Here is a 57671-nt window from a genome sequence, read left to right on the forward strand (position 1 = left end):
AAGGAGTGCTGCACCAGGCCAGGCCGGTGATGCTCGGGCTTGACCTGCCAGAGTTCCTTGACGCCGATGCCGAACTTCTGCGGTTCACGATCCTTCTGCAGATCGAACTTGGCGATCAGCTGCTTGGCGAGCGAGCCGCGCACGCCCTCGCCGATCAGGGTATATTTGCCGAGCAGCTCCATGCCGCGGGTATAGTTGGGTCCAGGCTCGCCGTTCTTCTCGATGCCCATGTCGCCGGTGGCGACACCGATCACCGCGCCTTCGTCATTGTAGAGCACTTCGGTGGCGGCAAAGCCCGGATAGATCTCGACGCCGAGTTCTTCGGCCTTGCTCGCCAGCCAGCGACAGACGTTGCCGAGCGAGACGATGTAATTGCCGTGATTGTTCATCAGCGGCGGCATCAGCACATTCGGCAGGCGAACAGAGCCGGCCGGGCCGAGCAGCAGGAAGTGATCGGCGCTGACCTCGGTCTTGAACGGGTGCCCCTCCTCCTCACGCCAGCCGGGCAGCAGCCGGTCGATGCCGATCGGATCGACGACGGCGCCCGACAGAATATGCGCCCCGACCTCAGAGCCCTTCTCCAGCACGACGACCGAGAGCTCCGGATTGACCTGCTTCAGCCGGATCGCCGCCGCAAGACCGGCCGGACCGGCGCCGACGATCACAACGTCGAATTCCATGCTCTCGCGATTTTCGTCTGCGTGTTCTTCGGTCATGATAAATGCCTGATAAATCTCGATGTTGGGGATGAGATGGGGATCAGCGAGTTGGTCGAGCTGGAACGTACCTGTAGTCGTAGAACCCGCGTTGTGCTTTGCGACCGAGCCACCCGGCCTCGACGTATTTGACCAACAGCGGGCACGGACGGTATTTGCTATCAGCCAACCCTTCGTGAAGGACCTGCATGATGGAAAGGCATGTGTCCAAACCGATGAAATCCGCCAGTTCGAGTGGCCCCATCGGATGATTGGCGCCGAGTTTCATGCCGATGTCTATGGCTTCCACGTTTCCAACACCCTCATACAGGGTGTAGATCGCTTCGTTGATCATGGGGATCAGGATACGATTTACGATGAAGGCCGGAAAATCCTCGGAGACGGTGACCGTTTTGCCGATGGATTCGGCGAAATCCTTGGCTATGGCAAACGTCTCTTGATCCGTTCCGATGCCGCGAACCAGCTCTACGAGCTTCATAACAGGTACGGGATTCATGAAGTGCATCCCTATAAAATGATTGGGCCTGTCGGTTGACGCGGCGAGCCGCGTTATGGAGAGCGACGATGTGTTCGTCGCCAGGATCGCGTCGGGCTTCAGGACAGTGCACACATCCGTAAAGACCTTCCTCTTGAGGTCTTCATTCTCGCTCACCGCTTCGACAACCAAATCGGCGCTCGCCAGATCCGACAGGGAGAACGCTCCCTTTATTCGGGAGATCGCCTGCTCAACCGCCTCGCCCGGCATTTTGCCGGTTTCCGCTTGGCGCCCGAAATATCCGGCGCTCGCCTCGATGCTCGCGCGAATTCGACTTTTGTCGAGATCGTAAATCAGTGCCTCATACCCGTGTTTCGCCACGACTTCCGCGATCCCAGTACCCATCTGTCCAGCACCGATGACGGCGACGGTAGAAATCTTATCCACTATAGGCATGCTGCCTCGCGTTAATCCGGAGGTTAAAGGACGGCCTGTGCCGAATAGACTATCGGGAATTAGGAAAACGCCTGGAGGCCTGTCTGAGCACGCCCAAGGATCAGGGCATGGACGTCATGGGTCCCTTCGTATGTGTTGACCGTCTCCAAGTTCTGCGCGTGGCGCATGACGTGATACTCGATCTGAATGCCGTTGCCGCCATGCATATCCCGGGCTTGCCGCGCCATCTCAAGCGCCTTTCCGCAGTTGTTGCGCTTGACGATCGAGACCATTTCCGGGGCCATCTTGTGCTCATCCATCAGCCGGCCAACGCGAAGCGAGCCCTGCAGTCCGAGCGTGATTTCGGTCATCATATCGGCGAGCTTCTTTTGATAAAGCTGCATCCCTGCTAGCGGTTTCCCGAACTGTTTGCGGTCCAGGCCGTATTGACGAGCGCGGAACCAGCAGTCCTCGGCAGCTCCCATAACACCCCAGGAGATGCCGTAACGGGCGCGGTTGAGGCAGCCAAACGGCCCCTTGAGACCGGAAACGCCGGGCAGAAGCGCATCCTCGGTGACTTCGACACCGTCCATCACGATTTCGCCCGTGATCGAGGCGCGCAGCGAAAGCTTGCCACCAATTTTTGGAGCCGAAAGGCCCCTCATGCCCTTTTCGAGAACAAAGCCGCGTATTTCATTGTTGTGAGCCTCAGATTTTGCCCAGACGACGAAGACATCCGCAATCGGCGAGTTCGAGATCCACGTCTTCGAGCCGCGCAATCGGTAGCCGCCCTCGATTTTCTCGGCACGGGTTTTCATACCGCCGGGATCCGAGCCCGCGTCGGGCTCGGTCAGGCCGAAACAGCCGATCAGTTCACCCGAAACGAGGCCCGGCAGATACTTCTTCTTTTGCTCGTCGGAGCCGTAGGCGAAGATCGGATAGATGACCAGCGAGGACTGCACGCTCATCATCGAACGATATCCGGAGTCGATACGCTCGACCTCGCGGGCGACCAGACCATAGGCAACGTAGGATGCGTTCGCGGCCCCGTATTCTTCAGGCAGCGTCACCCCAAGAAGGCCCGTCCGCCCCATCAACCTGAACAGCTCCGGGTCGGTCGCTTCTTCGAGATAGGCGTCCTCAACGCGCGGCAAGAGTTCAGATTCTGCGAAAGCCGCAGCGGACTCGCGGATCATCCGTTCATCTTCGGTCAGCTGGTCGTCGAGCAGAAAAGGGTCGTTCCAAGAAAAGGCCAAGATCGTCGTCCTCCCGTTGAGGTTTTGGCAGTTCGAATTTGACGGAATTAAAGCTGTTTTTTCACGACTGAGAAAGCGAGGTTTACTCATCGGCCTATGAGCTATAGTAATAGCGCATGGCAAACCTCTCGCGAAGGCTCCTTCCCTCCACCTCGGCTCTCGCAGCGTTCGATTCCGTCGCGCGGCTGGGCACCTTCTCTGCGGCAGCACAGGAGCTTTCCCTGACGCAGGGAGCGATCAGTCGGCAGATCGCAGCGCTGGAAGAACAACTCGGCGTTTTACTGTTCGAGCGCACTAGCCGTGGCGTCAACCTCACGGAGGCGGGCACAGACTATGCCCGGGCTATTGCCAGCGCTTTGGCGGAAATCCGTTCCGCTTCGCTGCAGGCCATGACCAAACAACATAGCGATCAGCTCAATCTTGCCATCTTGCCGACATTCGGCACCCGCTGGCTGATGCCACGCATTCCGCGATTTGTCGCTAGACACCCGGAGATCACGTTGAACTTCGCCACGCGCATAGGCGTGTTCGATTTCGACCGCGACGACATAGATATGGCGATTCATATCGGCCAGCCCGATTGGCCCGGTACGGAAAGCATATTTCTTATGGAAGAGATGGTTGCACCGATCGCGTCCCCGTCTTTTCTCAGTTCACATCCCATCGTGAGGGCCGAAGATCTGCTTCGCCTGCCGCTGCTGCAGATGGCGTCCCGTCCCGGGGCTTGGAGCCATTTTTTTGAAAGCCTCCAGGTTAACGGCACCCCATCGCAGGCCATGCGGTTCGAACAGTTCAGCAACGTGGCCCAAGCCTGCATTGCCGGACTGGGGCTCGCGTTGATGCCGCTTTTCCTCATCGACTCCGAACTCGCAAATGGCCAGCTCGTTCAAGCCTTTCCACATCAGGTCAAAAGCACCAGCGCCTATTATGCGGTCGCGCCTCTGAGCAGGAAGGACTTCCGTCCTGTCGTGGCGTTCCGCGCATGGCTGCTGGACGAGGTCGCGCGTTACCAGGAAGGCGGATCGGCAGATGGCGGCGGTTGATCAAGCCGCACCTGAGACACCTTCGATAATCTGGAATATCGTCAGGGGCTTCGTCGCTCGTTCGGCTTCTCGCTCATGTTCGTTTGCGCGTGTTGCTTGACTCCTCGGTTAAATCCTGCCAATTTATGCTAACGTTAGCACAAGGAATGCACATTTGCACCTTCAATTACGCAAAGCAAGCATGCAGGGGAAACGCCTGATGGCCAGCAGGGCCCTGGTGAAGGACGTTCGGCTGCTCGGCCGCCTGCTGTGCGAGGCTATCGAAACAAGCGACGGCGAGGAGGCCCGTGAGATCGTGGAGCAGGTCCGCACTCTCTCGGTTGCCGGCCATAGAAAGACCGGCCGGCACTTGAACGACAAGCTCGCCCTCTTTTGTGCAGAAATGCCTCCCCGGACCCTCAAGCGCGTGATCCGCGCATTCAGCCAGTTCTCTCAACTCGTGAACATTGCCGAAGACGCACACCAAGCCAGGATGCAGCGCTTCAGCATCGTCGATCATGAACCTGCCATGCCGGGAACAATTGCCAGATCGCTTTCCGTTCTGGCTGCGGCGGGGGTAGAGGCGGAAGATATCCGCAAACTGCTTCTTGAAGCGGTCGTCTCGCCCGTTTTCACAGCGCACCCCACCGAGGTTCGGCGGAAGAGCGTTATCGAAATCGAGCAGGAGCTTGCACGATGCCTGACTGAGCTCGACCAAGCCGGCCTGATTGAGCAGGAGATAGGTCGGCATAAGGAGGATTTGGAGAGGGCGACGACGACGCTTTGGCAAACGAACAGCCTTCGGGGGCGGCGGCTTCAAGTCGTGGATGAAATCCTCAATGGCTTGTCCTATTACGACAGCACCATTTTCCGGGTGATCCCGGAGGTGTACGAGATTCTCGAAAATCAGCTGCGAGACTCCCCCTGGAGTTTCGGCGAGGGCGCGCTGCCGCCATTCCTGCGCATGGGTTCCTGGATCGGTGGCGACCGGGATGGCAATCCCTATGTTAACGGTGAAACCCTGAGGGAGGCGCTCTGCTTGCAGAGTGAGAGAGTTTTCTCGTTCTATCTCGGCGAACTGCATAGCCTTGGCGCCGAACTTTCCTTGGATGACCGGTATGTGAAAGTCTCGCAGGAGCTTCAGCGCCTCGCGACCGACTCCCCCGACAGATCGGAGCGGCGCCGACACGAGCCATATCGCCTGGCGATATCGGGCATGTATGCTCGCCTGTCGGCCACGGCACGTAAGTTCGGCAGCACGGAACTGGTTCGCGAACCTGTGGCGGCCGCCCCTTCCTACCTGTGCCCTGCCGAATTCGCCAAAGACTTGGCGACGATCAGCAAATCCCTGGCAGCCAATGGCGCAGAAAAGATCGCCACCGGAAAACTGCGCAGGCTCCAACGCGCCGTAGACGTCTTCGGTTTTCACCTTGTCAGTCTGGATTTGAGACAGAATTCCGAGGTTCATCAACGGGTTGTTCATGAGCTTTTCGAGAACGTGCGGCCTGGCACACGTTACGAGGCGTTAGCCGAGAGTGATAAGATCCGCTTGCTCACCGAGGAACTACGGTCTTCCCAGTTGCTGATGACACCGCTCAGGACTTATTCGGCCGAGACGGCGTCGGAGCTTTCCGTTCTGCGGGAAGCTGCCGAAGCCCATAAGCACTATGGCCGCGTCAGCATCCCCAATTACATCATTTCGAAGGCCGGAAGCCCTTCCGACCTTCTGGAGGTCATGGTCCTGTTCCGTGAGGCGGGGCTGTTCCGGCCCGATGAGCCCGAAGCGGCGTCAATCAACATCATACCGCTTTTCGAAACGATCTCGGATCTTCGAAGGTCGCATGACGTGATGCAAACAGTTTTGGCCGTCGAAGCCTATCGGACATATGTGGAAGCGCTCGGCGGCAAACAGGAAATTATGCTCGGCTATTCGGACAGCAACAAGGATGGCGGTTATCTGACTTCGGGATGGGAACTTTATAAGGCAGAAACGTCCTTCATCCAGCTCTTTGAGCGTGAAGGCGTTCGCCTCAGCTTGTTTCACGGTCGCGGCGGCTCCGTGGGCCGCGGTGGCGGCCCAAGCTATGAAGCCATCACCGCCCTGCCCCCTGGCGCGGTTGCCGGATCGATCCGGCTGACGGAGCAAGGTGAAGTCATTGCGGCGAAATATTCCAATCCGGCACTAGGTCGTCGGAATCTCGAACTTCTTATAGCCGCGACGCTGGAAGCGTCCCTGCTGCCTTCCGACGCGCAAGAGCCGGATCCCGAATATCTTGGCGCCATGGAGGAACTGTCCGACCTGGCCTTTGGCGCCTATCGCCGTTTGGTTTACGAGACTGAGGGATTTGAGCGGTTCTTCTGGGAAGCAACGATCATCGGCGAAATCGCAAAACTGAACATTGGCAGCCGCCCAGCCTCACGCAACTCGTCACGTCGCATCGAAGACCTGCGTGCGATACCCTGGGTGTTCGGCTGGTCGCAGAGCCGCATGATGTTGCCGGGTTGGTTTGGATTCGGTTCGGCCGTGCGACAATGGCTGGCCGGACACCGCGACGGATTGCAAATTCTTCAGGGAATGCACCGGGACTGGCCTTTCTTCCAGACACTCATTGCGAACATGGAGATGGTGTTGGCCAAGACCAACATGGCGATCGCGGCGCGGTATGTGGGCCTCACTCCTGATGCATCCACCCATGAGAAAATTTTCGCACGCATAAAAGACGAATGGGAAGCGACGACAGCTGCGCTATTTTCCATAACGGATCAGGCCTCGCTGCTTGAGAATAATCCGGCACTCAAGCAGTCGATCCATCATCGCTTTCCTTGCCTCGATCCGCTTAACCACATGCAGATCGACCTTCTTCGCCGCCACCGTGCCGGAGAAGGCGATCAGGACACTGAAGAGGCGCTGCACCTGACCATCAATGGAATTGCAGCAGGGCTGCGAAACAGCGGGTAACGAGCGCCAATGCGGATGGCGTAAGCCTATTTTTCTTGACCTCGATAAAATTGCCGCGCTAACGTTCGCACAAACTGGGAGGAAATTCATGACACGGACCGTGCTGTTGACGGACTACGCCTGGCCGGATGACAAAGTGGAGCGGGAGGTAATCGAGCGGGCCGGGTTCATCCTCGTCAGCGGTCCGGCCGAGCCATCTCCGCCTGCTGAGATCGACGCTTTGGCTGCAAAGCATCAGCCGGACGCGATTCTGACCTGCTGGGCTCAAGTCAGCGAGACGGCAATTGCTGCGTCTCCTAACCTCAAGATCGTCGCTCGTCTCGGAGTTGGCCTGGACAATATTGCAGTCGAGGCGGCGACGGAGCGGGGGATATGGGTCACGAATGTTCCCGATTATTGCGTTGCAGAAGTGTCTGACCACGCTGTCGGTTTTGCGATTGCCTGGGCCCGTGGCCTGATCCACTTCGATCGCGAAGTTCGCGACGGGCGCTGGGACCCGGCTTCGGCAAATCTCCGCAGGCTTTCGGACCTGGCCTGCGGCATCGTTGGCTTTGGCCGCATCGGTCGTGCGACCGGCGCGAAAATGCAGGCGCTCGGATGCCGGGTGCTAGCCTACGATCCCCATGCCTCGAATATTCCTGCAGATGTGGAGCTCGCCGACTTCGATACGCTTCTGGCCAAGAGCGATATCGTCATCGTCCATGCGCCGCTTGCGCCTGCGACGCACCACCTGATCAACAGGGACGCCATCTCGAAGATGCGCCGTGGAAGCCTGCTGATCAATGTCAGCCGAGGCGGCGTTGTCGAAACTGCCGCCGTGATCGAAGGCTTGGACTCCGGCATTCTGAGCGGCGTCGGCCTCGATGTCCTTGAGGATGAACCACGCGTCCCACCGGAGCTGATCGCTCATCCCGGCGCGATGATCACTCCGCACGTCGCCTTCTCCTCGGATGCTTCGCTGATCGAGTTGCGTCGCCGGGCGGCGGAGGAGGTCGTCAGGGTTCTCTGCGGAGAGAAGCCTGAACAACCCCGCAACAGCCCCCGCCGCTAATACTGCAAGGACACTGGGTTCATGTCTGTATATGAGATGACGACTTTCGATGAGTTCTTGCTGAAGAACGGTTTGAGGAGCGCTTCCGAGGAGGCGATCTACAAGCCGCTGACGGGTGGTGTTTCTTCAGATATCTACCGTGTGGAGCTTCCCGGCCGGCTCATCTGTGTGAAACGCGCACTTGCCAAGCTCAAGGTATCCGCCGATTGGCAGGCGCCGGTGTCGAGAAATGTGTACGAATGGAACTGGATTTCCTTCGTGGCGCAGCACTTCCCTTCTGCCGTTCCGAAGCCTCTCGCACACGACGCGTTGTCTGGCGTCTTCGCAATGGAGTTTCTTCCCGGCGATCAGTATCCGCTGTGGAAGACCGACCTGCTCCACGGGAGCGTTGACCGAAAAGCGGCAGAGCTAACGGGTCGGCGGATTGGACAGATCCATTCTGTCAGTGCCCGTATATCGGGGTTGCCAGAAAAGTTCGACTCCGGATCGAATTTCTATGCGCTTCGGCTTGAGCCCTATCTGGTGGCGACCGCCGCCAAACATCCCTTCGTCAGCGACCGCCTCGCAGAACTGGTTCAGCGCACGGCCGAAACGAAGCTGGCGCTTGTCCACGGCGACGTCAGCCCGAAGAACATCCTTTTGGGCAAGAACGGCCCTGTGTTCCTGGATGCCGAATGCGCCTGGTTTGGCGACCCGGCTTTCGACCTGGCCTTCTGCCTCAACCATCTATTGCTGAAGAAGGTCATCGCTGGAAAGGCGGCATCTGAGCTCGCATCGTCATTCGCGGCGTTGACGGCAGCCTACCTGGATCAGGTCGACTGGGAGGATCGAGACGCTCTCGAGGCTCGGGCCGCAAGCTTGTTGCCCGCTCTCTTCCTCGCCCGGGTCGACGGCAAATCGCCCGTCGAATACATAACCGACGAATGCCAGCGCGAAACGGTCCGCAAAGTCGCCATCCCGCTGATCGCATCGCCTCGGCGAAAGTTGGCTGACGTGGCGCAGGCCTGGTTTCCATAACGGAACCCCACTCCTCAGGCAGCGGCATTTTTCTTTGCCGCTGCGCCGATAACCGCGCGGCCCTTGTGAAATGGTCAGAAGAGCGAAACAACGACTTGCGGGCGAGAATTCCCATCACCACGACAAAACCGACATGATACTCCCGACGCGGCGCTTGTGCGTCACATCGGGCGATCGAGCAGCATACGGCGCTGAGGTTTCGCCTGTCAGCTGAGGCTTCGCCCGTGAAAATACCGGGCTCATCGGGAAAGCGGCGCATTCATTAAAAGAGAGCATAAAAAGCCATCGCGCTGGTCTCGCGATGGCGGATAAAAGCTTCACATCTGCTTCGGCTCAGAACCGAGCGACCCAGCTTTCGAAAGCGACCAGGAAGCTCTCGATGAACTTCTGGGTTCCTTCATTGAGGAACACACCGTGATCGCCCACTAATTTGTCGGCCGTGCTGAGGTAAACTTCAGGCTGGGGCATGGTCGGCACGTTGATGTTGGTCAGGATAACCCTGAGCTGAAGTGCCGCGGCTGCGCCGCCAATGAGACCGGGAGAAGCTCCGGTCACCGCACCGGGCTTGTGATCCCACACGCTTTTCCCGAACGGGCGAGAACCGACTTCGATCGCGTTCTTCAATGCCGCGGGTACGGATCTATTGTATTCAGGCGTCACGAAGATTGCGCCATCGCAAGCCTTGATGCGCTCGCGGAAGGATGTCCATTCCGTCGGCGGCGTCTCCGTCTCCAAGTCCTGGTTATAGAGCGGAAGGTCGCCGATCGGTACGATTTCCAGGTTCAGTCCGTCGGGCGCCACTTTCTGCATTGCACGGGCGAACTTCAGGTTGATCGAGGCCTGACGAAGGCTTCCGACCAGGACCGCGATATCTTTCTTGGACATGTTCTCTCTTCTCGCGTGAGGGACGCGCCGGCGATAGCCGGCGCCGGTGATTGTTATTGATAGGAGGCAGGGACCGGAGGAACGACCACATAGTTGCTGAAGCCGCCATCGCGCTCGCCAATGCCTGATATGGCTTCGTTCACCCGCTCAAGCGGATAGACCTTGTGCTCCAGATACGACAGGTCGAGCACACCGGTGCGGACCATGTCTGCCATTTCCTGCCCCTGCGCAGCGCTGAACCAGTTCGAGCCGATGAGCTGAACTTGCTCGTCCATCAGCCACTTCACGTCGACCGGGACATCTTCTGCGACGCCGCCAACGACAACCACGCGGCCGCCCCGACGAACTCCGCGCATGGAGTCGACCACGGTCGCGGCGGGGGCTCTCGCGCCCAGCGCACTGATAACGAAATCCACTCCCTCGCCACCGGTTTGGGCCTTTGCCCATTCTCCGGTCGAGCCTTCGCCGAGCATGATGGTGTCGATGCGGTCAGGAGCGATGGCTTTTACGCGGTCCAGCAATTCCCTGCTTCTGCCGGTGCCCAGAATTTTGGAGATCCCCATCGCAAGACTGAGCTTGGTTGCCGCGACGCCAAGCGTGCCGGTGATCCCGTCGATGAGGCAAACCTGGCCAGGTCCAGCCTGTGCATTCTTCAGGGCGCCGTAGGATGTACCGAGGTAACCGAAGCGGCCGGCCTGCTCGAAGCTGAGATTATCCGGCAGGCACACGAGCGAGTATTCCGGGGCGGTCATGAATTGGCTGAAGCCGCCGTACGGATAAAGATCAAAGATTCTTTGACCGTCGCGACTGGTGCTGAAGTACCCATTCAAGGTGTAGTAGCGGCATTGGCTGCGGTTGCCTGACCGGCACGCCTTGCAAGAACCGCAGGATCTGAGAGGGCTTACATAGACACGATCGCCAATTTTGACATTGGTGACCGCCTCGCCGACTTCGGCGACGACCCCGGCTGGGTCCAAGCCAAACACTGCCGGAAACTTCGGCAGTGGCTGGTGAGGGAACCAGGTTGGCCAATTGTTGATGACGTTGGCCATGTTGGGCACGATACCGCAGGCCCTGACCTGCACCAGGACGTCGTTGGGCCGGGGCGTGGGAACCGGAATCTCATCCAGCGACATCGGCTGATGCAGAGCATGCAGCCGAGCGGCGATCATAGTCTTAACCATTAACTCCTCCATAGGGACATCGGTCGGACCGTGCCCGACCGAATGCATTTTTTGCAGTTTCAGACAGATGCGCGGCACAGTGCCGAGCGGCATTCGTCAGGGGACCAGGAACTCCTTCCCAGCCGGTCGGAAATCCGCAGGCCAGACAGTCACCCAATCCTTTCCTTGAACTTGCTTGAGCTTCGTCGATTGTTTCCCGGCATTGAACTTGCCGTCGAAAGTCCTTGGCCCGACGACCGTCTCGACGGTATTCGAGCGCAACCACGCAGCCATCGCGGCGTCGTCCAATTTCCCTGCCCCTTCTGCTGCCGCTGCAAGAATTTGCCACGCAGCATATTCGACCGCAGCCTGATACTCCGTACGCGGATAGGGGAAACCCGCCGCCTTCGCCTTGCTGTCATAAGCGCTTACGAATTCCTGGGCGCCGTGATACCTGAGAAACGGCTCGTGCTCTTCAAACCAGGTCAGCGAGGTCAAGCCGTTCGCTTTGGGGTGAGCTGCGGTCGGGCCGGGTGCCGGGAACAGATAGAATTGGTTCCTGGGCTGGTAGTCGATCCGGCCCATTGCATCGAGAAGCTGCACGGCCTCCATGCCGATCGCACCAGACCACAGCAGATCCGGATCAGCCGCTTTGATGCGGTTCGCGATTGCGCCGAAGTCCTTGGTGCCGAACTCGTATTCAAGGTCCAGCACGTTCTTGATGCCACGCTTCTCGGCAACTTGCTGGCCGCCCTTGGCGATCGTGAGGGCCGACGGAAATTTGCTCGTGACGAACGCAATCGTCTTGGGAGGGGTCGGCAGGCTCGCATAGGCATCGAGAACAACCTCGGTATCCGCCGATTGCGGCTCGGCGCCGATTGGAAGAGATGGGAACTGCAGCGGATAGGGCGCGAGACTCGGGTCCCCCAGGCTGCTCTGAACCAGCATCTTCTTGAACCGAGCGGCAACGCCCATTGCTGCGATGATCGACGACGTGCCATAGGGGCCCATCAGCAGATCGACCTTATCGGCGGTCACAAGGCGCTCATAGAGCGTTCGAGCATTGGCGGGCAGCGATTGGTCGTCGAGAAGGACGAATTCCACCTTTCGTCCGAGAATACCGCCTTTGGCGTTGATCTGTTCGACGAACACCTCTGCGGCGAGCTTGTGGATCGCGCCTACGCCCGCAAGCGGGCCTGTTAACGGCAGCGTTCCGCCGACGCGGACCGGCCCTTCCTGGGCAAAAACCCTCGGCATCGAGCTGAAAGCTGCTACTGCGGCTGCAGACCCGAGGAATGTTCGTCTATTCAGTATCATGGAATTCGCACTCATCTCATCCTCCCAGATGCTTCCGGCATGTCATCATCAGTCTCTGCCGCCGGCGGCAGGTCTCAGCTCTTCGCCAGCCCCTCTGCGTAGCGTTCCAGCGTCATGGGGTTCGGCATTGTCTCGGGGTGCTCCAGCGGTACTCCCGTAAATTCGCTTGCCTCGAAGAACCACTTCGAGACGGCCGGCATTCCCCAATGGACATTGGTGCTAAGGGCTGCCGCGTCCCAACGAATGGGCTCCAATTCCGCGTCTATCGTGGTGTAGTGATTGTTGAAGAACTCCACCCGGTGTCCATCGGGATCGCGCAGGTAGACGAACAGGACTCCGGAAGGGCCATGGCGTCCGGGTCCGCGCTCAACGCTGTCGCCATATCCATAACGGCTGGCAAAATCGCACACGGCGAAGATGTCGCTGCTTTCGGGAACCGTATAAGCGAAATGATGCAATTGGGGGCCGATGCCCGGCACCAACGCCAGATCGAGGCAGACACCTTTGCGATACATGAAGTTCGCAATGAGATTGTCGCCGGCCGCAATATATTCCGAAGTCCGGAAACCGAGTTCGCCGTAGAACGCGCTTAGACCCAACGGATCGGCGACCATGATCTGGCAATGATCAAGCCCCTGGGCTCGGGCGCCGCGATGTTCATGCACCTCGAGGAACTTACGGGGATGAACACTCATGCTGGAGCAAAGCTCGATGCGAGCGCCCGACGGGTCGCTGACGAGCAGGGTCCGCCCTTGATTTCGAACTTCGACCCATTCCGCCGGGAGCCCCTTTTCATCGAAGAAGAACTTGGCCTTGTCGAGGTCCTCCTCCAGAAACACCCGGTAACCGATCCGCCTGCACGTCGGCTTCCCGCCGGCAGGTGCGAGCACGAGACTGTGATGGCAGGCCTCGGACAATCCGCGAAGGTATGAAACACCTTCCGCGAATTCTGTTTCAATCAGGCCGCCGACATTGAGGTAGAAATCTCGGCTATGCTCCACATCATTGACTTCAAGCACGACGTGGCTGAAGCGCGTGATGTTGAAGGGAGGTTTCAAATTAACAGCCGGAAGCATGTCATCCTCATCTATTTATTGCTAACGTTAGCATAAAAGGGCCGGCGCTTTTGTCAACGCCTGTTATTGAGCGAGACCCGCAACCGGCCCATCCAAAATCTAACCTACAGCAGCAACCGCGGCTGGCTTTTCAGCCAAGTCTAGCGCCGACCAGCCGGCGAACGAAGCCTCTTTTCCAAGGGCCTCCTCAATACGGAGAACCTCGTTCCACTTGGCCATCCGCTCGGAGCGTGAGAACGATCCGACCTTGAGCTGCCTGGCATCCCAGCCGACCGACAGATGGGCGATCGTCACATCTTCCGTCTCACCGGATCTGGCCGAAACAATTGTCCGAAAGCCCGCTTTCTTGGCAACTGAGAGCGCGTCGAACGTCTCTGTGATCGTGCCCGCCTGGTTCGGCTTGATCAGAACCGCATTGGCGCTTTTATCCTTGATCGCTTCGGTTACCCGCGCCGCGTTCGTCACGAAGAAGTCGTCGCCGATGATTTGGCATTTGGAGCCGTAGCGAGCGGTAAACGCCTTGAATCCATCCGGATCGTCCTCAGCGAGCGGATCCTCGATAGAGACGATTGGATAGGTCTTCAACCAGCCGCCAAGCATGTCGATCATCTCGGCCGTATCGAGCTGCCGATCTTCCAACGCCAGCGAATACTTACCCTCACGACCGAATTCGGAGGCCGCAATGTCGAGCGATATGACGACTTCGCCGCCTGGCTTCAGGCCGGCGGCCTCGATCGAACGCACCAAGGCATCGAGGGCTTCTTCATTGCTGGTGAAGGCAGGCCAATAGCCTCCCTCGTCCGCCACGCCCTGGAGCTTTCCGGCACGTTTCATAATGTCGCCTGCCGCGCGGTAGACTTCAGCGGTCCACTCCAAAGCCTCCGCGAAAGTCGAGGCAGCAGGGCACATGACCATGAAATCCTGGACGTCTACCCGGCGTGCTGCATGCGCTCCACCTCCAAAAATCTGGATTTCCGGCAGTGGCATCGTAATCCCCTTGCCGGAACCCGCGAGATACCGCCAGATCGGTTGGTCGGCCGCTGCCGCTGCCGCGTGAAGCAACGCCATCGATGTTGCCACCGATGCATTTCCACCCAGTCTGCTCCGGTTCGGGGTGCCATCCAGCTCGATGATGGCATTGTCCAGCTCGGCTTGATCATTGGCATTCCGGCCAACCAGCAATTTGGCTATTTCTCCGTTGACGGCAGTGAGGGCCTTGTTGATCCCCAAGCCGGCAAAGGCGCTGCCGCCGTCACGAAGGTCGAGCGCCTCGCCGGTGCCGGTCGATGCACCAGCAGGTGCAATGGCCCGGCCGGTCGCACCGGAGGCCAGCTCGATCTCTACCTCAACGGTGGGCCTGCCACGGGAATCCCAGACGCGACGGCCCTGCACTTTTCGGATTTCGGTGTTGGTCATGTTCAGTTGGTCCACAAGGTCAGATTGAAATTGGATCATCAGGCCTCACAGGCCGTCATCATAATCCGTCAGGTCGGGGGTCCGTGCGCCAACCAGCACCACGGCGATGGTTGCCGGTTTGTCGCTCTTGTTTCGCCAGGCGTGACGCGTGCCGTTCTGTACGAAGGCGTCGAACTGGCGCAGACGGGTCTCATTGCCACCGTCGAGTTCCATCCAGATCTCGCCGTCGAGAACAATTCCATAATCGACGGTGGGCGTTTGATGTTTGCCATCCGGCTCGAAGCGTTCGGCCAAACCTGGACTGACCGCCAGATTCTCCGCGAGAGCGGCCGGACCATCGAAATCCGGAGATATAAAAACAGCATCTGGTGGGAACGTTAGCACTAGAAAGCGCGTTTCGCCGGGCTCCGGAACGAAGCTTGCGACCAGCGGAGTCGGATCGGTTCCGTTGAATGGGATGGCCGTGGAGGCGGAAGTCGACCAGATCATCCGCGACACCAATCCAGGGACCGTCCTGAATATGTCCGTGCGGGGAACGGCGCCGTCCCCAGCGAACCTGGCAGCACCCTGACTGCCGTGTTCCGTCACGACGCGCCGAAGATGTACGGGAACTCTCCCGCTGGAATTTTCAGATACCAAGATACGCCTCCCTGATGCTTGGATCATTGATGAGAACCTCCGGCGCTCCAGAGGCCGTCACGCGACCTTGCTCGATCACGTAGGCCTGATGGGCAATTTCCAGCGCCTTGTTCACGTTCTGCTCGACGAGCAGCACCGCTACGCCTCGCTCATTGATCATCTGGATGATTTTGAACATTTCCCCGACGATCAAAGGCGACAGCCCGAGCGACGGCTCGTCCATGAGAAGCACGCGCGGCTTGGCCATCAGGCCACGGCCGATCGCAACCATTTGCTGCTGCCCACCCGACAAGGAACCCGCCAATGAATCCTGGCGCTCTTTCAGGATAGGGAAAAGCTGAAATACCTCAGCGAGCGTGGCGTCGCGCTCCGTACGAGCGACCGAGCGGTACGCACCGAGCAACAGATTGTCGAGGACCGTCATCATCGTGAAGAGACGGCGCCCTTCCGGGACAACCGCAATGCCGTAATCGCAGACCCGATGGCTCGGCACCTTGGAAACATCGTTACCCTCGATAACGATCTTTCCTTTGTGCGGGCGGAGAATTCCGGCGATGGCATTGACCAGCGTGCTCTTGCCCGCCCCGTTCGGACCGACGACCGAAACGATCTCGCCTGGCTTTACACCGATGGACAGGTCCCACAGAGCAATCGCATCTCCATAACCGACCTCGATCTTATCGACCTCAAGCAGCATCACTGGCCCCCAAATATACGCTGACCACAGCCGGATCTCTCATCGTTTCGCTTGGATGCCCAAGCGCCAGAACTTTACCCTGATCCAGCACAGCGACACGGTCCGCCAAAGCGACAACCGCCCGCATGAGGTGTTCAACGAAGATGATCGTCGTACCGCCAGCCTTGATCCGCTTGATCATTTCAACCGCGTGGTCGACCTCGGCCGGATTCAAGCCACAGAGCACCTCATCGAGCAGGAGCAGACGCGGTTTTGCGGCCAGCGCTCTCGCGAATTCGACAAACTTTCGGTCATGCAGGTTCAATGCTGCGGGGAGCACGCCGGCCTTCCCAGCCAGGCCGGTAAAGGCCAGCGCCTCCCTGGTAACCGCGTCGACCGCAGCCGCGCCCATGCCATCTGCGCTACCAAATTTCGCGCAGAGCTGAACGTTTTCGAGGACCGTCAGATTATCGAACAAGCGCGGGATCTGGTACGTCCGCGCCACGCCCTGCTGCGCGATCAGATGGGGTGACCGACCGGAAATCTCCTCGCCTTCCAGTGTTATCGTACCTGAGGTCATGGCGTAGTGGCCGCTGATCATGTTGATCAGTGTGGACTTGCCGGAGCCATTCGGCCCAACCAGAGCCAGGATTTCACCCCGCCAAACGTCCAGCGTGACGCCGGTCAGGGCGCGGATACCGCCGAAGGATTTGGTAACATTCTCGCATTTGAGAAGCACCGGATCGGAACCTGCCGCGGCTAGAGGCGCGAGTTGAGTACCGGCCTGGGCAGCCGTCTCCGGTGCGCCAATTCCGCCGCGTCTGCCGGCAAAGCTGCGGATAAGGCTGGGGACGATGCCGGACGGCAGCACGAGGATTACAACGATCAGCGCAAGAGCGACGCCGGCACGGCCGAATTCCGCATGAGCGCCGCTGACGATAGCGCTCTGCAGCACGGTGATGATGACCGCGCCGATCGCAGGCCCGGCCCAATGGCGAGCACCGCCGAGAATGCTCATAAGCACCACATAGAGAGGAACGGTCACCGCAAACGTCTCGCCAACAGTGACGTAGCCTACATATACGGCGTGAATCGCACCCATTCCGCCTGCAAGTGCCGACGAAACCGCAAACGAGATCAGCTTATAACGAAATGTCGGAACGCCTTTCACCTCTGCAACGTCTTCATCGTCGTGGATTGCGAGCAAGCCCTGACCGAATTTGCTGTGAAAGATGAAGTATGACGTCGCCAGCGAAGCAAGAACCGCGATAAGCCCGAACATGTAGAGAGAGCCGGACGCCGTCACACCGATCATCGGGATTTCGATCCCCGAGAGGAATACGCCTGTGCCCGAGTCCAGCGAGGTATTTGACACAATGGCCGCGACAACGAACGTCACCGACAGCGTCAGCAGCGCGAAGAATTCACCGCGCAGAGTTCCGGAACGGAAGACAACCAAGCCAATCAGAACGGCGATCGCGGCCGCCAGCAGTGCTGCAGCAGGTATCGTCGCGACGAAAGGCCACGACAACTGCGTCGCCAGCGTGGCGGTTGTGTAGACGCCAATCCCGAAAAACGCGGCGTGACCAAAACTCCAGTAACCCGTATAACCGCTCAGGATGCCCCAACTCGTTGCCAGCACGACCCAGAAGAAGATGATATACAGATAGGAAAGGTAGTAATCCGCCATTCCCAGGTAAGGCAGCAAGGCCAGGACCGCTACGATAGGCGCCGTGATCAGAAGCTTTTTCATTGTCAAATCACCGGTTTGCGCAAGAGGATGACGATGAGCACGCTGAATGCTACGAGCGGCGCCCAAGCGGGATTTACAACGGACATTGTAAGGCTCTCGGCCACGCCAATCAGCATTCCGGCGCCCAGCGCACCGATGGGGCTGCCCAATCCTCCAATGATGGCGACGGCAAATACGACCCCTATCCAGGCCTCGATTTGAGATGGTGCCAAAGTTCCGATCAGGGCGATGAAGACACCCGCGATACCCGCTGTCGCCGAGCAAAGGCCAGCCAGAATATATGACACGCGAGCAGAGTTGATGCCGAAAGCTGACGCTACGGGGGCGTCATGGGCGGCCGCACGCAGCGCCTTGCCGAGCATGGTCTTGTTCAACGCGTACCAGGCCGCTCCAGCAAGCACCCCGGCGCAAACAAAGGCGGAAAGATCCAGCACGGGCACAAAGATCGGACCGAGCCGGATGGTGGTCTGGGCATAGGGTGTTTCATAGCGCAGGAAGTCAGCCGACCAGATCCATTGGATCAGCGACTCGATCAGGATCGTGACGCCGAACGTCACCAGGAGAGACGCGAATTCCTTCACCTGAAAGCGCACGAACACGCTGTGCAGCGCAACGCCGAGCGCGAAAAACAGCGGCACGATCACCAGAACGCTCAAATATGCCGGGACGCCGTAAACGGTGCCAAACTGATAGGTCAGGTAAGCGCCAAGGAAGGCCAGCGCGAAGTGACTGAGGTTCACCAGCTTCAACAAGCCCCAGCTCAGGCTGAGGCCCATCGCCAGCAGGCCATACATCCCACCCAGCAAGACGCCACCGACAGCCGATTGCAAGAAAAGAGCAAGGGTCATCAGGATCCACGTCCTTCTGTGGATACGATGATCGGCTCCAGGAACACCAGAACATCCATACGTTATGCCTCCTCCCGTTTGCGCTAACGTTCGCACAACATTCGTCTCATAGCGAAGCCTGCCTGTCAACGGCGTTCAACAGGTTAATTCGCTGCCGAAGTTCGCTTCAGGCGCAGCGACAAGGACAGAGAAGTTCCGGAACGTAAGATCAAGCCTATGAGAAATTTGGAATTTTTATGACTACATCTCGTCGCCGAGCCGAAGCATTGGGGCGAAAATTAGATCGCATCGATTTGGCGAAATCGATTGTGATTTCGGAGTTTGACAACTGCGACGTCAGTGCTATCGTTGGCGAAAGTGATCATTCGAGCCAAGCACAATGGTAACAATTAAAGACATCGCCGCCACACTGCGAGTTTCACCCTCAACCGTGGGTCGCGCCCTTGCCGACGATCGACGCATCAGCGCCGAGATGAAGCGAAAGGTGAACGAAGCTGCAACTCAAGCGGGGTATATTGCCAATCGTGCCGCACGCATGATGCGTGGGGTTCAGAGTAATCTCGTTGGGCTGATCGTTCCAGATATCCGGAACAGCTTTTATTCAACTATTGCCCATGCTCTCTCGCGGTGCCTTCTTTCAGCGAATTACCAGCTGACCCTGTGCGAAACCGATGACGACAGAATGCACGAGCTTCGTCACATCAAGGAGCTCACAAGCGTCAACGTCGCCGGGATCATTCTGGTCCCGAGCGCAAAACCTCATCCCGATTCTGCGCGAATCCTGAAGATGACGCCTCACATCCAACTGCTGCGAAAGGCGCCGCTGCTCGGCGACCAATGGTTTGGGATTGATGACAGACGGGCACTTTACGAAAGCACTGAACATATCATCAATGAAGGTCACAAACGGATCGCTTATATCGGCGGCACGGAAGAGCTGCCCACTGGCGCAGCCCGCGTGCAGGGTTTCCGGGACGCGGTAAAGAGCTCCGGCCACACGATCACCGTTCATGAGGAACTGGGCGCGCCTTCGTCCACCGAATTCGGACGGGAGGCCGTGCGTCGCCTTCTTTCCTTAAAGGATCGACCGACGGCGGTTGTGATCGGTGCGGTACAAAACACTTCCGGAGTCATTGATGAAATACAGGATCAGGCTTTGCGCGTCCCCCACGACATTTCCGTCATCGGGTTCGGCGATGAGCTTGGGTATCGGTGGTGGGGGCCGGGACTGACGACAGTCCAGTTGCCTGTTTCGGAGTTGGCAACGGCTTGCGGGCTTTGGTTCCTGCATCATCTTCAGAACAAGGGTGACCTAAGCAAGCCCTACAGCTTCATCTCTCCGCCCCAGTTGGTCATTCGCGGCAGCACGAGCGCTCCGTGAACGCCGGCAGGATGTCGATCTCCCGCAGCAAGCCTCCGAATCAGAGAGAGGCGCCCGCCCTGCGACGTGCACCTCTCTTTGATTGGCTGCGATTCATATCCCAAGGCCGGACGCTGAAAGCTTTGGAATAATCTTGATGAGACGCGCCAAAACTATGCGGCAAGCCGAGGCGGACGCAGCTTCCGCGCCGCCCGCTTGCTCACCGGTATCCCTCTTCAAGATCGATCTTCAGCGCGCCCATGAGGCGAACGCCGGAATTGTACCAGGCGACGTTGATTGCGAGTTCGACAAGCTGCTTCTCCGACAGGAACTTTGCGACCCCGTTCCACACTTCATCGGAAACATCAACGTTCAGCGTGGAGTCCTTGGCAAAGGCCATCACAGCCTTTTCCTGCTCGTTAAAAAGATCCGAGTTTTCGAAATTCGGAATGGCATGGAATTGCTCCTCCGTCAGGCCCGCCCTGAGGCCATGAGAGTGATGATGCTTCACTTCGTACTCGGAGTTTGTACAGTAACCGACCGTCAGGATCGCCATTTCACGCAGCTTCGGGCTGAGGTCAGCCGCCCGGACCGCATTTGCATAGGTCAGGAAATCGTTGAGGACTGCCGGAGCATTGGCGAGCGCGAGGAAGATATTTCCGGTCGGAACCTTCCTCTCCTTAAGCAGGCGCTCATTGAGTGCGGGTTGCTTCTCGGCCAGTTCGGTATTCGAGATATATTTTACTCGTGCCATTTCTCCACCTTCAGCTTGTCTTCGCAAATCTTCCTGCCCGAAGGTCGCCCGGTGCAAACCAGCTCACAGGCAAGTGCTAACGTTAGCATCAATAGCACTCGAGAACTTAAGGTCAACCGAAATCTTTGCCGTGAAAATGCAAGCCGTTTAGAAACAATCTCCGCTCGTGCGCCGCTTAATGCAGCGCAGGAACCACGGGATTCTTCAAAACACCGATACCGGGGATTTCCACCTCAAGATCGTCGCCGGGAACGATCGGCCCGACACCCGCAGGCGTACCGGTCATGATGACATCGCCGGCCAGCAATGTCATGAAGCGGCTCAAGTAAGCGACAATGTCAGCAACTGAATAGACGAGGTCTCGCGTATTCCCCGATTGTTTGACGGTGCCGTTCTGACGAAGGATGACGTCAAGGTTTGTCGGATCGAGATCTGTTATAATAGCCGGACCCATCGGCGCAAAAGTATCGTAGCCCTTACCCGCCAGCAGGCAACCGAACTTGCTCTCCTGCCGCTGTATGATGCGGTCGCTGATATCATTACCGCATGTGTAGCCGAGGACGTGTTGCAAGGCATGTTCCTTGCGAATGTGGCGTCCGCCTTTGCCTATGATGGCGACCAGTTCAGCCTCGTAGTGGACGATTTCGCCATCACTTGGATATTCAATCGCATCTCCGTTGCCGCTCGCAGCCGTGCTTGGCTTCATGAACAGCACCGGGAGCGTTGGCTGTTCTTTTCCGGACTCGTCGGTGTGCTGCCGGTAATTGTACGCGACCCCAAATATGCGAGGTCGCTCTATCGGGCATAGTATGCGGACGTCGGAAAGATAATCCATCTGCCCGGTTAGCTCGACTGCTTGGAAGGGATCGCCAGCAATCCGCTCGATCCTGCCCTCGCTTTCGACCCCGTAGTGAATTCCATCGGCTGACTGGTAGCGCACAATCTTCATCTTAGTCTCCAATTTTTGCTAACGTTAGCGCAATTGCAGAGGCTTCGTCAACGTTATCTCGCCTTACGGCTTTAACTAGATCACCCGCAATAAAACGGTTGCGACACCGTCAGTCGTTCGGGCCTTGCGACTTTCTCGCCGAACCCCTCAGTCGGCTATTGCCGAGAGATAATCCGCTCCTCGCCCCCAAGCCGGATCTCGACGAAATCCTCCATGCCGCTCAACTGTCGCACGCAGCACAAGCAGCAGAACCTCCGACAGCGGATAAGCCCACCCGCTCTGTGGACCGGCAAGTCATTCAGCATATGCTGAGCTACATCACAGCAGTTCGCTGCCCATGAGGTTAGCTGTCAGCAACACCGGATGCACGCAAAGCTCCACTGAATCCCTCGACGACGCTCTCGCTCCGTCCCGTCGCAATCCGCACATTGCAGATCAGAAACACCAAAATGGAAGGGGCACTCCTCGAAGCGCTTTCCTCCGACGGGCACGTCGTCCTAGCCTAGGCAAAAAACACTAAGACATCGGGCAATGCATGTGGATACGGTGAAGGCATGGCCGTATCAATGCGGGAGGATGAACGAAAGGAACGTTCGGCGATGCTAGCAAGAGCAGCGGGATATGCAGGGGCGGCAATCGCCGCTCTGTGGGCGGCCCGTCAACTAAACCGAATTTATTCATTCCCCGAACCGCTTGATGCTGAACTCATGAATGTTGCGAGAAATTTTGGCATTTTCATTCTGCCAGCGCTCGTTCTGCTGTTGGCAGGACCGTTCAGGATGTGGTTCGACAGATTTGCGCCGCTTTATCCCTTGGTGCTCGGCGCCGGCGTCCTCAACATCTATCTGCAGAATGATGCGCTTGCCGCCGGTCTGCCAATCATCGTGCTCGTCTATCCCTTTCTGGTAATCTTTGCGCTCGCCTATCTGTTGCGCGGGCGAGTGCCGCGGGCTTAGAAAAGCTGGACCCCCCATTCCGGTGCATCTGACAACACCCATATTTCCGGTTTGGCATCCGAATTCAAAGGGTTGCAAGAATCGAAGAAATACACTTTATGTGTGAGAATGAATCGCAAAACCACCCCTGCTAGAGAAAATGCTGCCGCCCACGGCCGGCGTAGGGATGGCCATTTTTTGTCAGCCCTGGGGTTGCGGCTGATCCGAACCTTATCGCCCCCCAATTAGCTTACCTGATCACCAGGACATGCATTCGCCTCTCCGTTCTCAGCGTGGGAGAGACACGTCCGGATAATGTTCACAAACCTCGCATCTACTTTCTCCATAAGGACATCTCGATGAAGCCCATACGCAATCTCCACATGATGATGGCAAGCGCCGCATTCCTGACGCTCGCCGGCCCGGCGCTTGCCCTTGATGGCGCCGACATGATGAAGAAACTCAATGCCGCAACCAGTGCCGGCGGTACGGTCATCACTTTTGAGAACGCGGATGTCGACGGCGACACGGTAACGGCGACAGGCGTCCAGGTGGGATATGCGAACCTGCCCGGCGACACGCTGAAAATCGGCGACCTCACCTTCGAGGGCGTCGAGGAAACCGAAGGCGGCGGCTACTACGCCAAGGGCGTCTCTTTCCCGGATATCGATATGAGCCAGGAGGAAGGTCGTTTTTCCGCAAAGGACATCCTGATCGTCGGCCTCACGATCCCCGCCAATGCATCAGGCGACACGCTGAACGATATCCTCCTCTATGAAACCGTCAGCACCGGCCCAATCGCTCTCAACATCAAGGGCAAGGACGTGCTTGCTATCGAGAGTATCGAGTCAAACCTCGGACGCCAGGACGGCGGCTTTGCCTATGACGCCAATGTCGCCGGCATCAAAGCCGACCTGTCGCAGGTCGAGGAGGCGAGCGCGAAGGAGGCCATCGCGAAGCTCGGGCTGACGACGCTCGACGGCACCGTGACGATGAAGGGCAACTGGGAGATCGAAAACGGCAAGGTCGCCGTCGACGAATATGCCTTCGATTTCAAGAATATCGGCCGGCTGAATTTCGCCGTCGACTTCTCCGGTTACACGCTGAGCTTCATCAAATCGCTGCAGCAGGCGGTGAAAACCGCCGAGGCCAATCCGAACAAGGAAGAGGCCAACCAGGCCGCCGGCCTTGCGATGTTGGGGCTGATGCAGCAGCTGACGTTCAACAGCGCTTCGATCCGCTTCGACGATGCCTCGATCACCAAGAAGGCACTTGACTATGCTGGCTCGCAGCAGGGCGTCACGGGCGATCAACTGGCGCAATCGCTGAAAGGTCTTGTGCCGATGATGACGGCACAGCTCAACCTACCCGAGCTGCAAAACCAGGTGTCGGCCGCCGTCAACACCTATCTCGACGGTCCGAAAAATCTGACGATCAGCGCCGCGCCGGAAAAGCCGGTTCCCTTTCCGATGATCATGGGTGCTGCCATGGGTGCACCGAACACCATTCCCTCGGTGCTCGGCGTCAAGGTCACCGCGAACGACTAGAGCAATTCCAGCAAAAGGGCGTCGCAGTTTTGCGTCCGGACTTGCGTGAAAACAAAGAGATAGCATTTCCGTGATTCGGAGAAAAACGGAAATGCTCTAGGATCTTTGCTCTAGGATCTTTGCAGGGCGCTTCACGAACGCCGGCTGCCGGAGGCGGGTTATCTGCCAACCTGCCTCTGGATCAGCCCCTTCAGGAATTGCTCTAGAACTCGTCGCTGCGACGCTTCACGGCGTGCTTCAGAGCTACCATATGCCTTCGCCGCTCCAGCACATAATCGGCATATCCGACGCAGATGAACAGCAATGTCGGGCCGGCGTATATGATGATCAGCGCCAATGCGATAAGGATGAATGCGGTCGTCATGGTCGTATTTTCCATCAATATTAGGCGCGCCGCATCTGAAGCGGCGAAACGGACGGAGCCTCGTCTCGACGATCCCTGTCCTTATTCCTTCAAAATTCGCCGGCCTGCTATTCGTTCCCTTCCCGATCGATTTCCATTCGTTTGGGATGCCCGATCGAGCGACAATGACGAAGCTGACGGCTCGCCCCAACCTCGATCAGTCCCGTGGCCGTTCCTCCCGCATTGCCGCCGTCACGCTCTTGAGCAGCGGGCTCGACATCAGATCCCCGAGCAAAAACGATAGCTTCGGCTTCCAGTTCGGATAGCTGTCACTGGTGCCGGGAACATTGGTCGGTCTCTTCTCGTCGGTAAGGTCGGCGAGACGGACCACGGCGAGAAGCGAGGGTGTCCTGGCGATGAAGCGATAGGCGCTCACGGTCAATTCTCTCAGCGTCCGCTCGCTTGCTTTCGCGCGCGCGAGGCGGGCCGGCAGATCGAGGCCGGCGAGCTTGAAGGCGGCCTTCAGGTTTCTCCGTTCTCGCTTGCGGTATTCGCGATGTTTTCGGTGAGATCGGCCGGCACGATGCCGTGGTCGGAGCGGGCCTGAATGTCGGCGCCACGCCACCAGCCGGCAAGCGTCTGATGGTCGTGGGTCGAAATGCAGGCCAAAGCGAGGACGGGATAGACGTCCGCCGGCTTGAAACCCTGTTCGTCCTGTTCATAGGAAAGAATGCGATAGGAGAGAATGTGGGCCGCCGCCAGATCCTCCTGCAATCCCTTGGGGATCAGCCCCAAATCTTCTCCAATGACCAGGCAGCGATGTTCTGCGGATAGCTCGGCGAGGATCTGCAAAAGCCGATCCTCGGGATAGCGGACAAAGGCGCCTTTGTCCGGCCTGCTGCCTAATGGCACCAGGAAGAGGCGGCGAAGCGCTGCGGCGTGGTCGATGCGAATGGCGCCCGCATATCGCATGGCAGCGCTCACCATCCGCCGGTAAGGCGACATTTCTCCTGAAGCGATTGCCGAAGGCAGGTATCCGGCGAGGTGCCAGTCCTGCCCGTCCACGGCGAAGGGATCGGGCGGGCTGCCAATTGTGGCCTTCGAGACATAGATGTCAGGCTCGCTCCATGTCGCCGAACCGTCGACCGCCTCGCCGACGGCCAGATCGAGATAGAGCCCGATCCGCAGGCCGGCCTTCCCAGCCCGGTCCGCCGCCTGCGTTAGCTGCCGATGGGCGAGCCATTGCAGCCACATGTGGAAGCGGACATCGTCCGCATGCCCACGCTCGAATTCGGCGACAGCGGCGCTGTCGAAGTGCTGGAAGTCTGCCGGCCAGCTTTGCCAGCCGGCGCCCGAGCCGCGCTCGACCATGGAAAAGGAGAGGCATTCGAAAAGCGCGTGAAGGCGCAGGCTGTCGCCGCCTTGCGCAACAAAAGCGTCGAAATCGGCCGGGTCGTATGTTTTGTCACTGACGCGGCGCTGTCGCCAGGCCGGCCAGAGATTGCGAAGGGCCTCGAGCTTGATCTCTGCTACTCCGACGTAATCGACGAGATCGGTTTGGCGAAGGCTTGCCAATTGCCGTTCGAGTTCCGGACTACAGACAAAACCCGGCAATCGGTCGACCGCGATATAGAGCGGGTTGAGATGCTGGCGGCTCGAGGGCTCATAGGGGCTGCAACGCTCGGGATCCGCGAGAAACGGCGCGTGAAGCGGGGTGAGGCCGATGAAATCGGCGCCCAGCGATCCCATGAGATCCGCCATATCGGCCAGATCCTCGAAGTCTCCTATGCCCCAGTTGCGTGCCGAACGGAGCTCGTAAAGCTGCAGGCTCACACCCCAGACCCGCGTAGCGGAAAGGAAATCCGGCAGAAATGACGTGGGAATCTTCCTGCGTGCCGGCCTAGGCTCCCGCCGCGGCGCGCCGGCCTCGTGATCGACCGCTCCCGTCACGTCGATCTTCAATGCCGAGAGGATCTTCCGCTTGGTCTCGCCCGATACCGTCACCTCCCGGTTGTCCGGACTGGGCCTGGTCGGGCTGATGCCGTGCCGGCGAGCGAGCTTGTCGAACTCAGCGGATTTCATCGTTCGATCGCCTTCCTGTCAGCCCGCCCTCACGCTTCGCTGATGCTCCACATCACCGTCCAAGGCGCGAGATTATCGCCGTCGCTGCCGCCGAGACGGAAGATCGTCTCAGCGTCGTCCTGCTGCAAGGAGAGCGGCACCGCCTCGTTGCCGAGATTGGCGCGCAGATGAAGACGCCGGTTTTGCGCCAGGGTCCAATCCACCGCGAGCGCGCTTCCGGCTGAGCGATAGACCGCCTTTCCGGCGCCGGCGCCTTTCAGCAAGGGCACGATCCTTCGGTGCCGGAGCCCGAGAAGCGTCCTGTAAAAATCAAGAACATCGGAGGAAGCGCATTTCGACCAATCCAGCTTGGCGGCGGCAAAGGTCGATGGCGCCGTCGGGTCGAGAAGATCGTCTGCGTCGAAGCCCGGCAGACGCGACAGCTCCTCGCGGCGGCCTCTTCTGACCTTCTCGTTCAGATCCTCGTCGAAATCGCAGAAGAAGGGGAAAGGCTCTCTGGCGCCCCATTCCTCGCCCATGAACAGCATCGGGATCTCGGGCGCCAGCAGGTAGATTGAAGTAACGGCCTTGACGGCATCCACCGGGCTCGAAGCCAGAACCCGGTCCCCCAGCGCCCTGTTGCCGATCTGGTCGTGGTTCTGGATGAAGGAGATGAAAGCGGTGGGCGGCAGGTGACCGCTCGGCCTGCCGCGGCTTCCGCCGCGATAGGGCATATGCTCTCCCTGAAACACGAAGCCTTCCGCCAGCGCCCGGCCGAGCTTGCCGGGGTCTTCGGCATAATCGGCATAATAGCCGAAGGTTTCGCCCGTCGCGGTGATATGCAGCACATGGTGCACGTCGTCGTTCCATTGTGCGGTGAAGAGGCTCGCCTCGCCGTTTTCGTCACGCGACAACAACTCGCTGTCGTTTTCCTCGTTTTCGACGATCAGGTGAATATGCCGACCGACCGCCGCCGCCCTGACGCGGCGGGCAAGCGCGTGAAGCAGATGCTCGGCGCTGTCGTCCTTGATGGCATGGACGGCATCGAAGCGGAAACCATCGAGCCTGAATTCGGTGATCCAGTAGAGGGCATTCTGAATGATGAATTCACGGATCATCGCCGATCCGTCGCCGTCGTAATTGACGCCGTGGCCCCAGGGCGTCTTGTGGTGGTCGGTAAAGAGCGGCGCGTAGGACGGGATAAAATTGCCGTCCGGTCCGAAGTGATTGTAGACCACATCCAGGAAAACCGAGATGCCGCGCGCATGCGCTGCGTCCACCAGCGCCATGAAATCTTCCGGACGGCCATAACTGCTGTCCGGAGCGTAGGGAAGCACGCCGTCATAGCCCCAGCCGTAGCGGCCCGGGAATTCGCCGACCGGCATGATTTGCAATGCCGTGACGCCCAGTTGCTGCAGATGGTCGAGACGCTCGATCGCCGCCCTGAAACTGCCCCCAGGCGTGAAGCAGCCTATATGCATCTCATAGATGACCATCTCCTCCCAGGGGCGGCCCGCCCAGGCATCCGTCTTCCAGCGACAGGTGGCAAGGTCGATCACTTCGCTCGGACCGTGCGCATCCTGCGGCTGAAACCGCGAGGCGGGGTCCGGAACTTCGGAGCCGTCCGGCAGGACAAAGCGATAAAGCGTACCGGCATGGGCATCCGCGACCGCACAGCGGTGCCAGCCATCGTCAGCCGCCTGCATTGGGCGCAGGCCAGCGCCTTCGAGCTTCAGCGACACGCTATCATGCAAGGGAGCCCAGAGGCGAAACAGAATGCCCTCTTCGGTGAATGCGGGGCCGAACGTCATTTTGGTCAAGGGAAAGCCTTCGATGAAATCGGGATGGGATTTGGGTAACTTTTGCCGGAGCAAAAAGTTTCGTCCGCAAGCGGACGCACGAAAGCGGCCGCTGTCACCAGGATGGCCGGGCCCGGTCGCCTTACGCTTTGAGTCAGGCCGCCGCGACTTTGCCTGAGAGCGCCTGGTCCATGGCCGCCTGGAGTTGCTCCTGCGTGAATGGCTTCTTCATCCGCAGCATCCGGCCGAGGCCATGGTCTTCGGAAAACTCGGCATAGCCAGAGGCAAGGATGATCGGCAGGCCTGGAAAGGAAGAGCGAAGGTGACGCGCAAGCTCCGCGCCCGTCATACCCGGCATGGCATGATCGGTAATGACGAGATCGCAATCCTGTCCGCCGGCAAAGAATTCCAAAGCCTGGGACGCGGAAGACGCTTCCTGCGGCAGGTGCCCGAGATCCTCCAGCATCGCTACGGTTCCCGTCCTGACCAGCGCGTCGTCGTCGACGACGAGAATGGCAAGCGGCCGAGACGAGGGTTTCAACGGCTCCGTCGCCGAAGGCTCGACGGCAGGCAACACATTGACGAAGGTTTCGGCGACGGGCAGCCACAGGCATATGGTCGTGCCCTTGCCCCTTACGCTCGATATCTGGATCGAGCCGCCGGATTGCGCCGCCAGGCCATGAACCATCGACAGGCCCAGACCGGTGCCCTTGCCGACCCCTTTGGTGGTGAAAAACGGTTCGGCAGCACGCGAGACCGTTGCCTCGTCCATTCCCTCGCCATCATCCGACACCGATATCCTGATGTAATTCCCGCCCGCGAGGCTGGCCGGCCGGCTCTCTTCGGCCGCCGCGGCAACCGTCACGGCGCCGCCACTTTCGAGTGCGTCCCGGGCATTGACGAACAGATTGAGCAGCGCCAGTTCCAGCTGGTTGCTGTCGACCAGCAGGGGCGCGAGATCCGCCGGGATGCTTTTGCGGATTTCGATGCGCGGCCCCACCGCCTTGGCGAGGAGATCCTCGACGTTTTCGAATAGCCTGAGGAAATCCACCGCCTGCGGCTTGAGCTCCTGACGGCGCGCGAAGGCAAGCAGGCGCTGGGTCAGTGCCGTGCCGCGCTCGGCCGCCTGGATCGCGTTCGTCACCAGGCGTTCGCTGCGTTCATCCGGCGGAAGCCGTTTCTTCAGAAGATTTAGGCTGCCGAGAACCGCCATCAGGAGGTTGTTGAAGTCGTGGGCGACGCCACCCGTGAGGTGACCGATCGTGTCGAGCTTCTGCGCCTCGAACAGCTGTGCGAGCGCCTCCTCGCGCTCCCGTGTCCTTTGATCGATCCGATGTTCGAGCTCTTCGTTGAGTTCACGCAACTGCGCTGCCGAGGCCTCGAGCTCGGCTGTGCGCTGGTGAACGCGGGCCTCCAGCTCGGCGTTCAGGCGTTCGAGCTCCCGCGTCTTCCTGTAGAGATCGGCAAAGACCCGCACCTTGGCTCTCAGCACCTCCGGGACGATCGGGACGGAGACGTAGTCGACCGCGCCCACCGCATAACCACGCAGCCGATCCGGTTCGGCGAGCATGACGGCGGAGACGAAGATGATCGGCGTGTTCTGATAGCGCGGATGCTGCCGGATCATGCTGACGAGCTCGAACCCGTCCTGTTCAGGCATGCAGACATCGACGAGGATCACCGCGATTTCGGTGCGCAACAGGTGCTCGAAGGCCTCGCGGGCGGATTGCGCCTTGATGAGGTTTTCTTCGAGTTCTTCGAGAATGACCTCGTAACTCAGGAGCTTGGCCGGCTGGTCGTCGACGAGGAGGATGTTGACGGGGTTCATGGCCAGATCCTCAACGATGCAGCCACATGCGAAGAGCCGACAGAAGCTGTTCGGTATTGACCGGCTTCGCCAGGTAGTCCGAGGCGCCCGCTTCCAGGCATTTCTCGCGGTCGCCCTTCATCGCCTTGGCCGTCAGCGCCAGGATCGGCAGCCGCCGGAACCGGGGCTCCGAACGGATGACCTGCATCGTCTCATAGCCGTCCATTCCAGGCATCATGATGTCCATCAGCACGATCGCGACAGAGGGTTCGTTGTTGATGACGTCGATGGCTTCGCTGCCGGTCGTCGCGGTCAGCACCTTCATTCCCCGGCGTTCGAGGACACTGCTCAAGGCGAAGATGTTGCGGGCATCGTCGTCGACGAGCAGGACGGTTTCACCGACCAGATCCTCATCCGAGCTGTGCAAATCCCGCAGAGTTGCCTGCTTTGCGGCCGGCAGGTCGGCGACGACCCGGTGCAGGAACAAGGCCGTCTCATCCAGAAGGCGCTCAGGCGACTCGACGCCCTTGACCACGACGCTGCGGGCCATGCTGTGCAGCGTCGCGTCTTCCTCGGCGGAAAGCTCCCGGCCGGTGAACACGACCACCGGCACCTCGCCGATCTCGGCGTCGTCGCGAATCTGCTCCAGCACGTCGAAGCCGGACATGTCGGGAAGGGAAAGGTCGAGCACCACGCAGTCGGCGGCATTATGCCGAAGGACGGCGAGAGCCTCCGATCCGGAGCCGACGCTGGTGATATCGATGTCGTCATGTCCGAGAAGGGCGGTGACGCTCAGACGCTCGGCCTCGTTGTCTTCCACGAGCAGCAGATGCTTGCGGCGCGGCTGCGCATAGGCCTTCAATCGCGACAGCGCCTTGCCAAGCCCTTCCGGTGTCGTCGGCTTGCTCATGAACGCGAAGGCGCCGCGGGTCAGACCATGCTGGCGATCCTCGTCGAGGCTGATGATCTGGACTGGAATATGCCGCGTCTGCGGATTCTGCTTGAGCTGGCTGAGTACGGTCCAGCCAAGCATGTCGGGCAGGAAGATGTCGAGCGAGATCGCCGCCGGCCTGTAGTCCTGGGCGAGTGCAAGCGCATCGCTGCCGCGCATCGCCACCAGAACCTTGAAGCCGTTGTCGCGGGCGAGATCCACCAGGACGCGAGCATAATGCGCATCGTCCTCGACGACGAGCAGCACCGAGTCGCCGGCTGCTATCTGGTGGCGATCGTCTTCGACATGTTCGGCAGGTTTTTCGGCCCGGCGGCTGGCGGCCGCTTCGGCGAATTCCACGACATTTGCCGGCGGAACGGACTTCGGCGCAACCGCGCCGGCGCCGACATAGGTGAGCGGCAAGTAAAGGACGAAGGTGCTGCCAACCCCGGGCGTGCTGCGCAGCTGGATCTCACCGCCCAAGAGGTTTGCCAGTTCGCGGCTGATCGCCAGGCCGAGGCCGGTACCGCCATATTTGCGGCTCGTCGAAGCATCCGCCTGCTGGAAGGCCTCGAAAATGATGCGCTGCTTTTCAGGCGGTATGCCGATGCCGGTATCGACGACCTCGAAGGCGATCACCGAAGGCGCGTGCTTGAGCGAGGGATGATCGGACGACCAGCCGCTCGTTGCCGCAGCGACGCGAAGCGTCACGCCGCCCTGCGCGGTGAACTTGAAGGCATTCGACAGCAGGTTCTTGAGGATCTGCTGCAACCGCTTCGAATCCGTGATGAGGCTCTTTGCGACATCGGCGCCGACATCGACTGCGAAAGACAGGTTGCGGTTTTCGGCCTCGTGCCGGAATGGCCGCGCCATCATCTCGAGCAGGTTGCTGACGAAGATCTCCTCGGCATCGACCGAGACCGTTCCGGACTCGATCTTCGACAGGTCGAGAATGTCGCTGATGAGGTTCAGCAGATCGGTGCCCGCGCCGTGGATCGTCTTGGCGAACTCGACCTGTTTCCCCGACAGATTGCCATCCGGATTTTCTCCGAGCTGCTGGCCGAGGATGAGGATCGAATTCAAAGGTGTGCGCAGCTCATGCGACATGTTGGCGAGGAATTCGGATTTGTACTTCGACGTCAGCGCGAGCTCGGTTGCCTTTTCCTCCAGCGCGCGCCGGGCCTGCTCGATCTCCTGGTTCTTCGCCTCGACTTCGACGTTGCGTTCCTCCAGCTGCTGCGCCTTCTGCCCGAGCTGCTCGTTGGTCTGCTGCAACTCGCGCTGCTGCGTCTGAAGCTCGGCGGCAAGCTGCTGGGACTGCTTGAGCAGGCCTTCGGTCTGCATGGTCGCTTCGATGGAGTTGAGGACGATGCCGATCGATGTCGTCAGCTGATCGAGGAAGGACAGCTGCAGCTCGGTGAATTCGCCGGCGGAGGCAAGCTCGATGACCGCCTTCACCTGGCCCTCGAAATGCACCGGCAGCACGATGGCGCTTCTCGGCAGGGTGGTGAACACCCCGGAACTGATTGGAACGACGTTATCGGGGAGGTCGGTGACCAGGATGCGGCGGGCGTCGCTGGCGCATTGCCCGACAAGTCCCTGGCCGAATTCGAGCCGGGCCGGATGCGCCGCCTCAACCCCTTGCGCATAGACGGAGAGCAACGACAAGACCGGCTGCCGCTCGTCGGCATCCACCTGGTAGATGACCCCCTGATGGGCGCCGACCAGAGGTGCGAGCTCCGACAGCAGCATCTTGCCGACCAGTGTCAGGTCGCGCTGGCCCTGCAGCATATTGGTGAAGCGCGCCAAATTGGTCTTCAGCCAGTCCTGCTCGGTATTGCGCTCGGTGGTCAGGCGCAAATTGTCGATCATCGTGTTGATGTTGTCCTTGAGCTCGGCCACTTCGCCGCGCGCGTCGACCTTGATCGAGCGCGTCAGGTCGCCCTTGGTGACGGCGGTCGCCACTTCGGCAATGGCGCGCACCTGCGTCGTCAGGTTGGCGGCCAGCAGGTTGACGTTGCCGGTCAAGTCCTTCCAGGTGCCTGCTGTGCCCGGAACATTCGCCTGACCGCCGAGGCGGCCTTCCACGCCGACCTCGCGCGCCACCGTGGTCACCTGATCGGCAAAGGTCGCAAGCGTGTTGGTCATGTTGTTGATGGTTTCGGCAAGGGCGGCCACCTCGCCCTTGGATGCGACGGTGAGATTCTGCTTGAGGTCGCCGTTCGCCACCGCCGTCACCACCTTGACGATGCCGCGGACCTGCTCGGTCAGGTTGGCGGCCATGACGTTGACGGTGTCGGTCAGGTCCTTCCAGGTGCCGGCGACACCCGGCACCTGCGCCTGGCCGCCAAGCTTGCCTTCGGTGCCAACCTCGCGGGCAACACGCGTCACTTCGCCGGCGAAAGCATTGAGCTGGTCCACCATCGTATTGATGGTGTTCTTCAGTTCGAGAATTTCCCCCTTCACGTCGACGGTGATCTTGCGCGACAGGTCGCCGCGCGCCACGGCCGTCGTCACTTCGGCGATGTTTCGAACCTGGGTCGTCAGATTGGCGGCAAGCAGGTTGACGTTGTCGGTGAGGTCCTTCCAGGTGCCGGCGACGCCGGGAACGACGGCCTGGCCGCCGAGCCTGCCATCGGTACCGACTTCGCGGGCGACACGCGTCACTTCGCCGGCAAAGGAGCGAAGCTGATCGACCATGGTATTCAAAGTATCCTTCAGGAGCAGGATTTCGCCGCGCACGTCGACGGTGATCTTGCGCGACAGGTCGCCATTGGCGATCGCGGTCGCGACCTCGGCGATGTTGCGCACCTGCGCCGTCAGGTTGCCGGCCATCGAGTTGACGCTGTCGGTCAAGTCTTTCCAGGTGCCGGCGACACCGGAGACCTGCGCCTGGCCGCCAAGCTTGCCTTCGGTGCCGACTTCGCGCGCCACACGCGTCACTTCGCCGGCAAAGGCGTTCAGCTGATCGACCATCGTGTTGATGGTATTCTTCAGTTCGAGGATTTCCCCTTTCACGTCGACGGTGATCTTGCGCGACAGGTCGCCGCGCGCCACGGCGGTCGTGACTTCGGCGATGTTGCGCACCTGGCCGGTGAGGTTGGAGGCCATGGAATTGACGTTTTCGGTGAGGTCCTTCCAGGTGCCGGCGACGCCCGGCACCTGCGCCTGACCGCCGAGCTTGCCTTCGGTGCCGACCTCGCGCGCGACGCGCGTGACTTCGGAGGCAAACCGGTTCAGCTGATCGACCATGGTGTTCAGCGTTTCCTTGAGCTCGAGGATTTCCCCCGAGACCGACACCGTGATTTTCTTCGACAGGTCGCCATTGGCGATCGCGGTCGAGACTTCGGCGATGTTGCGCACCTGTGCCGTCAGATTGCCCGCCATGGAATTGACGCTGTCGGTCAGGTCTTTCCAGGTGCCGGCGACGCCAAGCACGTTCGCCTGGCCGCCAAGCCGCCCTTCCGTGCCGACTTCGCGCGCCACGCGCGTCACCTCGCCGGCAAAGCCGTTGAGCTGGTCGACCATGGTGTTGATGGTCTCCTTCAGTTCGAGGATTTCCCCCGACACGGTGACGGTGATCTTCTTGGAAAGGTCTCCCTGGGCGACGGCGGTCGCGACTTCGGCGATGTTGCGCACCTGCCCCGTCAGGTTGGAGGCCATGGAATTGACGCTGTCGGTCAGATCCTTCCAGGTGCCGGCGACGCCGCGCACATTGGCCTGGCCGCCAAGTCGCCCTTCCGTTCCCACTTCGCGGGCCACACGTGTCACTTCCGAAGCGAAGGCGTTCAGCTGGTCGACCATCGTATTGATGGTTTCCTTCAATTCGAGAATCTCGCCCTTCACGTCGACGGTGATCTTCTTCGACAGATCGCCATTGGCGATCGCGGTCGAGACCTCGGCGATGTTGCGGACCTGCGCCGTCAGGTTGCCGCCCATCGAGTTGACGTTTTCGGTCAGATCCTTCCAGGTGCCGGCGACGCCGCGCACATTGGCCTGGCCGCCGAGCCGGCCTTCCGTACCCACTTCGCGGGCCACGCGGGTCACTTCCGAAGCGAAGGCGTTCAGCTGATCGACCATCGTGTTGATGGTCTCCTTCAGCTCGAGGATTTCGCCTGACACCGTCACGGTGATCTTCTTCGACAGGTCGCCATTGGCGATCGCGGTCGAGACCTCGGCAATGTTGCGCACCTGTGCCGTCAGGTTCGAGGCCATGGAATTGACGTTGTCGGTCAAGTCCTTCCAGGTGCCGGCAACGCCCGGCACCTGCGCCTGGCCGCCGAGCCGCCCCTCGGTGCCGACTTCACGCGCCACACGCGTCACTTCGCCGGCAAAGCCGTTGAGCTGGTCGACCATCGTGTTGATGGTTTCCTTCAGCTCCAGGATTTCACCCGAGACGTCGACGGTGATCTTGCGCGACAGGTCGCCGCGCGCCACGGCAGTGGTCACCTGGGCGATGTTACGCACCTGGGCTGTGAGGTTGCCGCACATGGCGTTGACGCTGTCGGTCAGATCCTTCCAGGTTCCGGCCACACCCGGCACCAGCGCCTGTCCGCCAAGCTTGCCTTCGGTGCCGACTTCGCGGGCGACGCGCGTCACCTCCGAGGCGAAGGACCTGAGCTGGTCGACCATCGTGTTGATCGCTTCTTTCAGTTGCAGGATCTCGCCGCGCACGTCGACGGTGATCTTCTTGGAGAGGTCGCCATTGGCAACGGCGATCGTCACCTCAGCGATGTTGCGCACCTGCGCCGTCAGGTTCGACGCCATCGAGTTCACGCTTTCGGTGAGGTCCTTCCAGACACCCGTCACTTCGGGCACCTGCGCCTGTCCGCCGAGCTTTCCGTCCGTGCCGACCTCACGGGCAACGCGCGTCACTTCCGATGTGAAGACGCTCAGCTGCTTGATCATCGTGTTGACGATATCGGCCGAGCGCAGGAATTCGCCTTTGAGCGCCCGCCCGTCGACATCGAGCGGCACGGTCTGCAACAGGTCGCCCTTGGCAACGGCCGTGATCGTCCGGGTCACGGCCGTCGTCGGCCACAGGAGATCGTCGATCAGGCCGTTGATCGATCCTTCCATCTCGGACCAGGAACCATCAGACAGGCCGAAGCGCACGCGCGTGCTCGTTCGCCCGTCCCGGCCGACGACCTGACCCACATGCTCGAGCTGCTGGGCCATGCGTTGATTGGCGGCAATGATGTCGTTGAGAGCGTCGGCGACCTTGCCGGTGACGCCTGTGAGATCCGACCGCATCCGCACGGAAAAATCGCCGCGCCTGACCGCGACAAGGACCTCCAGAAGCGCGCTGGCGTCGTCGAACGCCATCGTCTTGTGGTCGTGCCCATTGATGCTGTCCGGCGTGATGCTATCCCGCGAAAATTCACTGGCTTGATTACTCACGAAAATCCCCCCTGTTCGACTGGAGATAATTTAGTGCCCGAGTGGAAAAAGGGTATGGCCGGACCGCGCGGTTGTACAGACCGATATGTCCTGCCGTCAGCCGTAAACTTCGCCTGCGCGGGAACAGTTTCCCGCCGGCCGTCGTTTCCACCCCGAATGGAGAGCGACATGTCGAACGTCTCGAGAACAGGCAAGGAAGAGATCAACAACGCGACCAACCCGAACACGTTTGGAAAGTCGGTCGAGAGCCAGGCGCAAATCGAGGACGCGGCTGCGCAGGCGGCGTCCGGCGCTGGCGGCGAAATGCTCAACATCTACCGATTGGAGCCCATCGCGGCGCCTGACGATCCGCGATGGGACAATTCCCCGGGGCACGGTATTGTCATCGTCGCCGCCAGGACGGCGGGCGACGCCAGGATCGTCGCTGCGGCTCGTGAGCTCGACTTCATGGAAGTGGATGCGGCGCCCGCCGAGGATGTCACAACGGCCAATGCGAGCGCCTTTCGGGACGACAAGCTCTACACCGTCATCGAGATCGATCGGAACCGGCGCGATGTCACGCGCGGGATCGTCGACGGTGAAGTTACCGTCGACACGATCCGGCCGGTTCAACCGGACTGACGTAGCAATGTCCCGGCGCAATCTGCGATGCGCCGGAGCGTCATCAAGTGGCCCCTCGTTTCCTCGGAGCTCTTATGAACACGGCCAACCTTCAGCTCAAGGGCCTGATCATGGCAATGGCGTCGATATGCGACGCAATCGTCGAGAAGGACCTGCTCACCCGTCAGGAACTCAATGCCGCGCTCTCGAAAGCCAAGAAGGCCATCGAGGAGGACGACGACCATGAGCTCTCGGATGCCAACCGCGCCGCGATCCTGTTTCCCATACGAGTGCTGCTACTCGCCGAGGAGGCAAGCGGGAGAGGCGAACAGTTGACGTTTTCGGATTATGCCAAGCTCGTGGGAAAGATGAGCTGATGACCATGTTCGAGTCGCGGTCCCCGCTCCGCGCCTCAGTGGCAGGCTTAGATGGTCTGAAATCAGTCGAGCGGTTGCAACCGGCTCGGTCTGTTCCTCTATAGATCCGCGATAGAAACCAACGCGTTGTTCGACGCGTGTCGGCGGGAACAATTCTCGTTCCGCTCCTTTCTCGAAAATCCTTGTTGCAAATCAGTCGCAATTGCAGAATAGATAGGGGCAGGCTTATCAGCAGCAATTGCCAATGCGTCGCATTTGCATCAGCGGACTGATTGCGGTCGACGCTGCGCCAAGGCGAGATCGGGAAACGATGGATGACGCAAAGAGAGAGGAAAGTTCATGCTTAGTCGAATGAGACGCCGGGTCGTAACCGGGCTGGCGGCCATCGCCGCACTCGGCGTGATGGCTGGCGGTGCCGCCGCGCAGGAGAAATTCAAAGCTGTGACCACCTTCACCGTCATTGCCGACATGGCCAAGAACGTGGCCGGTGAAGCGGCGATCGTGGAATCGATCACCAAGCCGGGTGCTGAGATTCACGAATATCAGCCGACGCCCGGCGATATCCAGCGGGCGCAGGGCGCGCAGATCCTCCTGTCGAACGGGCTCAACCTCGAGCTATGGTTCCAGAAATTCTATCGGAATCTCAAGGATGTTCCCGACGTCGTGGTCTCGACCGGCGTCGAGCCGATGGGCATCAGTGAAGGTCCCTATAGCGGCAAACCCAATCCGCATGCCTGGATGTCGCCGAAGAATGCGATCATCTATGTCGACAACATCCGCGACGCCTTCGTCAAATACGACCCGAAGAACGCCGCGATCTACAAGGCCAATGCCGAGGCCTACAAGAAGGAGATCGAGGCGACCATCGCGCCGATCCGCGAGAAGCTCGATACCATTCCCGAGGACAAGCGCTGGCTGGTGTCGAGCGAAGGCGCATTCTCTTATCTCGCCCGCGACTTCGGCTTGAAGGAGCTCTATCTGTGGCCGATCAATGCCGATCAGCAGGGCACGCCGCAACAGGTCCGCAAAGTCGTCGATGCCGTCAGGGCCAATAAGATCCCTGCCGTGTTCAGCGAGAGCACGGTGTCGGACAAGCCGGCCCGCCAGGTCGCCCGCGAGACCGGCGCCCGTTATGGTGGTGTTCTCTATGTCGACTCCTTAAGCGACGCTGACGGTCCCACGCCGACCTATATCGACCTGTTGCGCGTGACCTCCGACACTGTCGTCAAGGGCCTAGCCGAAGGCCTGTCGCAATGAATGCGATCGTCTCCCCGGTTTCCCCCGCATCTTCGGATGTGGGGGCCGGCATTTCCGTGAGGGATGCCACGGTCACCTATCGCAACGGCCACACGGCGCTGCGCGACGCCAGCTTCCAGACACCCACTGGCACCATCACCGCGCTCGTCGGTGTCAACGGTTCCGGCAAGTCGACCCTGTTCAAGGCGATCATGGGCTTCGTGCGTCTGGCCAGGGGGGAGATTTCGGTGCTCGGCATGCCGGTCGAACAAGCGCTGCGGAAAAATCTCGTCGCCTATGTGCCGCAATCGGAAGAAGTCGACTGGAATTTTCCGGTGCTGGTCGAGGACGTCGTCATGATGGGGCGCTACGGCCACATGGGGATGATGCGAATACCGAAGGCGGCCGACCACGAAGCCGTGTCCAAGGCGCTCGCCCGCGTCAACATGAGCGAATACCGCAAGCGTCAGATCGGCGAGCTGTCCGGCGGCCAGAAGAAGCGCGTCTTCCTCGCTCGGGCGCTGGCGCAGGACGGTCGCGTCATCCTGCTCGACGAGCCTTTCACCGGTGTCGATGTCAAGACCGAAGAGGCCATCGTCAAGTTGCTCCGCTCGCTGCGCGACGAAGGCCGGGTGATGCTGGTCTCGACGCACAATCTCGGCAGCGTGCCGGAATTCTGCGACCGCACGGTGCTGATCAAAGGCACCGTATTGTCCTACGGACCGACAGACGAGACCTTTACGCAGGAAAATCTCGAAAGAACCTTCGGCGGGGTGCTTCGCCATCTCGTGTTGAATGGCTCCGGCGGCAAGCCATATCCCGTCGGCATCCTCACTGACGACGAGCGGCCGCTGGTCCTGCGGGAGGGCAAGCTGCTCGCGCCGGCCCCGGCGAACAAAAGCGATGGACAAGCCTGATGGCCGGCATTCTCGAACCCTTCACCTATGACTACATGCTGAACGCCATGTGGGTATCGGCTCTTGTCGGCGGTGTCTGCGCCTTCCTCTCCTGTTACCTGATGCTCAAGGGCTGGTCGCTGATTGGCGACGCACTTTCCCATTCCATCGTGCCGGGTGTCGCCGGCGCCTACATGATCGGACTTCCCTTCTCGATCGGCGCTTTCTTCTCCGGCGGCCTGGCTGCCGCAGCGATGCTCTTCCTCAACCAGCGCACCAAGCTGAAGGAGGACGCCATCATCGGCCTGATCTTCTCCTCATTCTTCGGGCTTGGCCTGTTCATGGTATCGCTCAGGCCGACTGCCGTGAACATCCAGACGATCGTGCTCGGCAATATCCTCGCGATCACGCCCGAAGACACGCTCCAGCTTGCCATCATCGGTTTCGTTTCGCTCGCCATCCTGCTGGTGAAATGGAAGGACCTGATGGTCGTTTTCTTCGACGAGACCCATGCCCGTTCAATCGGACTTAACCCGACGCGGCTCAAGATCATGTTCTTCACGCTGCTGTCGGCATCGACGGTCGCGGCACTCCAGACCGTCGGCGCCTTTCTCGTCATCTGCATGGTGGTGACGCCGGGCGCGACGGCTTACCTGCTGACGGATCGCTTCCCGCGGCTGCTCGTCATCGCCGTGGCGATCGGGGCAGCGACCAGCTTCATCGGCGCCTATGTGAGCTATTTCCTCGACGGCGCGACCGGTGGCATCATCATCGTCCTCCAGACGCTGATCTTCCTTGCCGCCTTCTTCCTGGCGCCGAAGCACGGAATGCTGGCAAGCCGGCGCAGAGCCGCACAAGCTCTGGAGGTATCCCCATGAATGGTCTCACCGCCCTGCTGGCGCCGTTCCAGTTCGATTTCATGATCAACGCCCTGATCATCTCGGTGCTGATCGCCATCCCGACGGCGCTGCTCTCCTGCTTCCTTGTGCTCAAGGGCTGGGCGCTCATGGGAGACGCCATGAGCCATGCCGTATTCCCGGGCGTGGTCATTGCCTATATCGCGGGCTTTCCCTTCGCCATCGGCGCCTTTGCAGCCGGGATGGTCTGTGCGCTTGCCACCGGTTTCCTCAAGGATAACAGCCGCATCAAGCAGGACACGGTGATGGGCATCGTGTTTTCGGGCATGTTCGGGTTCGGCCTGGTTCTCTATGTGAAGATCCAGTCCGAGGTGCATCTCGACCACATCCTCTTCGGGGACATGCTCGGCATCGGGTTTCCCGACATCGTGGAGACGGGAGCCGTTGCGATGCTGACGGCCACCATCATCGCCGTCAAGTGGCGTGACCTGCTGCTGCATGCGTTCGATCCGGCGCAGGCCAGAGCGGTCGGACTGAGGGTGAATCTCCTTCACTATGGCCTGCTCTGCCTGCTCTCCTTGACGATCGTGGCTGCACTCCGGTCGGTCGGGATTATTCTCGCCATTTCGCTGCTGATCGCACCAGGCTCCATCGCTTATCTGCTGACGCGCCGATTCAGTGCGATGCTCGCTCTGTCGGTCGCAATCGCGGTGGTCATGGCCTTTGCCGGCGTCTATCTTTCCTTCTTCATCGATAGCGCACCCGCTCCGACCATCGTTCTTCTGTTCGCGATCGCCTTCGTTGGAGCCTTCCTCCACGCCACCCGCAAGACCGCGCGCATCGAAACGAGCGAGGTAACCTGAGGAACCGGCGTTGCCCCGGCGCATGTGCTCTGCTCTCGAATTTTGCGATAAGTTGATTTATTCTGTCTTGTTTTCTGGCTACTCCCAAGGCTATACCCCGGCCGCATACACTCACGCACCGGGGATTTCTTCGTGACCAGCCTCAAATCAATTCTGGCCGCCTGCGGCCTTTCCGCCCTGATCGGCTTTGCCGCAAATCCATCTTTGGCCGGTTCGACGACCTACCCGTTGACGCTGGAAAACTGCGGTGCTGAGGTAACTTTCAAGAAGGCGCCCGAGCGGGCGATCGGCCTCGGCCAGAACAGCGCGGAAATCCTGCTGTTGCTCGGCCTCCAGGACAAGATGGTCGGCACCGCCTTCTGGCCGAGCAAGGTCCTGCCGCAGCTCGCCGAGGCCAATGCCAAGGTCAAGCTCCTGACCGTCGAAATGCCGACCTTCGAGTCGATCCTCGCCGAAAATCCCGACTTCGTGGCGGTGGCCTTGCCGAGCCTGGTCGGGCCGAACAGCAAGGTCGCCAAGCGCGACGATTTCGACAAGGTCGGTGTCGCCACCTATCTCTCGCCCAGCACCTGCCTCAGCACCAAGGACGTCAAGGACCAGTACGGCAGCCGCGGCGAGCTGTGGAACATGGATCTTCTCTACAAGGAGATCGACGAACTCTCTGAGATTTTCGACGTCGCCGACCGCGGCCAGGCGCTGATCGCCGACTTCAAGGCGCGTGAGGCCAAGCTTCGCTCCGGCGTTTCCAAGGACGGCGTGAACCTGTCCTATGTCTTCTGGTTCTCCAGTCCCAGCCCGTCGGCCGATGCCTATGTCGGCGGCAAGAACAGCGCCTCCGGCTTCATCGCCGACCTGCTCGGCGGGCATAATGCGATATCAGCGGAAGCCGAATGGCCGACGATCGGTTGGGAAGGCATCATCGCCGCCAATCCTGACGTGATCGTCGTGGCCAGCCTCGACCGTAACCGTTGGGAACTCGACAAGCCGGAGGCCAAGATCAAGTTCCTGAACACCGACCCGGCCGTCAGCCAGACCCCAGCCGTCAAGAACAAGGCGATCGTCGTCATGGACGGCCAGGCGATGAACCCGACCATCCGCACGATCTACGGCGCCGAGCAGGTGGCCGAGCAGCTGAAGGCTCTCGGTCTGCTGAAGTGACGGAAGCGGGCAGTCTCTTCCGGCAGCTGGGAGCGGCCACCGCACTGCTGCTCGCCTCCCTCTGCCTCATCGCTGTCGCCGTCGGCGTCAGCGTCGGCATCGGCGACCTGCCGATCCCGCTGGCGACCACTTTTTCGGCCGTCACCAACCGGCTCGGATGGACCGCGGTCGAACTGAACCGCATCCACGAGACCGTCATCTGGGATTATCGCCTGAGCCGCGCGCTCGTCGCCGCCTTCTGCGGCGCGGGCCTTGCGCTGTCGGGCGCGATCATGCAGTCGCTGCTGCGCAATCCGCTTGCCGAACCCTATGTGCTCGGCATCTCCGCCGGCGCCTCCACCGGCGCCGTCGCGATCGTCATCTTGGGCGTCGGCTCGGGCGCGGTATCGCTATCGGCCGGCGCCTTTGCAGGGGCCTTCGCGGCCTTCTTCTTCGTCGCACTGTTGTCGAACGGCACGCGCGGCGGCGCGGACCGCACCATTCTCGCTGGCGTGGCCGCATCGCAGCTCTTCAACGCCTCGACCTCCTATATCGTCACCACCTCGGCCAATGCGCAGCAGGCCCGCGACGTCATGTTTTGGCTGCTCGGCAGTTTTGGCGGCGTGCGCTGGCCGGAATTCGCGCTGGTTTCGATCGTCGTCGGGTTCGGCCTCGCCGCCTGTCTGTTCTATGCGCGCGTGCTCGACGCCTTCGCTTTCGGCGACGAGGCGGCATCCTCGCTCGGCGTCAATGTCGGCCGCGCCCGCATGGTGCTCTTCGCGCTGACCGCAATGATGACGGCGACGATCGTCAGTATGGTTGGCTCCATCGGCTTCGTCGGCCTCGTCGTGCCGCATGTCGCCCGCTTTGTCGTCGGACCGCTCCATATCCGGCTGCTGCCGGCCTGCGCCATAACAGGGGCGATTTTCATGGTGCTCGCCGACATCGCCGCGCGCGCCCTCATTCCCAACCAGATCCTGCCGATCGGCGTCGTCACGGCCCTGGTCGGCGTTCCCTTCTTCTCCCTCATCCTCTACCGGTTCCAGCGCGCGACATGAGCATCAAGGCCGACAACCTCACCTGGAAAATTGGCAGGAAGACCATTCTGGACGGCGTCTCCCTGGAGGCGCAGCCCGGCCGGATGCTCGGCCTGCTCGGGCCGAACGGCTCGGGCAAGACCTCGCTGCTCAGGCTTCTCGCCGGCCTGAAGCGGCCGCATGCCGGCCGCGTCACGCTCGACCGCAGCGATATCGGCACGATCAGCCGCCGCTCGATCGCCCGGCGCATCGCCTTTGTCGAGCAGCATGCCACGACGAATGCCAATCTGAAGGTGGTCGACGTCGTCAAGCTCGGAAGGTTCCCGCACCGGTCGATGTTCTCGGGCTGGACCAAGGCCGACGAAGAGGCGGTCGAAAGTGCGCTCGCGCGCGCCGGCATGGCGGAGAAACGCGACGATCGCTGGCAGAATCTCTCTGGCGGCGAAAAGCAGCGCACCCATATCGCAAGGGCACTCGCTCAGTCGCCGCAGGAGCTGATCCTCGACGAGCCGACGAACCATCTCGACATCCAGCACCAGATCGGCCTGATGCGGCTCGTCTCCGGCCTGCCGATCACCAGCATCGTCGCTTTGCACGATCTCAACCATGCCGCCATGTTCTGCGACCAGCTGATCATCATGCAGCAGGGCAGGATCGTCGCCACCGGCGCACCGCAGGACGTATTGAGCGAGGCCCTTCTGCGCGACGTCTTCTCCGTCGAAGCCCGCATCGAAGCCTCACCCTATCACTCGCGCCCGCATATCCATTATCTCAGGTGAGAGCGTCTCAGGTCACGATCTGCAGCGGCAAAGCGGTCGTCTTTTTCAGTGTCTTGAGGACGATGCTTGACTTGACCGACGCCAGATTGTCGGTGACCCGGATCATTCTTTCGAGAAACTGGCTGAGATGTTCGAGGTCGCGCGTCATGACCTTCATCAGAAAGTCGGCGTCGCCGGTCTGCGAATAACACTCCAGGATCTCCGGCGCGGTCTCGATGAAGCGATGAAGCCGCTCGTTGCCGCCTTCCGTATGTGCTCTCAAGCTGACGAGCGTATGGGCAACGACGGTAAAACCCAGTTTCACCGGATTGAGGATGGCGACGACACTCTGGATATATTGCTCGTTGCGCAGCCTTTCCAAACGGCGAGCGCATTGGGTCGCAGAGAGATTGACCTTCTGAGACAGCTCGCTCTGCGTCACCTCGCTGTTTTGCTGGAGGGCGGCAAGCAATTTGATATCGAATGGGTCAAGCATGGCCGCCCTCCTCGAACGGTGAATTTCTGCACATCATAGCCATATCGCGCCGATTGTCTGCATGATGGCGCGGTTTCAGGGAGATAATCGCAGAAATTCGTCGTGAAAGTTCAGCTAGTCTGCGAGCCAGAATTCAAGAAACGAGGTGGACTTGTGTTTGACGAACTGAACAGTCGGCCGGCCGACAGCCTGCTTGCACTCATCAAGGCCTTCCAGGCCGACGATCGCCCCGGAAAAATCGACCTTGGCGTCGGCGTCTATCGTGACGCCATGGGACGCACGCCGGTGATGCGTGCCGTCAAAGCGGCGGAACAGTTTCTCCTGGAGACCCAGGACAGCAAGAAATATCTCGGGCCGGAAGGCGACCTGCAATTCGTGCGCCTGCTGCAGCCCATCATCTTCGGAAAATCGCCGACGTTTACGCAACGCCTCGTCGGCATTCAGACACCCGGTGGAAGCGGCGCCTTGCGTCTCGGGGCCGAGCTTATCCAGGCGGCAAATCCATCGGCGAAGGTTCTGCTCGGGACGCCAAGCTGGCCAAATCATGCGCCGATCTTCAGCTCGGCGCGCTTGCCGGTAAAGGAGTACGCCTTCGTCGACTTGGCGTCGCAGCAGGTGATATTCGAAAGCGTGATCGACGCCTTGTCTTCCGCTCGGGAAGGCGACGTCGTTCTCCTTCACGGTTGCTGCCATAATCCGACCGGTATCGACTTCACTATGGAACAGTGGCTAGAGATTACCGAGCTCCTTGTCGCGCATCGGCTGGTGCCGTTCATCGATCTCGCCTATCAGGGGCTTGGCGACGGCCTCGAACAGGACGCCGCGCCGGCACGCATGGTCCTCGACGCAGTCGATGAGGCGCTGATCGCCTATTCCTGCGACAAGAATTTCGGTCTCTATCGCGAGCGTGTCGGCGCGCTCTATGTCATGGCCCGCAATGGAGATGACCTGAGGAAAGCCGAAAGCAACATGGCGGCACTTGCCCGTGTGAACTGGTCCATGCCGCCCGACCATGGCGCCGCCATCGTCAGGACCATTCTCGAGAGCGCCGAGATGACGGCCATGTGGTGCGCCGAGCTCGAAGAGATGTGCCAGCGTGTCAACGGCAACCGGGCAGCGCTCGCCGCCGCCTCCCCTGATCTGGCCTTCATCGCCCGGCAGCGCGGTCTGTTCTCCAATCTCGCCATGTCGAAGGATACGGCCGTCGCGCTCAGAGCGAGCCACGGTATCTACATGGCGGATTCTGGGCGCATGAACCTTGCCGGCATGCAGCCGGCCGACGCCGGCGCCATTGTCGCGGCGCTTCGAGCCGAAGGCTGCCTGAAATCATCGGCAGTCGCCTAGCCGAACGCCCGCATTGGAGTCTTCAGATGAGCAGGAAAGAAACGACCGGTCAGGCGATGACCCGTTCCCTCGTCGCCCATGGGATCGACACGGTCTTCGGCATCCCCGGCGCCCACATGTATGATTTCAACGATGCCCTTTACGGCGCCGGCGATAAGGTTCGGTTCATTCACACCCGGCACGAGCAGGGCGCCGGCTACATGGCTTACGGCTATGCCAAGTCCACCGGTCGGATCGGCGCCTATACCGTCGTGCCTGGGCCGGGCGTCCTCAATTCCGGCGCAGCTCTATGCACCGCTTATGGAGCCAACGCGCCAGTGCTTTGCATTACCGGCAACATCATGTCCCATTTGATCGGTCAAGGCAGAGGGCAGTTGCACGAATTGCCGGATCAGCTCGCCACGATGCGCGGAATCACCAAGACGGCGGAACGCATCAATCACCAGTCCGAAACCGGTCCTGTCATGGCCGGGGTCGTCAGTAAAATGCTCTCGGGCCGCCAAGGTCCGGGAGCGGTCGAAGCGCCATGGGACGTGTTTGGACAATCCGGCCCCGAAATCGACCTTCCCGTCGGTTCGAGAGCGCTTTCTCCGGTCGTGAACCCCGATGCGATCGCCGCCGCAGCGGCACTGATTTCAGGTGCCAAGAACCCGATGATCATGGTCGGCGGCGGTGCGGCAGATGCCGGCGCCGAGATCGCAGCACTTGCAGAACTGCTGCAGGCCCCCGTCACCGGCCATCGCTCCGGCAAGGGCATCGTCGCCGACGACCATCCGAACTATCTGAATTTCGTCGCCGCCTACGAATACTGGAAGAAGGTGGACGTCCTGATCGGCATTGGCAGCCGGCTCGAATTGCAGTTCATGCGATGGAAGTGGCTGCCCAAAGGTCTCAAGGTCATCCGCATCGATATCGATCCGACCGAAATGGTCCGCCTCAAGCCCGATGTGGGCATCGTCTCGGATGCCAAGGCGGGAGCACAGGCTCTGCTCGATGCCGTGGCAGGTTCCAGCCGCGAGGATCGCACACGCGAATTTGCCGACCTCAACACAGAGGCCAGGTCTCGCTTCTCGGCAGTACAGCCGCAGCTCGCCTATCTCGATGCCATCCGCGAAGCTCTGCCAAGGGACGGCTTCTTCGTCGAGGAAATCTGCCAGATGGGCTTTACCGCCCGATTTGCATTCCCGGTCTATGGCCCTCGCCAATACGTCACATGCGGTTATCAGGACAATCTGGGTTTCGGCTTCAACACGGCCTTGGGCGTCAAGGTCGCTCATCCCGACAAAGCCGTTATTTCCATTTCCGGCGATGGCGGCTTCCTGTTCGGCGTTCAGGAACTTGCCACAGCCGTCCAGCACAAGATCAATGTCATCGCTGTCGTCTTCAACAATTCTGCCTTTGGCAACGTGCTGCGCGACCAGAAGCAGGCGTATAAGGGCCGCTATCTTGGCTCGGACCTCACCAATCCGGATTTCGTCGCCCTTGGCGAGAGCTTCGGCATTCGCGCGTTCAGGGTGACGAGCCCCGGCGCATTGAAAGACGCGCTCGAGAAAGCCCTATCACTCGACGAACCCGTTCTCATCGAGGTTCCCGTCGAGAAGGGATCCGAGGCGAGCCCCTGGCCTTTCATTCATGCGGCTCCGCATGCCGAATGATGCCAAACGACCGCGAAGCCGCAAGGGCCTGAGACCTCGTCAAGGCGACGGCCCCTGCAGAAACATCGTCGACAGCGGCGGCAGCGTCAGCGACAGGGAGACGGGCCTGCCGTGGGCCGCCACGGGTTCAGTCGAGACCGCGCCATTGACCAGACCCGAGCCGCCATATTCCCGTGCATCGGTCGTTATCCGTTCGATCCACACACCGTCGCTCGGCACACCGATCCTGTAACCGTAACGCGGCACCGGCGTGAAATTCGACACGACCAGGAACGACGAAGCGCGGGCGGGCGCGTAACGGAGCATCCCGAGAACGGAATTGACGGCGTCGTCGGCTGCCGCCCATTCGAAGCCCTCCGGGTGAAAGTCGCCGAACTGCAATGCCGGCTCTTGCCCGTAAAGGCTGTTCAGATCGCGCACCAGCCGCTGGATACCGACATGCTGGGGCCGGTCCAGTACATCCCAGGTCACCGAACCGTCATGGTTCCACTCGCCCGGCTGGGCGATTTCGCTGCCCATGAACAGAAGCTTTTTGCCGGGATGGCCCCACATGAAGGCAAGATAGCTGCGCAGATTGGCGAATTTCTGCCATTCGTCGCCCGGCATCTTGGTCAGCAGCGAGCCCTTTCCGTAGACGACCTCGTCATGGGAAATCGGCAGCATGAAGCGCTCGGAATAGGCATAGATCATCCCGAAAGTCATCGTACCGTGGTGATAGCTCCGGTAGATCGGATCTTTCTCGATGTAGCTCAGGCTGTCATGCATCCAGCCCATGTTCCATTTAATGTCGAATCCGAGTCCTCCCTGCTCCGGCGGTTTCGTCACTCCGGGCCAGGCCGTCGATTCCTCGGCGATCATCATCGCGTGCGGGCAGCGCTCGTGAATGATGCTATTCAGGTGCTTGAAGAATGCGACCGCTTCCAGGTTTTCGCGACCGCCATATTGGTTGGGAATCCACTCGCCCTCGTTGCGGCTGTAGTCGCGGTAAAGCATCGAGGCAACCGCATCGACCCGCAAACCGTCGATATGGTAACGCTCGAGCCATTCGAGCGCGCTGGCGATCAGGAACCCTTTCACCTCGTTGCGGCCGAGATTGTAGATCAGCGTGTTCCAGTCGCGGTGAAAGCCTTCGCGCGGATCTTCGTGCTCGTAGAGTGCGCTGCCGTCGAAGCGAGCAAGCCCCCAGACGTCTGTGGGAAAATGGGCCGGCACCCAGTCGAGGATGACGCCGAGCCCGGCGCCATGGCACCGGTCGACGAAATAGGCGAGATCCTCAGGCGTTCCGTATCGGCCGGTGGGCGCAAACAGGCCGAGCGGCTGATAACCCCAGGAGCCGCCGAAGGGATGCTCCATGATCGGGAGGAGCTCGATATGGGTAAAACCCATGTCGCGGGCATAGGGAACGAGCCGCTGGCTGAGCTCGACCCAGTCGAGTGACCTGTTGCCATCCTTTTGGTCGCGAAGCCAGGAGCCGGCGTGCACCTCGTAGACGGAGAATGCGCCCTCCAGTCTGTCTTGCAGGGATCGGCCCTTCATCCAGCCGTCATCGCTCCATCGAAACGGCGTCGACGATGCGACGATGGATGCGGTCGACGGGGCGGCCTCGCTCGCCCTTGCCACCGGATCGGCCTTCTGCGGCAGGCAGGTCCCCTGCGCGTCGACGATCTCGAACTTGTATCTTTCGCCGGGGGCGAGGCGCGGAACGAACAGTTCCCAGACGCCCGCCGACGGTCTCAACCGCATCGGGTTTCGCCGCCCGTCCCAGGCATTGAAGTCGCCGACGACCGAGACACGGCGCGCATTCGGAGCCCACACGGCAAAGCGGACCCCTGATATGCCGTCGATCGACATCGCCATAGCGCCGAGCGTCCGGCTCAGGCTGTAGTGGGTGCCTTCCGATATCAAATGGAGGTCGAGTTCTCCCAGCAGCAGGCCGAAACTGTAGGGATCCTCGGTGATCTGGACGGCATCCGGCCAGGTGATCCGCAGCCGATATCCCGTCCTCGACGCGGCCACTGCCGCAAACAGGCCGGACGGATGGGCGATGCTGAAAGGCGTCACCACCCGACCGCTCGCCGCCTCGATGAGATCGACCGCTTCGGCGCCGGGCAGGTAGACCCGCACGATCGTCATGCCACCGCTTTCGTGGGGACCGAGGATCGAAAACGGATCGCCATGACGTCCCTCGATCAGGGCCCATAACGCATCCTGTCCGATGCCTGATAGAAGTTCCGAACGTTCAACATTCATGCCTTCACCCCCGCCAGACGCGATACGATTTCGGTAAAGCCGGATAATGGGATCGGAAGCCATTTCGGCCTGTTGCGGGCTTCATAGGCGATCTCGTAGGCGGCCTTTTCGAGAAGAAAGGCATCGAGAACCCTCCGTCTTTGATTGGCTGGCATGTCAAGCTCCTTCGATACGGAGACCGCCTGCGAATAGGCATCGAGAAAAGCCTCCTCGGCATGGCGCCCGAAGCGGGCGATCGCCTCGCGCCGGACTTCGTTCTCGTGTTCGATGACTGCGTCGTTATCCAGTTGGGCGGTGGCCACGAGATAGCTCAGCGATCTCAAAAGCCCGGCGACATCGCGCAGCGGGTTGGTCTTGGCGCGGCGCTCGGTCAGGTTTTTCGCGGGTTCCCCCTCGAAGTCGATGATGACGGCATCGCCCTCGCTGACGAGGATCTGGCCAAGATGGAAATCGCCATGCGTGCGCGTCATCAGCGTATGCCGGGCGCTCGCCGCCAGCGTCGCGGCGAGCTCGGCGAGTTCGGAACGGCGCGCGAGAAGCGGTGCTGCGAGCAGGTCGATCGCCGGATCGGCGTTCTCCTCGCGTTCGACAAGTTTCGACAGGGCATAGGCAACCTCGCCGGCAACGGCCTTCTTCATCGCCTCGACCTCGCTGTCGCCTGCGACCACCGGACTGAAGGCTTCGTCATCGGTCTCCCCGGCGAGTACGACATGCAGTTCGCCGAGCCGGAGGCCGACCATCGCGACGAAACTGATCAGCGACCGGAAGACGTCGTCGCCGGGCTGGACGGCCGGGTCGTTCAGCACGAGTTCGTCTGCCCCACGGCGCAGATTGTTCAGCATCCAGTTCCAGGCGTCGCCTTGATTGCGGATCGCGCCCTGGACGATGATCAAGGTCGAACGGCGTCCGCTGGAATCGGTGTGCGCGACCTCGCCGAGCAGGGGCGCCGTGTGGTCATAGCCGGCGCGGGTGAGATAGCGCGTCATCTCGACCTCCGGATGGATACCCGGAAAGATGTGCCTGATCAGCTTGATCATCGCGAGGTCGCCGACGATCAGCGAACTGTTGGACTGCTCGGCCGAAAGCCAATGGACCGCAAGGTCGTCAGTGACTTCAAGGCGATCGAGCCGCTCCGTGCCGAGAAATTCGAGGGTGCCGGTGCGGCCGGTGATGCGGGAGCGGTCGCGAAGTCCGCGCAGGATGCCGCGCGCCATCGCCTCCACGGCAAATCCATCCGTGAGGAAGCCAACGCGCCTGCCCTGGCGAATCCGTCCGAGCGCCAGTTGCTGGGTCAGCGCGGAGGGTTGCGCATCGTCCCAGGCGACCGCCAGCGGCAGTTGATAGGATTCGCTATGGTTCGGCAGTACGGCTTCCAATTCACCGAGAACGATACCGTCGGCGAATGGGATCGGCGTCGCGGAGATCAGACGCGCTGCCTGAAGCGCCTGGTCCTTCGCCCCGAACCACCGCCGTTTCGCGAGATAGGCAGGCAGGATTTCAGTGCTGAGGGCGCGCGCAAGCTTGGGTTCATCGACAAGATCGAGCAGGCCGCGGCGGATGACCATCGTCACCAGATCTGGAAGCTGCTCCGGCGGCGCGGTGCGCCATGCCGGCGGGTCGGCATCGGCCTCCAATTGGAACCAGAAGAAGCCGTAGGGCGGCAGCGTAAGCAGATAGGTCAGTTGACCGATCGGCGGAAAGGGTGACATGCCGGTCAGTTCGATGGGCACGCGGCCCTCGAAGCTCGACAGGTCGAGTTCGACGGCCTGTGGCAGCCGCGAGAGGTTTGCGACGCAAAGCAGGGTCTCGTCTTCATATTCCCGGAGATAGGCAAGGATCTTGCGGTTCTCCGGTGAGAGGAACCGCAGCGAACCACGTCCGAAAGCCGGATGCCTGCCGCGCAGCGCCAGCATTTTGCGCGTCCAGTTCAGCAGCGAATGCGCGTCCGTGCTCTGCGCCTCGACGTTGACGGCCTCGAAACCGTAGAGCGGATCGGCGACCGGCGGCAGGACGAGACGCGCCGGGTCTACCCTGGAGAAGCCGCCATTGCGGTCCGGAGACCATTGCATCGGCGTCCTCACCCCATCCCGGTCGCCGAGATAGATATTGTCCCCCATGCCGATCTCGTCGCCATAATAGATCACCGGCGTTCCCGGCATCGACAGAAGCAACGCGTTCATCAGTTCGATCCGCCGGCGGTCGCGTTCCATCAGCGGCGCTAGGCGCCGCCTTATGCCGAGATTGATGCGGGCGCGCTTGTCGGATGCATAGGTCTCCCAAAGATAGTCCCGCTCGGCGTCGGTCACCATTTCGAGCGTCAACTCGTCGTGGTTGCGAAGGAAGATCGCCCATTGGCAGTTGTCGGGAATCTCCGGCGTCTGACGCAGGATGTCGGTGATCGGGAACCGGTCCTCCTTGGCGATCGCCATATACATCCGTGGCATCAGCGGGAAGTGGAAGGCCATGTGGCATTCGTCGCCGTCCCCGAAATATTCGCGCGTGTCCTCCGGCCACTGATTGGCCTCGGCAAGCAGCATCACGCCGGGATGGGTGGCGTCGAGAGCGGCGCGAATGCGTCTGAGGATTGCATGGGTTTCCGGCAAGTTTTCGTTGATCGTTCCCTCGCGCTCGACGAGGTAGGGGATCGCGTCGAGACGAAATCCGTCTATGCCGGTTTCCAGCCAGAAGCGCATCACCCTCAGCAATTCCTCCATGACGAGGGGGCTGTCGAAATTCAGGTCGGGTTGATGGGAATAGAAGCGGTGCCAGTAATAGGCGCCGGCAACGGCGTCCCATGTCCAGTTGGATTTTTCCGTGTCGATGAAAATAATCCGCGTTTCCGGAAATTTCTGATCGGTATCCGACCAAACGTAGAAGTCGCGCTCCGGTGATCCCGCTGGCGCCTGGCGGGCGCGCTGGAACCAAGGATGCTGATCGGAGGTGTGGTTGATGACGAGCTCGATGATGACGCGGATATTGCGCTGGTGAGCAGCATCGACGAAGGCGCGGAAATCCTCCACCGTCCCGTAATCGGAGCTGACATTGCCATAATCGGCAATGTCATAGCCGTCGTCGCGGCGCGGAGAGGGAAAGAACGGCAGCAGCCAGATGGCGTTGACGCCGAGGGCCGCGATGTGATCGAGCTTCTGGTGCAGGCCGGCAAAATCGCCGACCCCGTCGCCATTGGCGTCGTAGAACGACTTGATGTGCAGCTGGTAGATGATCGCATCCTTGTACCACAGCGGCTGGTGTGAGCCATCGGCATTCATCGCGTCCATTCATGCCTCCCTTGAGCGAATACGCCAGATCGCATAGGGCAGGACCTCGGGGTTGAACCCGATGCTCTGCCATTTCCCGGTCCACTTGAAACGATGCCCGACGATCAGATCTTCGGCATCCAGCGTGCCGCCGTCTCCGAGCGACCAGTGCCAGAGCGGCAGTTCGACGTCGCTTTGCTGGAAATTGTAGGGGTCGAGGCTGATGGCGATCAGCAGGACATTGTCGCGGGCACGGCTTGCCTTCTCGAAAAACAGGATATTGTCATTTCGCGCATTCAGCAGCGTCAGCCCGAGATGCGAATGCAGCGCGGTGTTTTCGGTCCGGATGCGGTTGAGCGTCCTGATTTCGGCAATGATATTGCCCGGCCGGTCATAGTCCCAGGCACGGATCTCGTACTTCTCGCTGTCGGCATATTCCTTGCGTTTAGCGTCAGGACGCCCCTCGCAAAGTTCGAAACCGTTATAGACGCCCCACAAACCCGACAGGGTGGCGGCAAGGGCTGCGCGGATCAGGAAGGCCGGACGTGGCGCATTCTGCAGGAAATCCGGATTGATATCATGGGTGTTGACGAAGAAATGCGGGCGGAAGAACTCCTTCGCCGGCGTCTCGGTCAGCTCTCGCATATATTGCTCGAGCTCCCATTTGGCATTGCGCCAGGTGAAGTAGGTGTAGGACTGGGAGAAGCCGATCTTTGCCAGCCGGTACATGACCTTCGGCTTGGTGAAGGCCTCCGACAGGAAGACGACATCAGGGTGACGCGCCCTGATATCGCCGATCAGCCATTCCCAGAACGGAAAGGGTTTGGTGTGCGGATTGTCGACGCGAAACAGCTTGACGCCCTGATCCACCCAAAGCTGGACGACATCCCTGAGCTCCACCCATAACGAAGGCAGCGCGTCTTTCGTGTAGAAATCGACGTTGACGATATCCTCGTATTTCTTCGGCGGGTTTTCGGCATATTTGATCGTGCCGTCGGGACGCCAGTCGAACCAGCCGGGATGCTCCTTCAGCCAGGGGTGATCCGGCGACGCCTGGATCGCGAGGTCGAGAGCGATCTCGAGACCATGCCGGCTTGCCGCCTCGACCAGCCGGCGGAAATCCTCGAACTCGCCGAGCTCGGGATGGATGGCATCGTGGCCGCCGTCCTCCGAGCCGATGGCATAGGGGCTTCCGGGATCGCCCGGCGCGGCTTTCAAACTGTTGTTACGGCCTTTCCGGTTGGTCGAACCGATCGGATGAATCGGCGGGAAATAGAGCACGTCGAAGCCCATATCGCGGATGGCGGGCAATCTGGGGATGACGTCGTCGAAAGTGCCGTGCCGGTCCGGATCGCCGCTCTGCGAGCGCGGGAAGATCTGATACCAGCTGGCAAAGGCGGCCGCCTTCCGTTCGGCATCGACGGTGCTTGCCTCTGAGCGAAGCCGAAACGGCCGGCTGTCCGCCCTGTCCATCAATCCGGATGTCCCGGCATCGAGCAGGATCGCCGTGCGCTCGACATCGGACGCCCTTTCGAGACTGTCGGCGAGGGCCTGCAATTCGGTGCGGAGCGCAGCACCCGCATGCGTCTCAGCCGAGCGGACGAGGTTCAGGCCCTCCTGCAGTTCGAGCTTCAGGTCCAGCCTGGCATCGTTCTTCTTCGTCAGTTCGTAACGAAAGATCGCAAACGGGTTTTTCCATGCCTCGATGGCAAATTCGTAGCGTCCGGTGCGCTCCAGCAGGAATTCGGCGCGCCAGCGGTCGTTTTCGACCAGTTGCATCTCCGTCTCGTTCCAGTCCGCAGCATCGACCGGCCGCCAGAGCAGGACTGCGACGAGCGGGTCGTGGCCGTCGGCAATTATATCCGCCTCGACGGCCACGATGTCGCCGACCACCCGCTTGACGGGAAAGCGCCCGTCGTCGACCCTCGGCATGATGTTTTCGATGGCGAGCCGCGCCGACGCGACCGCCTGCTCGATCTCGAGGATCGGCTGGGATGTGATCGGCGACGGCGCCTTACATTCAACCACCCGGGCCTCCCCGGCCCGCAGCCGCAGCGGCGCGCCGTCGGTCGCGACGGGAAGAAAACCGGAAGCCGCTTCGCGAAGGGCCGTCACCGGCGCGGGTGCGCTCTTCCGAAGATCCCTATTGAGCAGGATGAAGCGTACATTCTCGGCGCTGCGCAGGTCTTCCGCCTCGGACTGCAGAAGTGCCGAGACCGGGCCATTGGCGTTGCGGATCAGCCGCAGCGATGCGGCACGCGCATGAGGGTTCTTGCCGATCTCATTGTTTGCAAGGCGAATTTCGGAGGAAAGATCAAAAGCGAGGTCATGGCGCATCCCTCGCAAGCCGGCTCCATTCCCATGGGTCGGATCGAGTGGCGTGGTTGCACCATATTCGAAGCCCATCGGAACCATCAGGCCGCCGCCGAGCGAGGCAGCAAGACGCAGCGCCCTGACCGCGCGCCGTTCGAGGACTTCGCGGCTCTCGGTTCCGTGCGCGATCCGCCGGGCGAATGGCGGCTCCGGAAAAGCGATCTGCCAGCCGAACGGTGCCTGGACGCGGTATTCTTCGATGAACCATCTCTCGTCGAGATCCCACCAGGCCATCGATGAAAAACATCCATCGAAGCCTGTATCCCTGACCGCGTCCCTCACGCCAAAATCAGTACCGGGCGTCCAGGCGAGAAATTGCGCGTCCGCCTTCTCCTGGATTGCCGAAATCAGCGATCTGAAAATCGCCGGCGCGACGCGATCAATCCCGAGCGTCCGGTAACCGGCGAGGCCGAGCTCGGTCAGCAACCGCAGCCGTTCAGTCCATTCCGCCAACAGCTGCGATTGGCGCTCTGCGCCCATCGCGGATATCGGGTCCTCGGGGTCTAATGGCGAGCGCCGGGGGTCGACGGGATGAAAGTCCGCTTGGGAAGCCCGGACTTTGCCGTCGAGCATCAAGTCCATCATCAAGGCGACACCGCTCTTGCGGGCAGCCTCCGCCAGAAACCCCACTCCATCCTCGACCTCGCGTCCGAGCGATAGTTGAGGATCGAGGCAATCCAGATCTTGGGAGGCGAAGACGCTGCGCTCCCCGCCCCGATCGAAGAGAGGTGCGGTCAGCACACGGTCGAAGCCCATCTCCGCCGCATGGTCGAAAACCTCGCGCCACGCATCGACACCCTGAAGAAGGAGTGGATTGACATAATAAATCCGGGGTGGGGTGCTCAACACACCCTGGTTCGCAGAGAATAACATCGTCCGCCGCCTCGAGTTGGTTTAGAGGCAAACTTTTTTTGGCGGCGGTTGTTCCACTAAAACTGGCAATTCGCGATGCGCCAGATACCGTCGGCCGCGTTGGCGCGGGATCGATGGGGCGCGTTCCAAGGCGCTCGCACTGCGGCGAAGCCTTGAAGGTTCGTGCCGTTTTTGGGTAGTCTTCTGCCTCCCGGGAGGGTGACCCATTTGGCTGCTGACGACGTACCATTGCTTCGATCGATACAACTTGGCGCAGCCCTGTCGGCTTGCGCCTTGGGTCTGGCTTCCTGGAGCATCGAGACCGATCACTCCACGGAGCACACGCATGGCCTGTTCGAAATCCGCGAGGAGGCCAGGCGCTTCATTTCGCACGAGAACGCCAGGGGGGATCAGCAATGGGAAGTGCTGGAGCCCAATCTGAAGACGCTGGTTCCCCGATGTGCGGTCCCACTGGAAACACAGTGGACGCCGAAGAGTCTTGGCCGCTCGAAGCCGAGCGTCATGGTGATATGCACGGTCGCCGTGCCGAACTCTGTGATGAAACGCTGGGACGTACACGTCCCCGTGAAGCAGGAACCAAATCAGACGAAAGCCGCCACAGATCCCGCCTCCCCCTGAAAGAGCAGGCGTCCGAACGTGATTTGATATATCCGGATGAGATCACTGCGATTGCAACAGAGGCGACCAGACGTGAATGCATCGGTGGAATTGCGCTCCTACCCCGGACTCGACGATCGCATCGTGATCGTCCGGGTCGGCGACGAAGTGGATGCCGTGTTCGTCCGGACCGAGAGATTCAACGTCCTGATCGATACGCTTGGCACGCCCGAGCTGTGCCGGATGGCGCTGGATCTGCTCGAGGAAAGGGCCGAGGCTCGTCCGCTGGTGGTCGTCAATTCGCATATGGATTGGGATCATTTCTGGGGAAATGCCGCCATTGCCGGGCGCGCGCCGATTATCGCGCATGCCGCCGCGCTCGACCGTTTGCGCGACCCTTCCACACGAGAAGTCCTCAGCGACAAGGCGAGCCAGGAATCGCGATTTCGGAACGTCGACCTCATCGGTCCCGATA

42 protein-coding genes and 1 pseudogene (1 of these 43 running past the window's edge) are annotated in these 57671 nt (G+C 60.5%); 20 read left to right on the forward strand and 23 right to left on the reverse strand.

What is annotated here, in order from left to right:
• From FHT75_RS29835 to FHT75_RS29845, 3 genes are all read right to left on the reverse strand, one after another.
• The coding region (locus FHT75_RS29835) for an NAD(P)/FAD-dependent oxidoreductase (RefSeq protein ID WP_183845433.1) at window positions 1-716 on the reverse strand (716 nt) is incomplete at its 3' end.
• 43 nt (window positions 717-759) lie between these two features.
• Window positions 760-1647, reverse strand: coding sequence for a 3-hydroxybutyryl-CoA dehydrogenase (locus FHT75_RS29840; RefSeq protein ID WP_029868072.1), 888 nt, complete (start codon window positions 1645-1647; stop codon window positions 760-762).
• Between the two features lie 59 nt (window positions 1648-1706).
• The gene (locus tag FHT75_RS29845; protein ID WP_029868073.1) at window positions 1707-2882 is read right to left on the reverse strand and encodes an acyl-CoA dehydrogenase; all 1176 of its coding nucleotides are present in this window, start codon (window positions 2880-2882) and stop codon (window positions 1707-1709) included.
• A gap of 116 nt (window positions 2883-2998) precedes the next feature.
• Here FHT75_RS29845 and FHT75_RS29850 point away from each other — a divergent pair, with 116 nt between their 5' ends.
• From FHT75_RS29850 to FHT75_RS29865, 4 genes are all read left to right on the forward strand, one after another.
• Entirely contained in the window at window positions 2999-3925 is a 927-nt protein-coding gene (locus tag FHT75_RS29850; RefSeq protein ID WP_029868074.1) for a LysR family transcriptional regulator, read from the forward strand.
• A 181-nt stretch (window positions 3926-4106) separates the two neighbouring features.
• On the forward strand, window positions 4107-6863 hold the full coding sequence (gene ppc / locus FHT75_RS29855) for a phosphoenolpyruvate carboxylase (protein WP_029868075.1): 2757 nt from the start codon (window positions 4107-4109) through the stop codon (window positions 6861-6863).
• Window positions 6829-7914, forward strand: coding sequence for a C-terminal binding protein (locus FHT75_RS29860; protein ID WP_245294527.1), 1086 nt, complete (start codon window positions 6829-6831; stop codon window positions 7912-7914). The genes ppc and FHT75_RS29860 overlap by 35 nt, the downstream gene beginning before the upstream one ends.
• A 36-nt stretch (window positions 7915-7950) precedes the next feature.
• Window positions 7951-8931, forward strand: a complete 981-nt coding sequence (locus tag FHT75_RS29865) for a phosphotransferase family protein (RefSeq protein WP_176707321.1) — start codon at window positions 7951-7953, stop codon at window positions 8929-8931.
• A gap of 333 nt (window positions 8932-9264) precedes the next feature.
• On the opposite strand, the gene FHT75_RS29870 is transcribed toward FHT75_RS29865, so the two are convergent.
• From FHT75_RS29870 to FHT75_RS29910, 9 genes are all read right to left on the reverse strand, one after another.
• Window positions 9265-9816: an NADPH-dependent FMN reductase gene (locus tag FHT75_RS29870; protein ID WP_029868078.1), complete on the reverse strand. Its 552-nt coding sequence runs from the start codon at window positions 9814-9816 to the stop codon at window positions 9265-9267.
• A gap of 53 nt (window positions 9817-9869) precedes the next feature.
• Entirely contained in the window at window positions 9870-10988 is a 1119-nt protein-coding gene (locus tag FHT75_RS29875; protein ID WP_176707323.1) for an alcohol dehydrogenase catalytic domain-containing protein, read from the reverse strand.
• Between the two features lie 108 nt (window positions 10989-11096).
• On the reverse strand, window positions 11097-12311 hold the full coding sequence (locus FHT75_RS29880) for an amino acid ABC transporter substrate-binding protein (RefSeq protein WP_029868081.1): 1215 nt from the start codon (window positions 12309-12311) through the stop codon (window positions 11097-11099).
• A gap of 59 nt (window positions 12312-12370) precedes the next feature.
• Window positions 12371-13372, reverse strand: a complete 1002-nt coding sequence (locus tag FHT75_RS29885) for a VOC family protein (protein ID WP_047618948.1) — start codon at window positions 13370-13372, stop codon at window positions 12371-12373.
• A 99-nt stretch (window positions 13373-13471) separates the two neighbouring features.
• Window positions 13472-14788 carry a phosphopyruvate hydratase gene (eno, locus tag FHT75_RS29890; protein WP_047618945.1) on the reverse strand — a complete coding sequence of 439 codons (1317 nt, stop codon included), beginning with the start codon at window positions 14786-14788 and terminating at the stop codon, window positions 13472-13474.
• 45 nt (window positions 14789-14833) lie between these two features.
• Complete coding sequence (locus FHT75_RS29895; protein ID WP_245294526.1) at window positions 14834-15277, reverse strand: cupin domain-containing protein; 444 nt, start codon at window positions 15275-15277, stop codon at window positions 14834-14836.
• A gap of 139 nt (window positions 15278-15416) precedes the next feature.
• Complete coding sequence (locus tag FHT75_RS29900; protein ID WP_047618937.1) at window positions 15417-16124, reverse strand: ABC transporter ATP-binding protein; 708 nt, start codon at window positions 16122-16124, stop codon at window positions 15417-15419.
• A complete protein-coding gene (locus FHT75_RS29905; protein ID WP_063473574.1) occupies window positions 16114-17856 on the reverse strand; it encodes an ABC transporter permease subunit in 1743 nt (580 codons plus the stop codon). The genes FHT75_RS29900 and FHT75_RS29905 overlap by 11 nt, the downstream gene beginning before the upstream one ends.
• A gap of 2 nt (window positions 17857-17858) precedes the next feature.
• On the reverse strand, window positions 17859-18704 hold the full coding sequence (locus FHT75_RS29910) for a branched-chain amino acid ABC transporter permease (RefSeq protein ID WP_176707320.1): 846 nt from the start codon (window positions 18702-18704) through the stop codon (window positions 17859-17861).
• A gap of 379 nt (window positions 18705-19083) precedes the next feature.
• On the opposite strand from FHT75_RS29910, the gene FHT75_RS29915 reads away from it, so the two are divergent.
• Window positions 19084-20085 (forward strand): LacI family DNA-binding transcriptional regulator, encoded by a 1002-nt coding sequence (locus FHT75_RS29915; protein ID WP_183845432.1) that lies wholly within the window; start codon window positions 19084-19086, stop codon window positions 20083-20085.
• Between the two features lie 199 nt (window positions 20086-20284).
• Here FHT75_RS29915 and FHT75_RS29920 read toward each other — a convergent pair whose 3' ends face one another.
• Together FHT75_RS29920 and FHT75_RS29925 are read right to left on the reverse strand one after the other, a co-directional pair.
• Window positions 20285-20875, reverse strand: a complete 591-nt coding sequence (locus FHT75_RS29920; protein ID WP_245294525.1) for a carboxymuconolactone decarboxylase family protein — start codon at window positions 20873-20875, stop codon at window positions 20285-20287.
• Between the two features lie 118 nt (window positions 20876-20993).
• Complete coding sequence (locus FHT75_RS29925; RefSeq protein WP_047618929.1) at window positions 20994-21767, reverse strand: fumarylacetoacetate hydrolase family protein; 774 nt, start codon at window positions 21765-21767, stop codon at window positions 20994-20996.
• Window positions 21768-22546: 779 nt separating this feature from the next.
• On the opposite strand from FHT75_RS29925, the gene FHT75_RS36035 reads away from it, so the two are divergent.
• The gene (locus tag FHT75_RS36035; RefSeq protein WP_245433417.1) at window positions 22547-22723 is read left to right on the forward strand and encodes a hypothetical protein; all 177 of its coding nucleotides are present in this window, start codon (window positions 22547-22549) and stop codon (window positions 22721-22723) included.
• Window positions 22724-23061: 338 nt separating this feature from the next.
• Window positions 23062-24249: a hypothetical protein gene (locus FHT75_RS29935; RefSeq protein WP_063473573.1), complete on the forward strand. Its 1188-nt coding sequence runs from the start codon at window positions 23062-23064 to the stop codon at window positions 24247-24249.
• 202 nt (window positions 24250-24451) lie between these two features.
• Here FHT75_RS29935 and FHT75_RS29940 read toward each other — a convergent pair whose 3' ends face one another.
• The 5 genes and pseudogenes from FHT75_RS29940 to FHT75_RS29960 all read right to left on the reverse strand — a co-directional run bounded on the left by FHT75_RS29940 (window position 24452) and on the right by FHT75_RS29960 (window position 36590).
• Window positions 24452-24613, reverse strand: coding sequence for a hypothetical protein (locus FHT75_RS29940; protein ID WP_164735950.1), 162 nt, complete (start codon window positions 24611-24613; stop codon window positions 24452-24454).
• Window positions 24614-24809: 196 nt separating this feature from the next.
• Window positions 24810-26674: pseudogene (malQ, locus tag FHT75_RS29945) on the reverse strand (4-alpha-glucanotransferase).
• Between the two features lie 29 nt (window positions 26675-26703).
• Window positions 26704-28464, reverse strand: a complete 1761-nt coding sequence (gene treZ / locus FHT75_RS29950; protein ID WP_082849647.1) for a malto-oligosyltrehalose trehalohydrolase — start codon at window positions 28462-28464, stop codon at window positions 26704-26706.
• A gap of 142 nt (window positions 28465-28606) precedes the next feature.
• Complete coding sequence (locus tag FHT75_RS29955) at window positions 28607-30280, reverse strand: response regulator (protein ID WP_063473571.1); 1674 nt, start codon at window positions 30278-30280, stop codon at window positions 28607-28609.
• A gap of 10 nt (window positions 30281-30290) precedes the next feature.
• Complete coding sequence (locus FHT75_RS29960; RefSeq protein WP_063473570.1) at window positions 30291-36590, reverse strand: HAMP domain-containing protein; 6300 nt, start codon at window positions 36588-36590, stop codon at window positions 30291-30293.
• Between the two features lie 156 nt (window positions 36591-36746).
• Between FHT75_RS29960 and FHT75_RS29965 the strand changes: the two genes are divergently transcribed.
• The 9 genes from FHT75_RS29965 to FHT75_RS30005 all read left to right on the forward strand — a co-directional run bounded on the left by FHT75_RS29965 (window position 36747) and on the right by FHT75_RS30005 (window position 44372).
• Entirely contained in the window at window positions 36747-37211 is a 465-nt protein-coding gene (locus FHT75_RS29965; protein ID WP_080759940.1) for a hypothetical protein, read from the forward strand.
• Between the two features lie 74 nt (window positions 37212-37285).
• Window positions 37286-37567 carry a hypothetical protein gene (locus tag FHT75_RS29970; protein ID WP_048338452.1) on the forward strand — a complete coding sequence of 94 codons (282 nt, stop codon included), beginning with the start codon at window positions 37286-37288 and terminating at the stop codon, window positions 37565-37567.
• A 339-nt stretch (window positions 37568-37906) separates the two neighbouring features.
• Window positions 37907-38824, forward strand: a complete 918-nt coding sequence (locus FHT75_RS29975; protein ID WP_048338451.1) for a metal ABC transporter substrate-binding protein — start codon at window positions 37907-37909, stop codon at window positions 38822-38824.
• On the forward strand, window positions 38821-39720 hold the full coding sequence (locus tag FHT75_RS29980) for a manganese/iron ABC transporter ATP-binding protein (protein ID WP_048338450.1): 900 nt from the start codon (window positions 38821-38823) through the stop codon (window positions 39718-39720). The genes FHT75_RS29975 and FHT75_RS29980 overlap by 4 nt, the downstream gene beginning before the upstream one ends.
• Complete coding sequence (gene sitC / locus FHT75_RS29985) at window positions 39720-40577, forward strand: iron/manganese ABC transporter permease subunit SitC (protein WP_143541136.1); 858 nt, start codon at window positions 39720-39722, stop codon at window positions 40575-40577. The genes FHT75_RS29980 and sitC overlap by 1 nt, the downstream gene beginning before the upstream one ends.
• Window positions 40574-41419 carry a metal ABC transporter permease gene (locus FHT75_RS29990; RefSeq protein ID WP_097596088.1) on the forward strand — a complete coding sequence of 282 codons (846 nt, stop codon included), beginning with the start codon at window positions 40574-40576 and terminating at the stop codon, window positions 41417-41419. Before sitC ends, FHT75_RS29990 begins: the two co-directional genes overlap by 4 nt.
• 132 nt (window positions 41420-41551) lie before the next feature.
• A complete protein-coding gene (locus FHT75_RS29995; protein WP_047618900.1) occupies window positions 41552-42577 on the forward strand; it encodes an ABC transporter substrate-binding protein in 1026 nt (341 codons plus the stop codon).
• On the forward strand, window positions 42574-43614 hold the full coding sequence (locus FHT75_RS30000; RefSeq protein ID WP_048338447.1) for a FecCD family ABC transporter permease: 1041 nt from the start codon (window positions 42574-42576) through the stop codon (window positions 43612-43614). Before FHT75_RS29995 ends, FHT75_RS30000 begins: the two co-directional genes overlap by 4 nt.
• The gene (locus tag FHT75_RS30005) at window positions 43611-44372 is read left to right on the forward strand and encodes an ABC transporter ATP-binding protein (protein WP_063473566.1); all 762 of its coding nucleotides are present in this window, start codon (window positions 43611-43613) and stop codon (window positions 44370-44372) included. Before FHT75_RS30000 ends, FHT75_RS30005 begins: the two co-directional genes overlap by 4 nt.
• 7 nt (window positions 44373-44379) lie before the next feature.
• Here the strand turns inward: FHT75_RS30005 and FHT75_RS30010 are convergent, their stop codons facing one another.
• Window positions 44380-44847, reverse strand: a complete 468-nt coding sequence (locus FHT75_RS30010) for an Lrp/AsnC family transcriptional regulator (protein ID WP_048338445.1) — start codon at window positions 44845-44847, stop codon at window positions 44380-44382.
• 153 nt (window positions 44848-45000) lie between these two features.
• Here FHT75_RS30010 and FHT75_RS30015 point away from each other — a divergent pair, with 153 nt between their 5' ends.
• Both FHT75_RS30015 and FHT75_RS30020 read left to right on the forward strand, forming a co-directional pair.
• Window positions 45001-46191 carry an amino acid aminotransferase gene (locus FHT75_RS30015; protein WP_097543745.1) on the forward strand — a complete coding sequence of 397 codons (1191 nt, stop codon included), beginning with the start codon at window positions 45001-45003 and terminating at the stop codon, window positions 46189-46191.
• Window positions 46192-46217: 26 nt separating this feature from the next.
• Window positions 46218-47846, forward strand: coding sequence for a thiamine pyrophosphate-dependent enzyme (locus tag FHT75_RS30020; RefSeq protein ID WP_183845431.1), 1629 nt, complete (start codon window positions 46218-46220; stop codon window positions 47844-47846).
• 39 nt (window positions 47847-47885) lie between these two features.
• Here FHT75_RS30020 and glgB read toward each other — a convergent pair whose 3' ends face one another.
• From glgB to FHT75_RS30035, 3 genes are read right to left on the reverse strand one after another with little or no spacing between them, the layout of a single operon-like run.
• Window positions 47886-50096: a 1,4-alpha-glucan branching protein GlgB gene (gene glgB, locus FHT75_RS30025; RefSeq protein WP_063473563.1), complete on the reverse strand. Its 2211-nt coding sequence runs from the start codon at window positions 50094-50096 to the stop codon at window positions 47886-47888.
• Window positions 50093-53374, reverse strand: a complete 3282-nt coding sequence (gene treS / locus FHT75_RS30030; RefSeq protein ID WP_183845430.1) for a maltose alpha-D-glucosyltransferase — start codon at window positions 53372-53374, stop codon at window positions 50093-50095. The genes glgB and treS overlap by 4 nt, the downstream gene beginning before the upstream one ends.
• On the reverse strand, window positions 53375-56599 hold the full coding sequence (locus tag FHT75_RS30035; RefSeq protein WP_183845429.1) for an alpha-1,4-glucan--maltose-1-phosphate maltosyltransferase: 3225 nt from the start codon (window positions 56597-56599) through the stop codon (window positions 53375-53377).
• A gap of 228 nt (window positions 56600-56827) precedes the next feature.
• On the opposite strand from FHT75_RS30035, the gene FHT75_RS30040 reads away from it, so the two are divergent.
• Window positions 56828-57217: a hypothetical protein gene (locus tag FHT75_RS30040; protein ID WP_097631291.1), complete on the forward strand. Its 390-nt coding sequence runs from the start codon at window positions 56828-56830 to the stop codon at window positions 57215-57217.
• Between the two features lie 72 nt (window positions 57218-57289).
• Window positions 57290-57671 carry the start of an MBL fold metallo-hydrolase gene (locus FHT75_RS30045; protein ID WP_183845428.1) on the forward strand. It continues 500 nt past the right edge of the window, so only the first 382 of its 882 coding nucleotides appear in the window; the start codon lies at window positions 57290-57292; its stop codon lies off the right edge, out of view.

It is taken from the genome of Rhizobium sp. BK112 (assembly GCF_014193215.1).
Lineage (GTDB): Bacteria > Pseudomonadota > Alphaproteobacteria > Rhizobiales > Rhizobiaceae > Rhizobium > Rhizobium anhuiense.

What these genes read in the sequence shown, in the direction of transcription:
- FHT75_RS29840 (WP_029868072.1), bottom strand. Translation starts at nt 1,647, where the DNA reads ATGCCTATAGTGGATAAGATTTCTACCGTCGCCGTCATCGGTGCTGGA.
- eno (WP_047618945.1), bottom strand. Translation starts at nt 14,788, where the DNA reads ATGACCAACACCGAAATCCGAAAAGTGCAGGGCCGTCGCGTCTGGGAT.
- treZ (WP_082849647.1), bottom strand. Translation starts at nt 28,464, where the DNA reads ATGACGTTCGGCCCCGCATTCACCGAAGAGGGCATTCTGTTTCGCCTC.
- FHT75_RS30010 (WP_048338445.1), bottom strand. Translation starts at nt 44,847, where the DNA reads ATGCTTGACCCATTCGATATCAAATTGCTTGCCGCCCTCCAGCAAAAC.
- FHT75_RS29980 (WP_048338450.1), top strand. Translation starts at nt 38,821, where the DNA reads ATGAATGCGATCGTCTCCCCGGTTTCCCCCGCATCTTCGGATGTGGGG.
- FHT75_RS29935 (WP_063473573.1), top strand. Translation starts at nt 23,062, where the DNA reads ATGAAGCCCATACGCAATCTCCACATGATGATGGCAAGCGCCGCATTC.
- ppc (WP_029868075.1), top strand. Translation starts at nt 4,107, where the DNA reads ATGCAGGGGAAACGCCTGATGGCCAGCAGGGCCCTGGTGAAGGACGTT.
- FHT75_RS29850 (WP_029868074.1), top strand. Translation starts at nt 2,999, where the DNA reads ATGGCAAACCTCTCGCGAAGGCTCCTTCCCTCCACCTCGGCTCTCGCA.
- FHT75_RS29895 (WP_245294526.1), bottom strand. Translation starts at nt 15,277, where the DNA reads ATGATCTGGTCGACTTCCGCCTCCACGGCCATCCCATTCAACGGAACC.
- FHT75_RS30005 (WP_063473566.1), top strand. Translation starts at nt 43,611, where the DNA reads ATGAGCATCAAGGCCGACAACCTCACCTGGAAAATTGGCAGGAAGACC.
- FHT75_RS29905 (WP_063473574.1), bottom strand. Translation starts at nt 17,856, where the DNA reads ATGAAAAAGCTTCTGATCACGGCGCCTATCGTAGCGGTCCTGGCCTTG.
- FHT75_RS29875 (WP_176707323.1), bottom strand. Translation starts at nt 10,988, where the DNA reads ATGATCGCCGCTCGGCTGCATGCTCTGCATCAGCCGATGTCGCTGGAT.
- glgB (WP_063473563.1), bottom strand. Translation starts at nt 50,096, where the DNA reads ATGAATGTTGAACGTTCGGAACTTCTATCAGGCATCGGACAGGATGCG.
- FHT75_RS29910 (WP_176707320.1), bottom strand. Translation starts at nt 18,704, where the DNA reads ATGACCCTTGCTCTTTTCTTGCAATCGGCTGTCGGTGGCGTCTTGCTG.
- FHT75_RS29915 (WP_183845432.1), top strand. Translation starts at nt 19,084, where the DNA reads ATGGTAACAATTAAAGACATCGCCGCCACACTGCGAGTTTCACCCTCA.
- treS (WP_183845430.1), bottom strand. Translation starts at nt 53,374, where the DNA reads ATGGACGCGATGAATGCCGATGGCTCACACCAGCCGCTGTGGTACAAG.
- FHT75_RS29925 (WP_047618929.1), bottom strand. Translation starts at nt 21,767, where the DNA reads ATGAAGATTGTGCGCTACCAGTCAGCCGATGGAATTCACTACGGGGTC.
- FHT75_RS29885 (WP_047618948.1), bottom strand. Translation starts at nt 13,372, where the DNA reads ATGCTTCCGGCTGTTAATTTGAAACCTCCCTTCAACATCACGCGCTTC.
- FHT75_RS29880 (WP_029868081.1), bottom strand. Translation starts at nt 12,311, where the DNA reads ATGAGTGCGAATTCCATGATACTGAATAGACGAACATTCCTCGGGTCT.
- sitC (WP_143541136.1), top strand. Translation starts at nt 39,720, where the DNA reads ATGGCCGGCATTCTCGAACCCTTCACCTATGACTACATGCTGAACGCC.
- FHT75_RS29975 (WP_048338451.1), top strand. Translation starts at nt 37,907, where the DNA reads ATGCTTAGTCGAATGAGACGCCGGGTCGTAACCGGGCTGGCGGCCATC.
- FHT75_RS29965 (WP_080759940.1), top strand. Translation starts at nt 36,747, where the DNA reads ATGGAGAGCGACATGTCGAACGTCTCGAGAACAGGCAAGGAAGAGATC.
- FHT75_RS29970 (WP_048338452.1), top strand. Translation starts at nt 37,286, where the DNA reads ATGAACACGGCCAACCTTCAGCTCAAGGGCCTGATCATGGCAATGGCG.
- FHT75_RS29955 (WP_063473571.1), bottom strand. Translation starts at nt 30,280, where the DNA reads ATGAACCCCGTCAACATCCTCCTCGTCGACGACCAGCCGGCCAAGCTC.
- FHT75_RS29860 (WP_245294527.1), top strand. Translation starts at nt 6,829, where the DNA reads ATGGAATTGCAGCAGGGCTGCGAAACAGCGGGTAACGAGCGCCAATGC.
- FHT75_RS29870 (WP_029868078.1), bottom strand. Translation starts at nt 9,816, where the DNA reads ATGTCCAAGAAAGATATCGCGGTCCTGGTCGGAAGCCTTCGTCAGGCC.
- FHT75_RS29990 (WP_097596088.1), top strand. Translation starts at nt 40,574, where the DNA reads ATGAATGGTCTCACCGCCCTGCTGGCGCCGTTCCAGTTCGATTTCATG.
- FHT75_RS30020 (WP_183845431.1), top strand. Translation starts at nt 46,218, where the DNA reads ATGAGCAGGAAAGAAACGACCGGTCAGGCGATGACCCGTTCCCTCGTC.
- FHT75_RS29900 (WP_047618937.1), bottom strand. Translation starts at nt 16,124, where the DNA reads ATGCTGCTTGAGGTCGATAAGATCGAGGTCGGTTATGGAGATGCGATT.
- FHT75_RS36035 (WP_245433417.1), top strand. Translation starts at nt 22,547, where the DNA reads ATGTGGTTCGACAGATTTGCGCCGCTTTATCCCTTGGTGCTCGGCGCC.
- FHT75_RS29940 (WP_164735950.1), bottom strand. Translation starts at nt 24,613, where the DNA reads ATGACGACCGCATTCATCCTTATCGCATTGGCGCTGATCATCATATAC.
- FHT75_RS30035 (WP_183845429.1), bottom strand. Translation starts at nt 56,599, where the DNA reads ATGTTATTCTCTGCGAACCAGGGTGTGTTGAGCACCCCACCCCGGATT.
- FHT75_RS29865 (WP_176707321.1), top strand. Translation starts at nt 7,951, where the DNA reads ATGACGACTTTCGATGAGTTCTTGCTGAAGAACGGTTTGAGGAGCGCT.